Raw genomic sequence first — 56557 nt, 5'->3', positions numbered from 1 at the left:
CCCTCAACAAATTTAATAGTTGAAAATATCTCAATGTCTTTTTTAGGGATTTCTTTAAAAATCCAATCAAGTAAACTTTTTTCATCATCAAGATAACATTTTGGGGGGTGCCAGTTATCCAAATTTAAGGGAAGAATAGTTTTGGATATTTCCTTTTGATTATAGTTTCTTACTTCGCTATATGGAGCCGGATATTTTACCAGTCCTAAAAGGGTTCTTCGAGTCAAATCCATGCCATGATTTGGTGAGTATTCGGCAAGGCGACTAACAATTCTTAGGGTCTGTCCGTTGCCTTCAAATCCACCTGAATCAATCATGGAATAGTTAAGTGCTACTTCACCACCATGACCGAAAGGAGGGTGACCTATATCATGACTCAAACCAATAGCCTCAATCAGGCTTAAGGATGGAATCCACGCTCTAATGAGTTCATCTGTCGTATACTTTTCATGTAATCTTTCACAAATGGCAGAGCCTATCTGTGCTACCTCTAAAGAATGTGTTAATCGTGTCCGGTAAAAATCATTTTCTCCGAGTCCTAATACTTGCGTCTTAGTTTGTAATCGTCTAAATGCTGCCGAATGAATAACTCTTGCTCTATCTCTTTGGTACTGGCTGTCTTCAGTATTTGAATTGAATTCTTTTACAGGGTAGTTATCATCATCATTCTGTTTTCTTCTACTCCAGTACGCAGCATTCATGCATTAACCCTCTGATTTTTAATGGAATTATTACAATTATTTTTTTACATAGAAAGATTTAAAGCAGATAGTCTATTCTATCTAATAATTTAGATTTGTGGGATATGGTTTGTTATACAGTGTATGGATAGAGTGGTAACAATAACATACAGTTATTATATTAATTTTAACTAATTCAATGGTGACTTAAAGTTCAACCTAAGGTGTGTGTTCATAACTGAAAAATGGTTTTTTAATTTCAGAGATAATATTGGTCACTTTTTTATTATTGCTGATTAACAATTACGTGAAAATAAAAAGGACGATGAAAAATGAAAATAACAAATAAAAAAGGTTTTCCTTATTGGAAATAACATTGGTTTTAGGTGTTGCCACAGCAATGGCTTTCATGAAATTTCAGGACATGAAGAACTGATCTCCTCCCGGAAAACAGTACCACTCTACATCAAGATAAAAGCCTCTCTGGGTTTACACCAGGGTTGCTTTCCCCTTGCGTCGCCCCCTTAAACTCAACGCACTTATCGCTGAGCAAGGACATCAAAACTGCCCCCCTGTTCAATCCGTTAATCCAGTAATTTCATCTCCAGCGCCCGGCTCATCGCTTGAGTGCGGCTATTCACTTTAAGCTTCGCGTAGATGTTTTTGATGTGCCACTTGACCGTCTCGGCAGAAATAGCGAGGGAGCGGGCGATTTCTTTGTTCATCTGACCTTCAGCGATCAGCTGTAATATCTGCAACTCTCGCTCGCTGAGCTCCTCATGAATATCGGGGCTTCCACTATTTAGCGGTGTTCTGTCTGCAGGCGCGCGCTTGTCTGCCCAGGGTTCATGGACTATCCCTTCCTCTGTACAAGCCGAAGAGGTTTCATTCATACCGGCAAGCAAAGGTTGCAAGGTATCGCCAGCGTCAAGAAAGAGGCCCTTGAGATGCTGTTGTTCAGCCAGCTGCAGCACTGGCTGAAATGTCATGCGCGCAGCGGCAGTTTTGCCGCTGTTCCACAAGGCTAATGACCAGAGCGTACGCAGACGCGCTGCGGTTAACCTGTCCCCCCGGCTTTCCTGATCGGAGACCATCTCAGCCAGTAAAATGCAGGCTTGCGGCGCCTGGCCTCTGGCGAGAAGAAGCCGGCTGCGGCTAAGAGATGCAGACATAACGATGGCGCGTTGGCGGGGATGTTCGGCATCCATTCTGAAGCTGGCGGCCATTTGTTCAAGCTGCCGTTGCAGTTGCTCTGCGCCGGTGAAATTGCCGCGCTGCAGGCGCACCCTCACCTGCTCGGCTAACAACATGGCCTGGAGCCGTTGCCAGCCGCGAGACACCGCAAGGCGCTGCGCATGCTCCAGCAATCGCTCGGCCTCATAGGGCATATCGCTATCTAAGGCCTGACGCGCGAGATAGGTATAGCAACGACTCAGCGCGTCGGGTGGACTGAACCGGTCGATGAATTCGAGCCGGTCGGCTAACAGATGCTCGGGCGAGTCACCCCTCTGACATTCATAGGCTATCTCCGCCAGCAGCGGCGCCAGCGTCGCGCCACTGGTCGACTGGGTGCCGGTATAACATTCAGCCTGGCGCAACGTTTTCTCTGCGTACCACCCGGCTTTTCCCAGATCGCCCTGACAAAGATGACACTGGGCAATGATAAAAGCGCGATATACCGAGACAAACAGATTATCTAAAGGGCTTTCCGGAGAGGGCATATGCTGTTGAACCTCCAGCGCGTCGTGATAGCGCTGGTTAACAACATGGCAATAGCTGAGAATATTGCATATCAGACCATCTACCCAGGTGTCGCCGCAGGGCACTTCGGCCAGCAACGGCTGAACAATAGCCAGACTCTCCGGGATGTTTTCAGCAAAGGCTTCGCAAATTGCCCGCACAACGCGCAATTTACACCAGGTGCTGCGGGTTAAATCATCACGGTGATGAAGCACCATCTGATCGAGGTTATCAAGCAGCTGCCTCGACTCATCAAAGTGGAAATAATGCGCCAGTGCCCAGGCCAGGTTAATTTGCAGGTCAATGCGCGCAGGATCGGTGCTGGGCGGTAAATGATGCATCCATGAGATCAGGGTATCGATATCCCCTTCTTCCGCCAGTGACTGAGCGCTTGCGCCGTCCTGCCCGGGGCTATGCACCGGCTTGCCTGCGCTGAGCGCATGGCGTACCGCCTCAGACCACAGCTTCTGTTCGACGAACCAATGACTGGCTAATTCATGTAGCTGTTTGCGATTAATAGCGTTGTTCTGCTGCAGCATGGTCCGAAGATTTTCCTGCAACAGAGGATGGTAGCGGAACCAGTAGCCTTGTTCGTCAAGGGCTGACAAAAAAAGGTTGTGTCGCTCAATCCATGCCAGCATCGCTTGACTGTCATCACGTCCAGTCACTGCATTGCATAGTTCGGCATTTAACCGACTGAGGAAGGACGTTTTCACCAGGAAATCAAGCACCTCTTCCGGCAGCGGGTCCAGGACCACCTCTTTAAGATAGCGGGCAATGGACCGTGTTCCTCCATGCATATTGCGCAACAGATGCTCGGGATCATGCTGTAATTCTGCGGACAATGAAGCGATCTTCATCCCTGCGATCCAGCCCTCAGTCACGGACTGCAGCCGCTGTGCATGGTGGTTGCTGAGGGGTAGCGCAACCGTGCGGCTAAAATAGTGTTTCGTTTCTTCGAGCGTGAATTGCAGGTCTCGATCATAGATCTCCACCAGTTGGTCCTGGGCCTGCAGCTGGCTCAGCGCAAGATTGGGGTGGAAACGGCTGCCAATGATCAGATGCAAGGCGGCAGGCGCATGCTTGAGTAAATACCCCAGCGCTTCATAGACCCCACGATCGTTAATCACGTGAAAGTCGTCGATAATCAGGTATATGTCATGCGGGCAGTAGTGTAGCTGGTTAATGAGCCCGGCCAGCAGCTGCTCGGAGCTGGAGAGCTTCTGTTCTTCCATATCACGCCAGAAATCGGCGTCCCAGTCAGCATAGAGTGGACGCAATGCTTGCAGCAGGTAAGGAATAAACTGCCATACGTCATCATCATCCTCATCGAGGCTCAGCCAGGCGATACGTTCCCCATGGGCGACCATCTGCTGATGCCATTGCGCCAACAGCGTGGTTTTGCCAAATCCAGCGCCGGCGCAAACGACGCCCAGCCGGCACTGCTGAACGGGATTGAGAAGCTGAAGAAGCCGGGGGCGCTCCAGCAATTGTATCGAGGAGCGAGGCGGGACGAATTTGGTCAGGATTAGCGGCAAGCCTCGCGTCAGCCGCAATGGCCCGGAGACCAGTGATGGTGATTGGCGACTTTCTAAATCCGATGGCTTCATCCGTGGTTATCTACTCGCTTTGTTTTTTTTCAATTGTACGCCAGCCCCCGGGATGACATGGGGCCGCCAAACTTTATAGCTACACAAAATTTAGAAAGTTTGACCTCAAGCATGAAAACCCCCACCTACCCCCCCATGAAGGTGGCTTCGCACTCCCTTTAACCGCTCGTAGATTCATTGCATGGGTGTGGCCAGGGTTATCCGCCCTGTCTGTTGGCCCCGCCTGGGTGACCTTTATTGAGGAGAATTAAATCATGCTCAGCAAACAGGCGTTATTGCAGGCTTACCGCAAGATGCGAGAGATCAGGACCTTTGAAGAGCGGTTGCATCAGGAAAATACCAGCGGTGATATTCCCGGCTTCATTCACCTTTACACCGGTGAGGAGGCCATCGCGGTGGGGGTCTGCGAAAATTTAACGAGCGCAGATTTTATTGGTTCAACACACCGTGGCCATGGCCACTGTATTGCTAAAGGGTGCGACATTCACGGCATGATGGCCGAAATATTCGGTAAGGACAGCGGGTTATGTCGCGGTAAGGGTGGGTCGATGCACATTGCCGATCTGTCGAAAGGAATGCTGGGAGCGAACGCTATCGTTGGGGGAGCCCCTCCCCTGGCCATCGGCGCCGCGCTAACGGCAAAGACGCTAAAAACCGGCAACGTCGGTGTCTCTTTTACGGGCGATGGGGGTTCTAATCAGGGCCTGGTCTTTGAAGCCATCAATATGGCCGTCGTGCTCCAGCTTCCGGCCGTCTTTATTTTCGAGAACAACGGTTACGGCGAAGGGACCGGTCATGACTACGCCGTGGGTGGGCGTGATATCGCCCGACGCGCCGCTGGCTTCGGCCTGCCGGCAGTGACCGTTGATGGCACCGATTTCTTTGCCGTTTATGAGGCCACTTCAGAGGCGGTCAAACGTGCGCGAGAAGGCGGTGGCCCAAGCGTCATTGAGGCCAAAGCCTTCCGCTGGCACGGTCATTTTGAGGGGGATCCCGCGCTATACCGCGCGGAAGGTGAAGTGCAACGCCTGCGTGAACAACATGATCCGCTGAAGATTTTCACCGCTAAGGTCAAACAGCATATCACCCAGGAAGAACTGGCGGCGATTGACGAGGAAGTAGAAGCCCTTGTCAACGATGCGGTATTGAAGGCCCGCGCCGCTGCCTATCCGGCTCCGGAAGACCTGCTGACAGACGTTTATGTCTCATACTGAGGGTGATAACTATGGCGATTAAAACCTATCGTGAAGCGGTCAAGGAAGCCCTGGCTCAGGAAATGGAACGCGATGAACGCGTGGTGCTCATCGGTGAAGATTTGCGTGGCGGTCATGGCGGAAATGCGCCCGAAGAGGCGAAGATAGAAGCTTTTGGCGGTGTGCTCGGCGTCACTAAAGGGCTGTGGACGCAGTTCGGCTCCGATCGGGTGATCGACACGCCCATTACCGAGTCGGCCATCATCGGTATGGCGGCCGGCGCCGCAGCGACGGGTCTGCGGCCGGTCGCGGAATTGATGTTCATGGATTTTTTTGGCGTGAGTCACGATGCGCTGTACAACCAGGCGGCTAAGTTCCGCTACATGTTTGGTGGCAAAGCCAGAGCCCCGCTGGTGATGCGAGGTATGATCGGCGCGGGGTTTTCCGCCGCGGCCCAGCATTCACAGTCACCCTATAATATCTTTGCCACCACGCCAGGGCTGAAGGTGGTGGTGCCCTCGACGCCTTATGACGTCAAAGGTCTGTTAATCCAGTCAATTCGCGACGACGACCCGGTGGTTTTCTGCGAGCATAAAATGCTGTACGACCTCAAGGGCGAGGTACCGGACGAGAGCTATACCATCCCGCTAGGTGTAGCCAACTATACCCGCGAAGGAGAAGACGTCACCATCATTGCGTTGTCGGCAATGGTGCATAAAGCCAATCAGGTGGCGGACAAACTGGCCAGAGAGGGGATCTCGGTCGAGGTGGTCGACCCGCGGACCATTTCGCCGCTGGATGAGGAAGGGATTCTGGAATCGGTGTCGTCCACGGGGCGGGTAGTGATTGTCGACGAATCCGCGGCACGCTTCGGTTTTGCGCATGATGTCGCGGCGCTGATCGCGTCCCAGGCATTCCATTTCCTCAAAGCGCCCGTTCTGCTGGTGACGCCGCCACACACGCCTGTCCCGTTCTCCCCTGCTCTCGAAAAACTCTGGATCCCTGGCGTAGAACGTATCGAAGCCGCCGTCCGTCAAGTGCTGGAGGATTAACCTATGAGCGAAATCAAGACGCTTGAAATGCCAAAGTGGGGGCTTTCCATGGAAGAAGGCTTGCTCGCTCGGTGGGCAATCCAGGAGGGTGACAGCTTCACCCCAGGGCAGGAAATCTGTGAGATTGAAACCAGTAAAATCGTCAATGTGCTGGAGGCCCCCTTTGCCGGTACGTTACGTCGGATACTCGCCCGAGAGGGTGAGACGCTTCAGGTAGGCGCCGTGCTGGCCCTGGCGGCTGACCCTTCGGTCAGCGATGCTGACCTGGACGAATTCGCTGCCACTCTGGCTACGGCGAAATCCGCAGCCTCTGGCACGGAGGCTGCCGCACAGGCAGGCGCTAAGCCACCTTCCGTTGTTTCGCCGCCATCCAACAGCCCCGAGCCCCCCGTTGGGCAGACCGACATCCCCGTCAGTCTGCAAGGCGTGACCGATGTGACTCAGGTTAATGCCACGCCCCATGCGTTACGACTCTCTGCCCGCTGGGGTGTCGACCTGAAAAAAGTCCGCGGCAGCGGGCGCGGGGATCGTATCTCTGTTTCTGATCTGGAAAGCGCGATCCTTGCCGCCGGCGGTCGCCTGGCCTCTCCGACGCCCCCTGTTCGTCGCAGCAAAGCGCCCCGCTCGCATGCCGATGACAGCCAGGTATCGGCCACCCCGCTGGCGCGCCGTCTGGCCGGCAAGCTGGGTATCAACTTGCATGACTGCCGAAGCAGCGGTTCACGCGGCCGGGTGAGTCGCGATGATGTGCTGGCCGCGGCGTTGTTACTCGACGAGCACCCGCAGACCAGCCCGGTACAGGAGAGTACCCCGGTACCCTATGAAAGCATCCCCATGTCCGGTATGCGCCGGGCTATCGCCTCTCGCCTGCAAACGTCCAAGCAACAGTCTCCCCATTTCCGTTTGAGCGTCGATCTCGATCTGGAAAGACTGTTAGCGCTACGTCAGGAAATTAACCGCGAAGTACCCGGCGTCAAGATTTCGGTTAATGACCTGCTGGTGAAGGCCTGCGCTCTGGCGCTGGTGGCCGTGCCTGACGTCAACATCCAGTTTGATGAAGCGACACAAAGTATCCGCCGCTTTGCGGATGCCGACATTTCGGTGGCCGTTGCGCTGCCTGCCGGGCTAATTACCCCTATTGTCCGCTCGGCGAACCGGAAATCGATTAGCGACATATCGAACGAAATTCACTCGCTGGTGACCAGGGCCAAAGCGGGCACGCTGAAGCCGGAAGAGTTCCAGGGGGGGACCTTTAGCGTGTCAAATCTGGGGATGCTTGGCGTCCGGCAGTTTGACGCCATCATCAATCCACCGCAAAGCGCAATCCTCGCCATTGGCGCCGGCGAAATGCGGGCGGTAGTACGCGACGGGCAAATCGTCGCGCGCCAGCAAATGACGGTATCGCTATCCTGCGATCACCGGGTTATCGATGGCGCGGCAGGTGCGGCTTTTCTCCGGGAACTCAGGCGACTGGCTGAAACCCCAACCTTGATGTTTATCCAGGAGACGAGCTATGCACGATAAATACGATGTGCTGATCATCGGCGGTGGTCCTGGGGGATACGTGGCCGCCATCCGTGCCGGCCAGCTAGGGCTTCGTACCGCATTAGTGGAGAAACAACATCTGGGCGGCATCTGCCTGAACTGGGGATGCATTCCAACCAAGGCACTGTTGCATGGCGCTGAGGTCGCGCACAGTATCACCCATGCCAGTCAGCTGGGCATCAGCGTGGGTGAGGTGAACATCGATCTGCAGAAACTGGTGCAGTTTAGCCGTACCGTATCGCAACAGCTCACCGGCGGGGTGGCGTACCTGTTGAAGAAAAATGGCGTGCAGGTCATTGATGGCACCGCGCGGCTGCGCGGCAAGGGGCAAATAACGGTCGAGGATGCCCGGGGGGAGACGCGCGATTACCGGGCCGATCACGTGATCCTGGCCACGGGCGCCCGACCACGCGCATTACCAGGCATCGCGCCAGATGGCGAATATATCTGGACCTATTTCGAGGCGCTGCGGCCGAAGCTATTGCCCAGGTCGCTATTAATCATCGGTTCAGGGGCAATTGGCGTCGAGTTCGCCAGCCTTTATAACGATCTGGGCTGTAAAGTGACGCTGGTCGAGCTGGCGTCGCAGATTTTGCCAGTGGAAGATGCCGAGGTGTCTGCAGCAGTGCGTAAGTCATTCGAAAAACGCGGTATTCAGATCCATACCCAGACCCTGGTGACGCAAGTACAGCTCACCGGGACCGGGGTGCGCTGCACCATGAAAAACACCGGCGCCGAATATTCTCAGGACGTCGAACGCGTGCTGCTGGCGGTTGGCGTACAGCCGAATATTGAAGATCTGGGGCTGGAAACGCTGGGCGTCGAGTTAGACCGCGGTTTTATCAAGACGGACACCGCTTGTCGCACTAACGTATTCGGGCTTTATGCCATCGGCGATGTAGCCGGCCCGCCGTGCCTGGCGCACAAGGCCAGCCACGAAGGCGTGATCTGCGTTGAGACACTGGCTGGTGTCGAAGGCGCCCACCCGCTTGATCGCGACTATGTGCCCGGTTGCACGTATGCCCGGCCCCAGGTTGCCAGTCTGGGCTTGACGGAATCGACGGCCCTGGCCAGGGGACGGCCCGTCAGAATCGGTAAGTTCTCCTGGCAGAATAATGGTAAGGCGCTGGCCAGCGGCGAGACAGAGGGTTTTGTGAAGACGATTTTCGATGCTGAAACCGGCGAGTTGCTGGGCGCGCATATGGTTGGCGCACAGGTCACGGAACTGATCCAGGGGTTTGGCATCGCCCGTCACCTGGAGGCCACAGATGAAAGTCTCCTGTCGATGATCTTCGCGCATCCAACACTTTCCGAAGCGATGCATGAATCCATCCTCGCGGCCTGCGATCAACCATTGCACCAATAAGAAATAAGGGAGGCGATAGCTGCGCGATACGGAGTAAGTTGCCCGTTATCCCTCCCGCACGTCCCGGCAGAAGATCCACCAGAACGGTTACGGCAGGATCTATTGATCTGAAACGCTAAACGCCAGGCGTAAATTCTGTATGTTTAGTAGACAACTCAACGACAGGAGGAGCGCTCTATGACACAGCACGAACGGTTTTGCCAGGCCTGCGGAATGCCGATGTCCGCACCCGATGCGCAAGGGGCCAGCGATAAATATTGCGCGTATTGCAGCGACAGCGACGGTAATCTGAAATCCTGGGAAGAGGCCGTATCCGGTCTGGCGGCTTTTCTCGACTCCTGGCAAAAGGTGGGCGTAGCGGAATCACGGAAACGGGCAAAACGTTACCTGACGGCGATGCCTGCCTGGGCGCACAAAGCGGACGAGTAATTTGCCCGGGCGGCGGGAAAAAATCATTCCGGGGGACAGACCGCCATGCCGACAACGATGCTATAACGTTTTTGTACGCCATCCGGACGGGAATAAATGCGCGTTTGTGGATGACGACCTGCAGGCAGGAGCATGCATGGATGGGTTCTTCATGCGGATGAAATAAACGCCTGGCGTTCTCCCCCTTGTCAGGATGCGTTATTGCCTGGTTTTTTAAGGGTTCGGTTTCTGTATTTAACCCGGCACTTTTCACAGAATACAACATATTGATGTGATGAATCTCTCATTTCAACGATACCAACTGGACAGTAAGTTATCGCGTGTGTTAGTTATTTAATCACGCAAGAGAACAGATTTAATTTAAACAAAAGTTAAACCTTTCTCACTTTGCTAAAAAATTGCATTGATAATGCTTTGGATTCCCGAACCATTATCAAAAGGGTATGTGAACAGAAAGCCCTCAGAGACGCGAGTCTCTGAGGGCTTTTTTTTTGTTTTTTATCTCAGGAGTAAATAAATGTCTAAAGAACGTCGTCTCTCAAGAATATTCGCAAAAGATGGTAAATCCGTGACCTTAGCGCTGGATGGCTACTATTTTTCCACGAAAACAAATGGTATTGATAATACGATAAATCAGCTCCCTGCTCTGGTGGAACACGGCCTGGATTGCGCGCTCGTCACGTACGGCATGTTGAAGAATTATCGTGAAGCGCTGAACAGCGTTCCCGTTGTGTTACGCGTCGACAGCACGGTCAGTATCTTTGACAATACCGTTCCCGATACTACCCCCGTTTTTTCCGTCGAAGATGCGCTTAAAGTCGCTGCCGAGGGAGTGGTCTGCATGACCTTCCCCGGCGCCTTCAATGAAGAAAAAACCCACATTATGGCGATGCAACTCGCGCAGGCAGCGGATCGCTGGAACGTACCGCTGATTGTCGAATCGCTCCCGTATGGTTATCCCGTCACCAGCGATGACTCTAACAATCCGGCCATCATCGCTGCATCGGCCCGCGCAGCGGTGGAGCTGGGCGCGGACGTCATCAAAACGCGTTTTACCGGTTCACCAGAGGACCGACTGATCGTTGAAGCTGCTGGCGTGCCGGTGCTTGCCTTAGGGGGGCCAAAAACCGGCATCGATGGTTACTTCAAATTTGTTCAGCACTGTATGCAGATGGGTGCGAAAGGCGTGGCTGTGGGACGAAACATTACCCAGGATCCGCAGCCGGCGAAAGTGGTAGCAGGTCTGAATGCCATCATCCATGAAAACGCAACAGCGGAAGATGCATACAGCCTCTACATGGCTAAATAACATCGGAAATTAATATGATTTCAAATAACACCATCATCCCTTCCATCAGGAAGTATAAATACTTTGAGAAAGCATTAACCTGCCAGTCAGAATATGTGCTGCTATCCGAAGCGAATATCGGCAATCTGCAGTCGCTAATTGGCAAATGCCATCAAAGCGGTAAGAAAGTCCTCGTTCACCTTGAATTACTGGGTGGTTTCAAACCGGATCAGGCGGGGATCAATCTACTGAAAAATTATTACAAGGTTGATGGTGTTATTTCTTCCAATCTCTCTGCGCTACGCTACGCCAAAAAAGAGGGATTGCTGACCGTATATCGGGTTTTACTTATCGATTCGCGATCGCTTGATCAGTCGCTCGATATTGTTAAACACAGTCCACCGGACGCAATTGAAATCTTACCTGCTGAATATGCCTGCCAGTGTCTGGAGTTGATTAGCCGAAATTTGAAAGGCTTTGATGTGGTATTCATCGCCGGAGGCTTTGTTAAGCGCAAATACCTTGTAGATAAAATATTCCATGCCGGATTTAAAGGGATAACCACCAGCGAGCCCGGCTTATGGTAACCAATAAGGAGTCCACGCGAATGAAAGATGAATACGTCATGGGCATCGACAATGGTGGAACCGTCACCAAGGCAGCCATCTATGACCGTAAAGGACAGGTTCTCGCGATCGCCTCAAAATCCACGCAGATGCTGACACCCCGGGAATTCCACACAGAGCGCAGTATCGATGAGCTGTGGGCCGCGAATGTCGAAGTGATTAAAAAAGCGATTGAGCAATCAGGTATTGATGCCAGCCAGATAAAAGGAGTGGCCGTCACCGGTCATGGTAACGGTCTGTATCTGGTTGACGAAGAAGGTCACCCGGTGCGTAACGGCATTATATCCACCGACAGCCGGGCAAAAGAGTACGTTGAGAGATGGCAACGCTCGCCAGAATTCCTTACCGACATTTTGCCAAAAACAATGCAGTCCATCTGGGCCGGACAACCTGTCGCCTTGCTGTCATGGCTGAAGGACTTCGAGCCCGAGACGCTGCAAAAAGCGCGTTATATTTTTATGGTCAAGGACCTGATCCGTTTTTACCTGACCGGAGAGGCTTTTCTTGAGCTGACCGATATCTCAGGCACCAACCTGATCAACGTACGTGACTGCAAGTATGACGATGAACTGCTGGCATGGTGGGGACTTGATGAACTGCGGGACAAATTGCCCCCCATCAAACGCTCAACGGAATGCTGCGGAAAAATCACTGACGACGTGGCCCGTCTGACCGGTTTATGCGCAGGTACGCCGGTTTCTGGCGGGGTGTTTGATATCTCGGCCTCTTCCATTGCCTCGGGGATCAACAGTCTCGATAAGATGGCGATCGTCACCGGCACCTGGAGCATAAACGAATACGTTACCGACCACCCGGTTATTGATAAAGATCTGTTTATGACCTCCATTTATCCCATTGAGGGTAAATGGCTCATCACCGAGGCCAGCCCCACCTCCGCGAGCAACCTGGAGTGGTTTATTAACAACTTTATGGAGAGCGATCGGAAAACCTCCGCCGAGCAAGGATCGTCGGTCTATGACCTGTGCAATAAGCTGGTTTCGTCAACGACGCCGGATGAAAGCCACCTGCTGTTCTTTCCGTTCGTGTTTGGCTCTAACACCATTCCCGACGCCTCGGCCGGCTTTATCGGTGTAAACAGCTTTCATAAAAAAGCCCATTTTCTGCGGGCGATTTATGAGGGCGTGGCCTTTAGCCATCTCTACCACACCGAGCGCTTGCGCAATATTAACCCGAAGTTAAGCCGCACAATTCGTATTGCCGGCGGTGTCACGAACTCCCCGGTCTGGCTACAGATATTCGCCGATATCTTCCAGGCCACGCTGGAAATCGTTGACGTCAAAGAGCACGGGACCCTGGGTACCGCGATGACCGCAGCCGTCATGGTGGGCTGGTTTGCAGAGGTATTTGCTGCCTCAAACGAAATGGTCCATGTCTCACGCACCGTCTCCCCTAATCCGGAAAATCACCGGGTCTACCAGACCAAATACCAGCTTTATAAAAACCTGTTATCAGAAATGCAGTCGCCGTGGAAAAGCTGCAGCAACTACATCGCGCACTAAGTGAGGAAAAAATGGATCTGAATTTAACGAATCGTACGGCCATCGTGACAGGCGGCGCAACCGGCCTGGGGAAAGAGTTTGTTCTTTCTCTCGCCAAAGAAGGCGTCAATATCTGCTTTACCTATATGCGGGAAGAAGAGCATCCCGAACGGCTGATCGAAACGGTGAAGGCCAGCGCGAACGTAGAGATCATCGCGGTTAAAACCGATCTCTCTGACGAACAGAGCCGGGAAAATCTGTTTGCCACCTGTATCGACAGACTGGGCAAAGCCGACATTCTTGTGAATAACGCCGGGATCTGGCTGAGCGGCTACGTCACCGAGATCAGCCCGCAGGACTGGGATCTGGTGATGAATGTCAATCTGAAAGCCATCTTCCATCTCAGCCAGCTATTTGTAAATCACTGCCTGCAGCATGACCGGATGGGCAGCATTCTGAATATTACCTCGCAGGCCGCGTTCCACGGCTCCACGACGGGACATGCGCACTACGCGGCAAGTAAGGCCGGTCTGGTCGCCTTTGCTATTTCTCTGGCGCGGGAAGTCGCCAAACAAAAAATCAATGTGAACAATATCGCCGTCGGGATCATGGATACTGCGATGATCCGTAAGAACATTGAGCAAAACCCTGACTATTACGTCAGTCGTATTCCGGTGGGCCGCGTGGCTCAGCCTCAGGAAATTGCCGACATCGGTGTCTTCATGGTTTCTCCTAAAACCAGCTATATGACGGGAGCAACTCTGGACGTTACCGGCGGTATGTTGATGCGTTAATCGAGGGAGAATCATTATGAAATGTCTGGCAATTGCCGATCTGTTTATCAATGCAGCAATGATGGAATCAGGACTGAAAGCGCTCAGGGATAACGGGATTGAAGTCGAAGTACGCGAGTGGTCACATGGCTCCATTGAGAAACTTCAGGAAGATAATCTGCGGGTTGAACAGGAAGGCGCGGAAGCCGTGGCCTTACCGGAAGATCTGCTTCAGGGAGCGGGTGATATTGACATCCTGATCACTCAGTTTGCCCCCGTCAATACTGCGGTGTTCGATAAACTACCCACACTGAAATATGTAGGCGTACTCCGCGGTGGCGTGGAAAACGTGAATCTTGAGGTGGCGAACGCCCGGGGCGTTGAGGTGATGAACACCCCGGGGCGTAACGCTCGCAGCGTCGCTGAATTCACGGTCGGCATGATCCTGGCGGAAATGCGCAATATCGCCCGGTCACACGATGCCCTGCGTGACAAATACTGGCGTAAAGACAGCCCGAACCATCAGGCGATCCCGGAGCTTGGCGGAAAAGTCGTGGGGCTGGTTGGCCTCGGCCATATTGCCCAACTGGTCGCGGGATTTCTCAGCGGCTTTGGCACGGAGATTATCTTTTACGATAAGTACGTTGCAGGCCATGAACGTTATGAGAAAGTCGATTCACTGGACGAACTGGTACAACGCGCCGACGTTATCTCGTTACATGCTCGCCTGACGCCGGAAACCGAAAATCTGATTAACGCACACCATTTCGCGCTGATGAAGCGCAGTGCCATCATTGTTAACACGGCACGCTCCGGGTTAATCAATGAAAAAGAGATGATTGATGCGCTCAGATCCGGGCAAATTATGGGCGCCGCGCTTGATACCTTTGATGACGAACCGCTTCCTGACGACAGTGCATTCTATACCCTGAATAACGTGACCATTACGCCGCATATTGCCGGGAGTACCATTGACGCATTCAGTAATTCGCCCAAACGCTTCGCTGAGATCCTTTTAAAGAAACTCAGTTAAATACTAAAAGAACCATTAAAGGTATTAACAGGGCCCAATGGGCACGGGTTAACTCGTGCCCAATTCGCCCGCCTTTTAAGGAATCATTATGGATATTATCAACAGCATTATTAGTCTGGGGGCATCAGTAATGATGCCAGTAATATTCTTTATTATCGCGCTTTGCTTTGGCGTTAAAATCGGTACGGCATTTAAAGCAGGGATGCTGGTCGGCATTGGTTTTGAAGGGGTGGGGCTGGTGATTGGCCTGCTGCTGACAAACCTGGGCCCGGCATCGCAGGCGATGGTTGAGCGTATCGGCCTGCAGTTAACGGTCGTTGATACCGGTTGGCCTACCGCATCGACTATTGGCTGGGGTTCGCCGCTGATGCTGCCCGTCGTGGTGGGCTTTATCGTCATCAACCTGGCCATGCTTCTGTTGAAATTAACCAAAACGGTGAATATCGATATTTTTAATTACTGGATTTTCCTGATCATGGGGTCTGTGGTCTATGCCGGAACGGGAAATTACTGGCTTTCTGTCGGTATTACTTTCGCTATTTTTGTGTTGACGCTATTGGCCGCAGATTTAACGGCGCCGTATTTACAAAAAAACTATAATCTTAAAGGGATATCATTCCCACATCTTACCTGTATAGCTTACGTGCCGTTTGGCATTGCCTGTAATTACATCATTGATAAGATCCCGCTCATCAATAAAATCAATTTCGATCCGGAAAGTATTAATAAAAAATTCGGCGTTTTTGGCGAGCCTCTTACCCTGGGGTTTGTGCTGGGACTGCTGTTGGCTTTCCTGGCTGGATATGACATTTCCGCTGCCGTTTCACTGGCCATTAAGGTTTCAGCCGCCATGCTGCTGCTGCCGAAAATGATTGAAATTCTGGTGCAGGGATTGTTGATTGTTCGTGATGCCGCTGAAGCAAAACTGAAGGCTAAATTTCCGGGGCGCGATTTTTACATCGGGATGGATACGGCGTTATTGATCGGTGAACCTTCGGTACTGGCGACCGGTCTGCTGTTAATCCCTATGGCTGTGGTGCTGTCTATCATTCTGCCCGGCAACCGCGTACTGCCCTTTGTCGATCTGGCTTCGTTAATGTTCCTGCTGGCAATGGTCACGCCGTTCTGTAAACGAAATATGTTCCGCATGTTCATAACCGGAACCCTGATTGTGACCTGCATCCTGTATGTCGGGACGGACATTTCGCAAGAATATACTCAGGCGGCGGTGAACTCACATATTCCGGTACCGGAAGGGATGGCCGAGATCACCAATATCGTCGGCGGCGCCACGACGCCTGTCGGCTGGCTGGCCGTCAAATTTGGCGAGTTTTTTAGCGCCACACCTTAGTACAAGACCACTTAAGTAAACAGAGGGCAAACTGTTGCCCTCTGTTTCTACCACTCATTCTGTGCGCTGAATAGCTGGCTCAGCGACGCTCCTGGTTTGAACATCTGACCAGCGCATCCGCCCCCTGCGCGGCGAGGTGGCTCATTTCTTTTGTGACCCCTCCCGTTTTCAACCCTACCTGCTATGCTCCTTCTTTCCCTGTTCACAGGAGATCCCGATGCTGACTATCTGGGGCCGAAAAACTTCCTCTAACGTGCAGGCGCTGATGTGGTGTGTTGGCGAGCTTGGGCTGGACTATCTCCGCTTCGACGTGGGCCATCGCTATGGCGGTACCGACAGCGAGGCGTTTTATCAGCTCAATCCCAATCGTACGGTGCCAGTGCTGCAGGATGGCGATAATCCGCCGCTGTGGGAAACCGGCGCGATCCTTCGCTATTTAGCCAGTCGCTACGCCGACGACGCCTTCTGGCCGGGCGATCTGCTGGCTCGTACTGAGGTTGATCGCTGGGCCGAGTGGTCAAAGCAGAATATTGCCCTCGGCTTTACGGCGCCGGTGTTCTGGCGCGTGGTGCGCACGCCCGCCGCCGAGCGGGATCCGCAGGCCATCGCCGCGGCGGTGACGGCCCTGGAGCAAAAGCTGGCGATTGCCGAGGCACGTCTCGCCGGCAGTCGCTATCTGGTGGGCGATACGCTCACCCTGGCCGACATCCAGTTTGGTCATGTGCTGTACCGCTACTTTGCAATCGATATCCCCCGTCGTCCCCTCCCCCATCTTGCGGCCTATTATGCACGGCTAACCGCACGGCCCGCCTTTCGCCAACACGTCATGGTCAGCTACGACGAGCTGAAGGTCTGAAGATGGTCGGTAGCGCCTCCCGACGCTACCGACACGCTGGTTAACGCGCCATCAGGACAAACACGCCCCAGCCGAGATATTCCCGGGTCCAGGTGACATGGTGCAGCGGCGCGGTGGTCAACTGCTGGCGAACCTCCGGCGCGAAGTCATCGTGCGGATTGGCCTCCAGCCAGCGGCGCATCGTCAGCCATTTCGCCGCTTCATAACGATCCCAGCCCTCCTGGTCCGCCAGCACCATCTCCACTACGTCATAGCCCAGTTCGCCGAAGTGGGCGACCAGCGCCGGCAGCGTCAGGAAGTCGTCGGGAGAGTGCGCGCCGCAGGCAACCGCCTCTTCCGCCGTGGCGGGGCGTTTGCGCCACCATGGCTCGCCGATCAGCAGCATGCCGCCTGGATTAAGGCTCTGCTTCAGCAGCGCAATCGTGCCTGCCACGCCGCCGCCGATCCACGTTGCCCCCACGCAGGCGGCAATATCGCACGGCTGACTGGCGACATACCCGCTGGCATCCTGGTGCAAAAAGGTCACCCGGTCGCTCACCCCGAGCGCCTCTGCCCGGGCGGCCGCCTGCTGGCTGAACAGCAGGCTCATGTCCACCCCGGTGCCGACGATCTGATGATCGCGCGCCCAGCTACAGAGCATCTCTCCGGAGCCGCTGCCGAGGTCAAGAATGGAGGCGCCCGGCGCCATTCGCAGCGCCCGCCCCAGCGTGGCGTACTTTTCCGGGGTAAAAGGGTTATGAATACGGTGTTCGCTTTCACTGATAGTAAAAATGCGAGGGATATCGATCATGGTTTTTTCTCCTTGAGAGCCATACGCCCGGGCAGCGACCCTGCCCGGGTCGCTGTATCAGCGGTTGTCCGCCTGCGCGCGAACGTTGGTCAAACCGGTTGTGTTGATCCGGTACGGCTGGCCATTCACCGACTTAATCAGCTTTTTGGTTTTGAGCTTTTTGAAGACCGCGAGGGTGCAGTCGCTCAGCAACAGCCCTTCCCGGGTGTAGCATTCGACGGCGGTAATGCGGCCGGAGGTATCGCGGACGTGCGCAATACGGCCACCTTTGGCGAGTACGTGTAAGGTCCGTTGTTCCTGACGGGATAAATTCATACTGAAACCTGTTCATTATCATGTGCGAAAACATGCCTACACCCGCAGGTGTGTGCGTAAGGTTTAAGCGCAGCGATAATCAGTCCGGCCTGGGCAGGTCGGGAAGCTGATTATCTGATAATGACATTCTCCAGCATCGAAGCCTCGGTGAGCATTGAAAGGTATTTACCGGCTGAATGTTAACACCTTCATCTGGTAAGGGTATTGCACAGATTAAAAACTGTGATCGGCGTTATGATTTACCCTCAGCCTTCCCGGCATTTTGCCTTTTCCGCCACCCGCTTTGTTCCACAACGTTAACCACCGCCTTATCTCCCTCGCATTGTTAAATAATTGTTGTCAGATCACAAAATAGAAACAAAAAGGCCATTTCGTACGCACTTTATAAAAATGTAGATATTTTTAATTTATGGCTACGAAATGAACATCACCCTGACCTTCCATTCCATTGCGAGGAACGATCCTGATGAACGCCCTGACCGCAGTAAAACCGACATCCGCGCCGTTAGCTCAACACTTCCCTGGCTTTACCGTCGCCCCTTCCGCCCAGTCGCCGCACCTGCTGGAGCTCACCTTTTCCGCCGACACCACCGCCCAGTTTCTGCAGCAGGTCACGCAGTGGCCGGTGCAGGCGCTGGAGTACAAATCTTTCTTACGCTTTCAGGTGGGCAAGATCCTCGACGATCTGTGCGGCAACCAGCTGCAGCCGCTGCTGATCAAAACGCTGCTCGACCGCGCGGAAGGCGCGCTGCTGATCAACGGCGAAGGGATCGATCACGTCAGCCAGGCCGAGGAGATGGTCAAGCTGGCCACCGCCGTGGCGCACCTGATTGGCCGTTCCAATTTCGACGCCATGAGCGGCCAGTATTACGCCCGTTTCGTGGTGAAAAACGTCGATAACTCCGACAGCTATCTGCGCCAGCCGCACCGGGTGATGGAGCTGCACAACGACGGCACTTACGTCGAAGAGCAAACCGACTATGTGCTGATGATGAAGATCGACGAGCAGAACATGCAGGGCGGCAATTCCCTGCTGCTGCATCTCGACGACTGGGAGCACCTCGACGAATTCTTCCGCGACCCGCTCGCCCGCCGCCCGATGCGCTGGGCCGCGCCGCCGAGCAAAAACGTCAGCAAAGATGTCTTCCACCCGGTATTCGACGTCGACCAGCTGGGTCGCCCGGTGATGCGCTATATCGACCAGTTCGTCCAGCCGAAAGATTTCGAAGAAGGCACCTGGCTGAGCCGCCTCTCCGACGCGCTGGAGACCAGCAAAAACATTCTTTCTGTACCGGTTCCGGTAGGCAAATTTCTGTTGATAAACAACCTGTTCTGGCTGCACGGCCGCGATCGCTTTACGCCGCACCCGGACCTGCGCCGCGAGCTGATGCGCCAGCGCGGCTACTTTGCGTATTCCACGAATCATTACCAGACTCATCAATAAGGGTTTTCAGGCGAAGGAATTGAGCGGATGTATGATTTCGTGATTATCGGCGGCGGCATCATCGGCATGTCGACCGCCATGCAGTTAATTGAGATTTACCCGGACGCCCGCATTGCGCTGCTGGAAAAAGAGGCCGGCCCGGCCTGCCATCAGACCGGCCATAACAGCGGCGTGATCCACGCCGGGGTGTACTACACGCCCGGCAGCCTCAAGGCGCAGTTTTGCCTCGCCGGCAACCGCGCTACCAAGGCCTTTTGCGAGCAGAACGGCATCCGCTACGACGTCTGCGGCAAGATGCTGGTCGCCACCTCGCCGCTGGAGATGGAGCGGATGCGCGCCCTGTGGGATCGCACCGCCGCCAACGGCCTGCAGCGGGAATGGCTGAGCGCCGGGGAGCTGCGCGAGCGCGAACCGAACATCAGCGGACTCGGCGGGATCTTCGTCCCTTCCAGCGGCATCGTCAGCTACCGCGACGTGGCGGCGGCGATGGCGAAGAACTTCGAATCGAAAGGCGGCGCCATCGTCTACAACGCCGAAGTCAGCGCCCTGAAAGAACACGCCAGCGGCGTGGTCGTCCACACCCGCCAGGGCGGCGAGTATGAGGCCTCGACGCTGATTACCTGTTCCGGACTGATGGCCGATCGACTGGTGAAAATGCTCGGCGTCGATCCCGGGTTTATCATCTGCCCGTTCCGCGGGGAGTATTTCCAGCTCGCTCCGCAGCACAATCAGATCGTCAACCATCTGATCTATCCGATCCCCGATCCGGCGATGCCGTTCCTCGGCGTCCACCTGACCCGCATGATCGACGGCAGCGTCACCGTCGGCCCCAACGCCGTGCTGGCCCTGAAGCGCGAAGGCTATCGCAAGCGCGATATTTCGCTGGCCGATACCCTGGAGATCCTCACCTCGCCCGGCATTCGCCGGGTACTGCAAAACAACCTGCGCTCCGGGCTGGGCGAAATGAAAAATTCGCTGTGCCGAAGCGGCTATCTGCGGCTGGTGCAGAAATACTGCCCGAGCCTGACATTAAGCGATTTGCGCCCGTGGCCGGCCGGCGTGCGGGCGCAGGCGGTATCGCCGCAGGGCAAACTGATCGACGATTTTCTCTTCGTCACCACCGCGCGTTCCATTCACACCTGTAACGCGCCGTCACCCGCGGCGACGTCGGCTATCCCGATCGGCGCGCATATCGTCAGCAAGGTGCAGACCCTGCTGGCCAGCCAGAGCAATCCCGGACGCACGCTGCGTGCGGCACGTAGCGTGGAGACACTACACGCCGCTTTTACCCGTTAACCCCCTGAAGACAGGAAGCGATTATGCAACTCAACGATATGACTATGTTTCGCCAGCAGGCGCTGATTGATGGTCAGTGGCGCGATGCGCCCAACGGCGACGTGATTGCGGTGACCAACCCGGCCAACGGCGAGCAGCTCGGCAGCGTGCCGAAAATGGGCGCTGACGAAACCCGACAAGCGATCGAAGCCGCTAACCGCGCCCTTCCCGCCTGGCGCGCCCTCACAGCCAAAGAGCGGGCGAATATTCTGCGCCGCTGGTTCGATCTCATGCTGGAGAACCAGGACGATCTCGCCCGTCTGATGACCCTCGAGCAGGGGAAACCGCTGGCGGAAGCCAAAGGCGAAATCAGCTACGCCGCCTCCTTTATTGAATGGTTCGCCGAAGAAGGTAAACGCATTTACGGCGACACCATTCCGGGCCACCAGGCCGACAAGCGCCTGCTGGTGATTAAGCAGCCCATCGGCGTCACCGCCGCCATCACCCCGTGGAACTTCCCGGCGGCGATGATCACCCGCAAAGCGGGCCCGGCGCTGGCCGCGGGCTGCACCATGGTCCTGAAACCGGCCAGCCAGACGCCGTTTTCCGCGCTGGCGCTGGCCGAACTGGCGAATCGCGCCGGGATCCCCGCCGGGGTGTTCAACGTCGTCACCGGCTCAGCCGGCGCGGTCGGCGGCGAACTGACCAGCAACCCGCTGGTACGCAAGCTCTCCTTTACCGGCTCGACCGAGATTGGCCGCCAGCTGATGGAGCAGTGCGCGAAAGACATCAAAAAAGTCTCCCTGGAGCTGGGCGGCAACGCGCCGTTTATCGTCTTCGACGATGCCGATCTCGATAAAGCCGTCGAGGGGGCGCTGGCGTCGAAGTTCCGCAACGCCGGACAAACCTGCGTCTGCGCCAATCGCCTGTACGTCCAGGACGGGGTGTATGACCGTTTCGCCGAGAAGCTGCAGCAGGCGGTGGAAAAACTGCGCATCGGCGACGGCCTGCAGGAGGGCGTCACGACCGGCCCGCTGATCGACGAGAAAGCCGTCGCCAAAGTTGAAGAACACATTGCCGACGCCATCGCCAAAGGCGCAAAGGTGGTCACCGGCGGCAAACCGCACGCCCTGGGCGGCAACTTCTTCCAGCCCACCATCCTGGTCAACGTGCCCGACAGCGCCAAAGTGGCGAAAGAGGAGACCTTCGGCCCGCTGGCCCCGCTGTTCCGCTTTAAAGATGAAGCCGACGTCATTGCCCAGGCCAACGATACCGAGTTCGGTCTCGCCGCCTATTTCTACGCCCGCGATCTGAGCCGTGTGTTCCGCGTCGGCGAAGCGCTGGAGTACGGCATCATCGGCATCAATACCGGAATTATCTCCACCGAAGTCGCTCCGTTCGGCGGCGTTAAGGCCTCCGGCCTCGGCCGCGAAGGGTCGAAGTACGGTATCGAAGACTACTTAGAAATCAAATACATGTGTATTGGCCTTTAACAGGAGTGACGGATGAACAGCAATAAAGCAATGATGGCGCGTCGCAACGACGCGGTCCCGCGCGGCGTCGGCCAGATCCATCCTGTCTTCGCCGAGCGCGCGGAGAACTGCCGGGTGTGGGACGTCGAAGGGCGGGAATATCTCGATTTTGCCGGCGGTATCGCGGTGCTCAATACCGGCCACCTGCATCCGCAGATTGTCGCCGCCGTGGAGGACCAGCTGAAAAAGCTGTCCCATACCTGCTTCCAGGTGCTGGCCTACGAGCCCTACCTGGCGCTGTGCGAAAAGATGAACCAGAAGGTGCCTGGTGATTTCGCCAAGAAAACCCTGCTGGTGACCACCGGGTCGGAAGCGGTGGAGAACGCAGTGAAGATCGCCCGCGCGGCAACCGGGCGCAGCGGCGCGATCGCCTTCACCGGCGCCTATCACGGCCGCACTCACTACACCCTGTCGCTGACCGGTAAAGTGAATCCATACTCCGCCGGTATGGGCTTAATGCCGGGTCACGTCTATCGCGCCCTCTATCCGTGCGCGCTGCACGGCGTCAGCGATGAAGAGGCGATCGCCAGCATCCATCGTATCTTCAAAAACGATGCCGCGCCGGAAGATATCGCCGCCATCATTATCGAGCCGGTGCAGGGTGAAGGCGGATTCTATGCCGCCTCCCCGGCCTTTATGCAGCGCCTGCGCGCCCTGTGCGACGAGCACGGCATTATGCTCATCGCCGATGAAGTACAGAGCGGCGCGGGCCGCACCGGTACCCTGTTCGCCATGGAGCAGATGGGCGTCGCGGCGGATATCACCACCTTCGCCAAATCCATCGCCGGCGGTTTCCCGCTGGCGGGCGTCACCGGCCGCGCGGAGGTGATGGACGCCATCGCCCCGGGCGGACTGGGCGGCACCTACGCCGGCAACCCCATCGCCTGCGCCGCCGCCCTGGCGGTATTGCAGATTTTCGAGCAGGAGAATCTGCTGGAAAAAGCCAACCAGCTCGGCGATACCCTGCGCCAGGGCCTGCTGGCGATCGCTGAAGATCATCCGGAGATCGGCGACGTGCGCGGTCTGGGAGCGATGATCGCCATTGAGCTGTTTGAAGAGGGCGACCACAGCAGGCCGAACGCCAGGCTGACGGCGGATATTGTCGCCCGGGCGCGCGACAAAGGCCTGATCCTGCTCTCCTGCGGGCCGTACTACAACGTGCTGCGCATCCTGGTGCCGCTGACCATCGAAGAGGCGCAGATCGAGCAGGGGCTGAAGATCATCGCCGACTGCTTTACCGAGGCGAAACAGGCATAGCACACCAGACATGCGGACACGAAGTACGTTAGTAAGGGAATAAAGACGAGACCTGCAAAACAACAATAATACGCGTGCCCCGGCGCGGGAATGTCGGGGCGCTCTCCCAGGTGACACACTTCGAGAGGGTAAATGATGGGGCAACTGTCGCAATCACAGGATTTAGGGGCGGGGCTGAAGTCGCGCCACGTCACGATGTTATCTATCGCCGGGGTGATCGGCGCGAGTTTATTTGTCGGATCCAGCGTCGCCATTGCCGAGGCGGGCCCGGCGGTGCTGCTGGCCTATCTGTTTGCCGGGCTACTGGTGGTGATGATTATGCGTATGCTGGCCGAAATGGCGGTCGCCACGCCGGATACCGGCTCCTTTTCCACCTACGCCGATAAAGCCATCGGCCGTTGGGCGGGGTATACCATCGGCTGGCTGTACTGGTGGTTTTGGGTATTGGTTATTCCGCTGGAAGCCAATATCGCGGCGATTATTTTGCATTCATGGGTGCCGGGCGTCCCGGTGTGGTTGTTCTCTCTGGTCATCACCCTCGCCCTCACCGGCAGTAACCTGCTGAGCGTCAAAAACTACGGCGAATTCGAGTTCTGGCTGGCGCTGTGCAAAGTGGTCGCTATTCTGGCGTTTATCGTACTGGGCGCGGTCGCCATTACCGGCTTTTATCCGTATGCCGAGGTGAGCGGCATTTCGCGTCTGTGGGATCACGGCGGCTTTATGCCCAACGGCTTCGGCGCGGTGCTGAGCGCGATGCTGATCACCATGTTCTCGTTTATGGGCGCGGAGATTGTCACTATTGCCGCCGCCGAATCGGATACCCCGGATAAACATATCGTGCGCGCCACCAACTCGGTGATCTGGCGTATCTCTATTTTTTATCTGTGCTCGATCTTTATCGTCGTCGCCCTCATCCCATGGAATATGCCGGGGCTGAAGAGCATTGGCTCCTACCGCTCGGTGCTCGAGCTGCTGCATATTCCCTATGCCAAGCTGATTATGGACGGCGTGATCCTCCTGTCGGTCACCAGCTGTCTGAACTCGGCGCTGTATACCGCCTCGCGGATGCTCTACTCCCTGAGCCGCCGCGGCGATGCGCCGGCCTTCATGGGGCGGACCAACCGCAGCAAAACGCCGTACGTGGCGGTGCTCCTCTCCACCGGCGCGGCGTTCCTCACCGTGGTGGTGAACTACTACGCGCCTGCCAAGGTGTTTAAATTCCTCATCGACAGCTCCGGCGCCATCGCCCTGCTGGTCTATCTGGTGATCGCCGTTTCGCAACTGCGGATGCGTAAAATCCTTCAGGCGCAAGGCGGCGAGATCCGTCTCAGAATGTGGCTCTATCCGTACCTGACATGGCTGGTGATCGCCTTTATCACCTTCGTGCTGGTGGTGATGCTGTTCCGTCCGGCGCAGCAGCTGGAGGTGATCTCTACCGGCCTGTTAGCATTGGGAATTATTTGTACGGTACCGATTATGTCGCGCTGGAAAAAGCTGGTATTGTGGCAAAAACTGCCGCTGCAAAATACGCGTTAACCCTGTTCCCGGCCCCCGCCGGGAAGAGTATTCAGGAGTAAGATCATGACCGCCATTTCCCAGGCGACGGCCATTGACGGGTACCGTTGGTTAAAAAACGACATCATCCGCGGGGTCTACCAACCCGATGAGAAGCTGCGGATGAGCCTGTTGACCTCGCGCTATGCCCTGGGGGTCGGTCCGCTGCGCGAGGCGCTTTCGCAGCTGGTGGCCGAGCGGCTGGTGACGGTGGTCAATCAGAAAGGCTATCGGGTAGCGCCCATGTCGGAACAGGAGCTTCTCGATATCTTCGACGCGCGCGCCAACATGGAAGCCATGCTGGTGCGCCTCGCCATCGAGCGCGGCGGCGATGAGTGGGAGGCGGAGCTGCTGGCCCGCGCCCATCTGCTCAACAAGCTGGAGTCGTGCGAGGCAAGTGAGCGCTTACTCGATGAGTGGGACCAGCGCCACCAGGCGTTTCACACCGCCATCGTCGCCGGCTGCGGTTCGCAGTATCTGCTGCAAATGCGCGAGCGGCTCTTCGATCTGGCAGCCCGCTACCGTTTTATCTGGCTGCGCACCACCGTCCTGTCGGTGGAGATGCTGGAAGATAAGCATGTCCAGCATCAGACCCTGGTGGACGCTATTCTGGCGCGCGACGCCGAGCAGGCCAGCGCGCTGATGCGCGAGCACTTACTGACGCCGATCCCGATTATTCAGCAGGCGATGGCCGGCAAGCTGCAGCCGCAGGCAGTGTGAGTCAGGTGGCGGGGTGGAGAGTGCGGGTGGGCCGGCAAAGCCTTCGTCACGCTCCTCCACGCCGCACGGGCGTGGAGAAATCGTATCTGTAGATCAATCAGGCGCGCAGGCGAACCGGCTCGCTGAAATCGTCGGCCGGTTCCAGCTTCAGATTAAAGGTGGTCAGCAGCGCTGCGGCGCGCTCGTGAAACTCGCGCAGCGTTTTTTCCAGTCTGTCGCTCACTTCCGGGTCGTCAATGTCGACCGCCTGCCATGACCCTTCTTTATTGAACAGGCCAAACTGGTAGCTATAGGTGAAACGTGACTCTTGTGCTTCCATTTCCATCCACCAGCCCCAGAATTCACGCTTCTCCGGTGCGGGCTTAACGTTGACGCAAACTGCCAGGCAATCGAAAAAGAAACGGTTGTCATGGCACTGCTCTTCGCGAATGTAAGGCCCTAGCGCCGTGAATTTCTTGATCAACTTACTTTTCAGGTGTCCACTCGGTAACGTCATTGCGATCTCCTTTAGTGATGCAACTGTTTTACCAAACCAATAGAATTTAGCAATAAATTAACCAAATCTATGGTTGATCCAGCGGGCGATCTGTCGCAATGCGTGATCAAAATTGCGATACACCGGGTTAAACGGGATCTCCAGCAGTTTGCCATCGGCAGATGACGAGGTGATTAACCGCGACTCCTCTTCGGGGCTGAACGGATCGTCCTTCCAGAAGCCGGAAAGCATCGGCGTCGGGCAACGGCGTCCCAGCAGTCCCTGGGTTTTTAACGAGTAGCGGTTGAGCTCCACGCGCAGCGCTTCATCGGACGCGTCATGCATGCCCAGCCGCGAGGCCAGCACGTCGAGGTACATCTCCGGCACGCGCCCCTGATGCAGAGGATCCACCAGCAGACCGTGGACCACCGGCCCCAGACAGGCTACGGCCTTCAGCCGCTGCGGCTCCAGGTAACCGAGACGCACCGCGATATTGGCGCCAAAACGGAAGCCGAAGGCGGCGACCCGGGTATGGTCAATCCATGGCACATTTTCCAGATGGCGCAGCGCGTGCTGATGCAGCAGGCTGGTGTCCTGATTCAGCGTCCATTTTGACGAGAAGCCGATGGAGGGCATATCAATGGTCAGCATGGCAATGCCGAGCGGTGAGAAGTAGTTCTCATACAGGTTGTAATAATCCGTCTGCAGCGAGTCCAGCCCCCCACACATCAGCACCGTCGGAAACGGCCCCTCGCCTTTCGGCATATGCAAAAAGCCGGTTATCGGCGAACCGCCAGGGATGGTGAACTCCAGCTCGCGCAGGGCGCCAGGCAGTCGCTGGGCGGCCTCTTCATACGCCCGGTTGGCTAAAGCCTGCGCCTGTTCCGCCAGCTCATCGCCTTTAATATGCGGATAAGCGGCAATGCTGTACAGGTTCGAAGCATGCAGCCAGTGGCGGCCGCTCAGCAAAGGATCGGCTTCCTGGCCGGCCTTTTGCTGCCACTGCATCGCCTCTTTCGCCCACTCAAAGATCCAGTTGCCGCCGCGATAGCCGATGACGGTATCGAACAGCTCGGGATCCGTTCGTTCGGCCTCGCTCATCACAATGCGCGCTTGCACATCAAGGATCTCCTGCGGGGTTACGCCGCGCCAGATCCACATTAAGCGATTGATCAGACGGTACCAGTGTTCGACGTGATTGCCGCTCAGCGCTGACTGCATCGCCTGGGGTTTTCCGGCAGAAAACCGGCGCACCAGCGTAGAGGTTTCGGGATGTTTGAAGCGAGGTTTAAACAGCGTTTCGCTGAGGTTAGCCTGTGACATGTGCAGTCTCCGTCGTAGTGCCACTCCGGATATTGTAACCTGCTAGAGGATAAAAAAAACCACGCCCGGCAAGCCGGGCGTGGTAAATAGCACTGTCCTGAAGAATTAACGACCTGCGATAGGCGGTACAAACACCACGCCCATATCCCACGGCTGTTCAATCCAGGTATCCTGCGGAATATCAACTACGTAATCATCGACCAGCGGACGGCCTGCCGGCTTGGCGAAAATGGTGACGAAGTGCGCTTTGGGATACATTTCGCGGATCGCCACGGCGGTCCCGCCGGTATCCACCAGATCGTCGATAACGATAAAGCCTTCGCCATCGCCTTCCGCACGTTTCAGTACTTTCAGCTCGCGCTGGTTATCATGGTCGTAGCTGGAGATGCATACGGTATCAACATGACGAATGCCCAGTTCACGCGCCAGTAAGGCTCCCGGTACCAGTCCACCGCGGCTAACGGCAATAATGCCTTTCCATTGCTCAACCGGCAGCAGACGGCTGGCCAGTTTGCGGGCGTGAATCTGCAACATGTCCCAGGTGACGACGTATTTTTCGCTCATGTGAAGTGTCCCAGCCTGTGTAATACGGCTTAAATAATGTTCGAGGGGGAAAATGGTTGCGCGAGATTATAGAGATCTGACGCACTAAAAACCAGTGTTAAGCGGTTTGCGCAACGCTTTTTGCGTTGTTTACACTACCTGCGGCGGTGGAAAGTGGTATTCTCACCCCCATCGCGCAAGCCCGGGCTTGTTGTGTATTTTAACGCTAACCCTCGTCCTGCAACCGCTGTATGCAGGAGTCTGTAAGGAGACTTACCGTGTCTGAACTGTCTCAACTATCCCCGCAGCCGCTTTGGGATATTTTCGCCAAGATTTGCTCCATCCCGCACCCGTCCTATCACGAAGAACAGCTCGCCGAGCACATTATGGGTTGGGCAAAAGAAAAAGGCTTACACGCGGAACGCGACCAGGTTGGCAACATTCTGATTCGTAAAGGCGCGACTGCCGGTATGGAAAACCGTAAGCCGGTAGCGCTGCAGGCGCACCTCGATATGGTGCCGCAGAAAAATAACGACACCGTCCACGACTTCGCCAAAGATCCGATCCAGCCGTACATTGACGGCGAATGGGTGAAAGCGCGCGGCACCACGCTGGGCGCGGACAACGGTATCGGGATGGCGTCCGCACTGGCGGTACTGGCCGACGACAGCGTCGCTCACGGCCCGCTGGAAGTGCTGCTGACCATGACCGAAGAAGCCGGTATGGACGGCGCCTTCGGTCTGCAGGCCAACTGGCTGCAGGCCGATATCCTGATCAACACCGACTCCGAAGAAGAAGGCGAAATCTATATGGGTTGCGCCGGCGGGATCGATTTCACCTCTAACCTGGCGCTGACCCGCGAAGCGATTCCGGCCGGTTTCCTGAGCTTTAAAGTGACCTTAAAAGGGCTGAAGGGCGGCCACTCCGGCGGTGACATCCATCTCGGTCTGGGTAACGCCAACAAGCTGCTGTCGCGCTTCCTTGCCGGTCATGCCGATGAGCTGGATCTGCGTCTGGTCGATTTCAACGGCGGTACGTTGCGCAACGCCATCCCGCGCGAAGCGTACGCTACTGTCGCCGTCGCCGCGGATAAAGCCGATGCGCTGAAAGCGCTGGTGAATACTTACCAGGCGCTGCTGCAAAACGAGCTGGCGGCCAAAGAGAAGAACCTGGTGGTGCTCCTGGAAGCGGTAGAGAACGACAAAGCGGCGCTGACTCAGGCCTCCCGCGACGGTTTCATCCGCCTGCTGAATGCCACGCCGAACGGGGTTATCCGCAACTCTGACGTGGCGAAAGGCGTAGTAGAAACCTCGCTGAACGTCGGCGTCGTCACCATGACCGATGACAACGTGCAGATCCACTGCCTGATCCGCTCGCTGATCGACAGCGGCAAAGACTACGTGGTCAGCATGCTGGATTCTCTGGGTAAACTGGCGGGGGCGAAAACCGAAGCCAAAGGCGCTTACCCTGGCTGGCAGCCGGACGCCAACTCGCCGGTGATGCACCTGGTGCGCGAGACTTACCAGCGTCTGTTCAACAAGACGCCGAACATCCAGATCATCCACGCCGGCCTGGAATGCGGCCTGTTCAAAAAACCGTATCCGGAGATGGACATGGTCTCCATCGGGCCAACCATTACCGGTCCGCATTCCCCGGATGAGCAGGTCCATATCGAGAGCGTCGGCCAGTACTGGACGCTGCTGACCGAGCTGCTGAAAGCCATTCCGGCTAAATAAGCACCACAACCGGCGGCAGCCCGCCGCCGGTTTCTCCCCCTCACCTTAGCGTCCCGCGCTTTCCATCCGGTAGTTAATAAACCACTCCCCGCGCGCCGCCACCCGCTGCTCAGCCACCACCTTAAAGCCATGGGCCGTAAAACAGGGTCTCGCGGTAATGCTGGCGTCCACCGTCAGGATTTGCGCAGGATACTGAGCGCAGAGCGCCTCGATAAGCGCGCCGCCGATACCCTGCCGGCCGTGATCTGGCGAGACAAAGAGCAAATCGATATGCGTCCCGATGGCGGTGATAAAGCCAACCGGTTGATTCTCTATCTCCGCCACCAGCCCGTTTGCATCAGCCAGCTTTTGCCGCCAGCGTGTCTCATCCACCTGCGCCCAGGCCGCAATCTGCGCCGGAGTATAGTCCCGGCAGGCCGTTTCCCGCACCGCGCGCAGGAATATCCGACAGAGCAGTGGTAAATCGTTGTCGCGGTAAGGACGAATGTGCATGGTTAAATCCCTAATAAAAGCTGCCTTTCCAGCTGCGGATCGAGCAGCGTCACGTGGAGCCCAACCAGGCGCACGCCACGTCCGCCGCGGCGCTCATCCCAGGCCTTGTGCGCGGTGGCAATCAGATCCGCTTTGTTCAGCTGCGGCCAGACGTGCTCCTGGGTGGTCAGCTGGAAGTCATTGAATTTCAGTTTAATACCCTGACGGGCGATCAGCAGGTCCGGTTTGACCTTCGCCAGCCGGCGCTCCAGTTCGGGATAGAGATTTTCGATAATCGCTTCGCACTCTGACCATTCATGGATATCTTCCGCTAATGTCCGCTCTACCCCCACTGACTTGCGCTGCCGGTCGTTATGGATTTCCCGCTCATCAATCCCGTGGCTGCGCTCCCACAAAATACGGCCGAATTTACCGAAGCGCTTAAGCAGCATGGCCAGATCGCTGTTCTGTACATCGCCACAGGTACGCAGGCCCATATTTTCCAGCTTCGCCGCCGATACCTTCCCGACGCCGGGTATTTTCGCCAGCGGCAGCGCCCGTACAAACTCAGCCACCTGATGGGGAGCGATAACGAACTGGCCGTTGGGTTTATTCATGTCGGAGGCGATTTTGGCAAGAAACTTTACCGGCGCTACCCCCGCCGAGGCGGTGAGGCGCAGCTCCCGTTCGATGGTTTCGCGGATCTCCTGGGCGATCAGGGTGGCCGACCCGTGACAATGCACGCTGTCGCTGACGTCAAGATAGGCTTCATCCAGCGACAGCGGCTCAATGCGCGAGGTATAGCGGGAGAAAATTTCGCGGATATGGTTCGAGGCTTCTTTGTAGGCATCAAAGCGGCCGGGAAGCAGCGTGAGATGCGGGCACAGCTTGAGCGCCGTCGCCGTCGGCATGGCGCTACGCACGCCAAACTTACGCGCAGGATAGTTCGCGGTACTAATCACGCCACGCTGTACCCGACTGCCGCCTATCGCGAGAGGTATATCGCGCAACGCCGGATTGTCGCGCATCTCCACCGCCGCAAAGAAACAGTCCATATCGACATGGATAATTTTACGCATCGTCAGACTCAACACTGTATACCCATACAGCATAGCAAAACTCGCTGCGAATTTTATGCTTTTTTTATTTCATCGCCCAGAAAAGCGGCTAAAACATAAAACTGCAATAAATTATGTTTATTTTCATAAAGTTAACCGATAAATCTGGAAGATATAATCATGAAGAAAATACTTACCGCACTTTGCCTGCTGGCCTCCGCCGGCGCCTGGGCCGCCCCGCAGCTGATTGCCCATCGCGGCGGCACCGGCGATGCGCCAGAAAATACCCTGCCGGCCATTAAGCTGGCGCTGGAGAATAACGCCGAGGCCATCTGGGTCACGGTGCAGTTAAGCCACGACGGCGTGCCGGTGCTCTACCGGTCAAGCGATCTTTCCGCATTGACCAATAGCGAGGGCAACATTTCCAGTTTGACCGCCGCCGAGCTGGCGAAAGTCGATGCCGGCTGGAAATGGGGTGATGACAGCCACCCCTGGCGCGGCAGGCAGGCCACCATTCCCACGCTGCAAGCCGTTTTGCAGCAATGGCCGCACACGTTCTTCTACATCGACATTAAATCTCCAGATGCCGACCCGACCGTGATGGGCGAGCGCCTGCTTGCGGTGTTAAAAGCTACGCACAGCCTCGATCGCGTGCGGGTCTATTCCACCGAAGACCGCTATATCGCCGCGCTGCCGCCGGCTATTCCCCGCTTCGTCACCCGCAGCGAAACCCGCACCAGACTTGCCAGCATTTCGCTCAGCCATCAGTGCCAGCCTGCCAGCCAGCACGAAGGCGAGCAATGGTATGGGCTGGAGCTGAAGCGCAAGGTAGAGGTGGTGGAGAAATTCACCCTTGGGGAAGGGGTCTCCCCGGCGACGCTCACCTGGGATAAAGAGGCGATGGATTGCTTCCGCTCGCAGGGTAAAGCGCACATTATCTTCTTCGGCATCAACAGTGCGGAAGATTACCGCACGGCGAAAGAGCTGGGCGCTGACGGCGTGATGGTCGATTCCCCGGCGCAGGCGAAAAGCTGGCAGTAAGGGAGTCAATGGCTAAAAAAGGCCGCGAAAGCGGCCTCACGTTGCTGGCATGTTGTTGCCGGGTGGCGGCTACGCCTTACCCGGCCTACCCTTCCAGGACTGGCTGTTAACTCACCGCCGGGCCTGGGGCAGTTGAAACTGCCGGTGCTGGCCGGAGCCCGGGGGTGGCGGCGACTGGCCGCCCCCGGTGCGCTCCCTGCGCCATGAGTGGCATCACGCAAAAGAAATATCGGGAGCGCAATCTGCCCGGAAACCTCACAGATTACAAAATGCGCCGCTGCTGGCGCTGCGCCTCGCGGGCGAGACGTTTCTTACGCGCGTCGCAGGGCTCAGGACAATCGCAGACTTTCTCCAGTCCCAGCGAGGAGATCCCGCCGCAGCTGCCCTGAATGCTCTTGCGCTTCACCAGGTAGCCCAGCGACATCCCGAGGATCACCAGCGCAAAAATCACAAAGGTTGCGACAAACACCGTCAGCATCGTCAGCCTCCAAAGTCATCGAGCAGAATATTCTCGTCCTCGACGCCCAGATCCTTCAGCATCTTAATCACCGCGGCATTCATTACCGGCGGCCCGCACATGTAGAACTCGCAGTCTTCCGGCGCCGGATGATCGCGCAGATAGTTCTCGTACAGAACGTTATGGATAAAGCCGGTATGGCCCGTCCAGTTATCTTCCGGCAGCGGATCGGAGAGCGCAACGTGGAAGGTAAAGTTCGGGTTATCCCGCGCCAGCTGTTCAAACTCATCATCGTAGAACATCTCGCGCAGCGAGCGCGCTCCGTACCAGAAGCTGATTTTGCGTGTGCTGTGCAGGCGCTTGAGCTGGTCGAAAATATGCGAACGCATCGGCGCCATCCCGGCGCCGCCGCCGATAAACACCATCTCGGCGTCGGTCTCTTTGGCAAAGAACTCGCCGAACGGCCCCGAAATCGTCACCTTATCGCCCGGCTTCAGCGACCAGATATAGGACGACATGATCCCCGGCGGGGCATCCGGCACCTTCGGCGGCGGCGTCGCAATGCGCACGTTGAGCATAATGATGCCCTTCTCTTCCGGATAGTTAGCCATCGAGTAGGCGCGCAGGGTCGGCTCTTTCACCTCGGAGACGTAGCGGAACAGGTTGAACTTGTCCCAGTCCGAGCGGTATTCATCCGGGACATCGAAGTCAGCATAGGCCACTTTATGCGGTGGGCATTCGATCTGAATATAGCCCCCGGCGCGGAACGGCACCACCTCCCCCTCGGGGATCCGCAGCTTGAGCTCTTTAATGAAAGTGGCTTTGTTATCATTGGAGATAACTTCGCATTCCCATTTTTTGACGCCGAAGATTTCTTCCGGTAGCTCAATCTTCATGTTTTGCTTCACCGCGACCTGGCAGGCCAGACGGCAGCCGGCTTTGGCTTCGCGTTTGGTAATATGCGAAAGCTCGGTCGGCAGGATATCGCCGCCACCCTCTTTGATAGTCACCCGACACTGGCCGCAGGAGCCGCCGCCGCCGCAGGCGGAGGAGACAAAAATCCCGTTGCTGGACAGCGTGTTCAGCAGCTTATCCCCCGCCGGGGTACGGATCTGCTTATCCGCTTCGTTATTGATCTCAATAACCACGTCGCCCGCGTTCACCAGCTTTGAGCGCGCTGCCAGGATAAGCCCCGACAGCACCAGCACAATCAACGTGAACATCACGACGCCAAGAATAATTTCCATACTTATTCGCCCTTATAGCTGCACGCCGGAGAAGGACATAAAGCCCAGCGCCATCAACCCGGTAGTGATAAAGGTGATCCCTAACCCGCGCAAACCGGCAGGCACGTTGGCGTACTTCATCTTTTCGCGGATCCCCGCCATCGCCACGATCGCCAGCATCCAGCCGATGCCGGAGCCGAAGCCGTAAACGATGGATTCCGGGAAGTTGTAATCACGCTGCACCATGAACGACACACCGCCGAAAATCGCGCAGTTAACCGCAATCAGCGGCAGGAAGATCCCCAGCGCGTTGTATAGCGCCGGGAAGTACTTATCGAGGATCATCTCGAGGATCTGCACCAGCGCGGCGATCACCCCGATAAAGGTGATGAAGTTCAGGAAGCTGAGGTCTACCCCCTCCACCAGCGCGCCGTCGCGCAGTACCAGGTTATACACCAGGTTGTTGATCGGTACGGCAAGACCCAGCACCACCGTCACCGCAACGCCGAGGCCGAAGGCGGTGGAGACCTTTTTCGACACCGCGAGGAAGGTACACATCCCGAGGAAAAAGGCCAGCGCCATGTTCTCAACAAACACCGCGCGGACAAACAGGCTAATGTAATGAGCCATCATCGATTACTCCTTTTCCTGCTGTTCAGGCTTCCAGCTACGCAGGGCCCAAATCAGTAAACCGATAATGAAGAACGCGCTCGGCGCCAGCAGGAACAGGCCGTTCGGCTGATACCAGCCGCCGTTCTGCACCGTCTCCAGCACCGTGATACCGAACAGCTTGCCGCTGCCGATAAGCTCGCGCAGGAAGCCGACGATAATCAGTATCGCGCCGTAGCCGAGACCGTTGCCGATACCGTCCATAAAGCTGGCCAGCGGCGGCGACTTCATGGCGTAAGCTTCAGCGCGCCCCATCACGATGCAGTTGGTGATGATAAGCCCGACGAATACCGACAGCTGCTTGGAAGTCTCATAGGCGAAAGCCCGCAGTAGCTGATCCACCACGATAACCAGCGAGGCGATGATCGCCATCTGCACGATGATGCGCACGCTGTTGGGAATGTGGTGGCGGATCATCGAGATAAACATGCTGGAGAACGCCGTCACCAGGGTCACCGCAATGGTCATCACGAAGGCGGTTTCCAGCTTAGTGGTGACCGCCAACGCGGAGCAGACGCCCAGCACCTGCAGGGCGATGGGGTTATTGGCGATGAGCGGCCCCACCAGCACGCGCTTCACCTCTTTCATCTCGCTCTGTTCAGCCATTGTTCAGCCCTCCTTCACGCACCTTTTTCAGGAACGGACCAAAGCCCAGTTCACCCATCCAGAAATCAAAGCTGTGCTGTACGCCATTTGACGTCAGCGTGGCGCCCGATAAGCCATCAACCGCATGCAGGTCACCAGCGCGCGCGCCGCCTTTGACCACTCTCAGCGCCGGCATGCCGTTGTCATCCAGCACCTGCTTGCCGACAAACTGCTGGCGCCAGTTCGGGTTCTCCACTTCGCCGCCCAGCCCCGGGGTCTCCCCCTGGTCATAGTAGGTAATGCCTTTCACCGTGCGGCCATCGACGTCCAGCGCCACGAAGGCGTACATCATCGACCACAGGCCATTGCCATAAATGGGCAACACCACCTGCTCAATCTTCTGCTGCGCGTCGCGCACCAGGTAGATTTCCGCCAGATTGCTGCGGCGTTTAATCCCCGCCGGATCCTGGCTGGCATCCAGCGCCATACTCTGCTGCGGATCCTTCAGCGCCTGGGCCTGATTGAATTTTGCCGGGTCTTTCTCCAGCAGCTCGCCGGTCGCCAGATTCACCAGTCGCGGCGAAATGCGCGCCGCGAAGGTGTCGGCGACCGCATCAGCATCCATGCCGGGCTGCATCAGGCCGGACACCGCCAGGATATTACGCTGCTTATCCAGCGCCCGCTGCGCCTGCTGGCGGGATTTCAGCCCCACGGCCGAGCCCGCTACCACGATGGAGCAGACCAGACAAAGCACCAGCACCACCAGCAGCGTTTTGCCGATGCTATCGTTACTTTTCTTCTCAGCCACGCGACTTCCTCCGCTTAATATTGGCCTGCACCACCAGGTAATCGAACAGCGGTGCGAAGAGGTTGGCGAAGAGGATCGCCAGCATCATCCCTTCCGGATAAGCCGGGTTCACCACGCGGATCAGCACGCACATCACGCCGATCAGCACGCCGTAACTCCATTTTCCTTTATCGGTAAACGAGGCGGATACCGGGTCCGTCGCCATAAACATCATGCCGAAGGCGAAGCCGCCGAGTACCAGATGCCAGTACCATGGCATAGCGAACATCGGGTTGGTGTCGGAGCCGATAACGTTAAACAGGGTAGCGGTGGCGACCATGCCGATCATCACCCCGGCGACGATGCGCCAGGACGCGACGCGGCCAAAGAGGATGATCGCGCCGCCGATCAGGATCATTAGCGTGGAGACTTCGCCAATCGAGCCCGGAATATTGCCGAGGAAGGCGTCCATCCAGCTCACCGGGATGCCGGTAGCGACGTTAACCAGCGCTTCACCGCCGCCGCTGGCCCACTGGGAGAGCGGCGTAGCGCCGGAAAAACCGTCCGCCGCCGTCCACACCAGGTCGCCGGAGATTTGCGCCGGATAGGCGAAGAACAGGAACGCGCGCCCTGCCAGCGCCGGGTTGAGGAAGTTGCGCCCGGTACCGCCGAAAATCTCTTTAGCGATCACCACCCCGAAGGAGATCCCCAGCGCCGCCTGCCACAGCGGCAGCGTGGGCGGGACGATCAGCGCGAACAGAATCGAGGTGACAAAGAAGCCTTCGTTGATTTCATGCTTGCGCACGATAGCGAACAGCACTTCCCAGAAGCCGCCGACGATAAAGACGGTGATATAGATCGGCAGGAAAAAGACCGCCCCCAGGGTCATCATGCTCAGCCAGCCGGCGTCGGCGCTGAAGCTCACCCCTAACCACTGGGCGACGCTATAGTGCCAGTTGTTGGCGATCGCCTGCTGCAGTTGTTCGGCGCCGTAAAGCTTATGCAGCGCCGGTATGGTCTGCAGCCCGACGTTATACATCCCCCAGAACATCGCCGGAAAGACGGCAAACCACACGAGGATCATCAACCGCTTGAGGTCGATGGCGTCGCGCACATGCGCCGCGCCGCGGGTGACCTGGCCTGGTGTGTAGAAGATGGTCGCCGCCGCTTCATACAGCGGGTAATATTTTTCCAGCTTGCCGCCGTGCGTGAAATGCGGCTCAATTTTTTCAATCAGATGCTTTAAGCCCATCTCTTATCCTTCCTGCTCAATCCGGGTTAATACGCTGCGCAGCGCAGGGCCATATTCATACTTACCGGGGCAGACGTAGGTGCACAGCGCCAGATCTTCTTCATCCAGCTCCAGACAGCCCAGCGCCTGAGCGCTGTCGGTATCCCCGGCCAGCAGATCGCGCAGCAGTACGGTCGGCAGGATATCCAGCGGCATCACCCGCTCGTAGTTGCCGATCGGCACCATCGCCCGCTCGCCGCCGTGGGTATCGGTAGAGAAATGAAAGCGCTTGCGCCTGAAGAAATGGCCCAGCGTGGTGCGGGTAATCGAGAATTTCTCTTTGCCCGGCATCACCCAGCCGAAGAGCTCTTTTTCCCGCCCTTCTTTAACCACGCTCACCTGCAGATGGAAGCGCCCGAGGAAGGCGTGAGGGCCATGGGCGCGGGTGCCGCTGAGCACCGAGCCGGAAATGACCCGGTTTTCCCCCTCCTGCAACTCCCCTGCCAGCAGATCGTCCAGGCTGGCGCCCAGCGTCGTCTTGACCAGTCGCGGCGATATCACCTGCGGGCCGCCGAGCGCGATCACCCGTTCGCAGTAGAGCTCCCCGTCGAGGAAAAGCTTACCAATGGCGATCGCGTCCTGATAATTGAGGTGCCAGACCTGCTTATTCAGGCTCACCGGCTCGAGGAAATGAATATGCGTTCCCGGCAGCCCCGCCGGGTGCGGCCCGCTGAACTGGTTAAAACTGACCTGGCCGACAGGATGACCGCCGAGCTTGCCGCCGCTGGGCTGGCAGACGTGGACTTTCCCGTCGGTCAGACGCGTAAGCACGGTAAGGCCAGCGTCGAAAGCGGCCCGTTCGGCCAGAATAATCGGCTGCGGCTCCGCCGCCAGCGGATTGGTATCCATGGCGTTGACAAAGATGGCGGCCGGCACGCTGCCCGGGAGCGGCGTTTTACTGAATGGCCGTGTGCGCAGCGCGGTCCACTGGCCCGACGCCAGCAGCTGCTGCTGCACGGTGTCGCGCGGCAGTTCAGCCAGCGCGTCCGCGGCGTAACGCGTAAACGCCACCGCGTCATTGCCCTCGATATCAATCACCACCGACTGCAACACGCGCCGTTCACCGCGGTGGATCGCGCTGACGACCCCGCTCGCCGGGGCGGTAAAGCAGACGCCGGGGTTCTTTTTATCTTCGAACAGGATCTGACCTTTTTTGACCCGATCGCCTTCTTTGACCGCCATGGCGGGACGCATGCCGACGTACTCTTCGCCGAGTAGCGCGACGCGCTTCACCGCTGGCGCGGGAGAAATCTGCTGTAATGGCATGCCAGCTATGGGCAAATCCAGCCCTTTTGTGATTTTAATCATATCGTTAGCAGGTATCCGTAACCTCAACCCCGACGCAGGCCGGGGCCAGCTTATTGACAGAATGGCAGAGAAGAAAGGGCAAAACGGCGCCAGATGCGCTCAGGACGGAAGAGAAGCATCCTTTCTTACTCTGGTGATGAACCGGCGCAAGTGTAACATTTCGTGAGCGTCGGCTGTAGCGCGAGAGGCAATAAGTGCTTCTAAAATGCGAGCTATTGCGCAAAGTTCTCACTGTGTTTTCGTCGCTGGCAGGGTATAAAGTGAGGCGGAATTGTAAACGCCGCCACGTCGCCCTTGCGAAAAAATGCCGTGATGCTAATGTGAGCGCTCTAAATCCAGAAAACTCTGATTTCGGGTCTCTCTTGCCGTCCTGGCAATGTGGCTATTTTGTTTTATCAAGGAACAAGCAGTATGCGCAAAATCGCATTATTTATTGCGATGCTTCTGCTGCCGTGCATGTCATTTGCCGGGCTGCTCAGCAGCAACAGCCCGACGACGCCGGTTAGCAAAGAATATAAGCAGCAATTAATGGGTTCACCGGTTTACATTGAGATCTTTAAAGAAGAGCGCATGCTCGACCTTTACGTCAAAATGGGTGAGACCTACCAGCTCCTCGACAGCTATCGGATCTGCAACTACTCCGGAGGCCTGGGCCCGAAACAGCGCCAGGGCGATTTCAAGAGCCCGGAAGGGTTCTATAACGTCACCCGCAGCCAGCTCAAACCCGACAGCCGCTTCTATAAAGCGATCAATATCGGCTTCCCGAACGCCTACGATCGCGCCCATGGTTATGAAGGGAAATACCTGATGATCCACGGCGACTGCGTCTCTGTCGGCTGCTACGCTATGACCGACAGCGGGATCGATGAGATCTTCCAGTTCGTGACCGGCGCCTTAGTCTTCGGTCAGCCAAGCGTGCAGGTGAGTATCTATCCGTTCCGCATGACCAACGTCAATATGGAACGCCACAAATACTCCTACTATGCGGATTTCTGGAAACAGCTGAAGCCTGGCTATGATTATTTCCAGCAAACCCACAAACCGCCGGTCGTATCAGTGACCGACGGCCGCTATGTGGTGAGCAAGCCGCTCAGCCACGAGGTTGTCCAGCCGCAGCTGGCCTCAAACTATACGCTCCCCGAGACAAAATAACGCCCACTCGCCTGGCATGATCTTATGCCAGGTCTCATTGGCCGTCAGCGGCTGCGTGGCGATAACCGTGACCACATCGTTGGGTGTGGTCTCGCGTTGAAAGTCGATCTCCACATCCTGGTCCAGCAGTTTTGCCACGCCGAACGGCGCCCGCCGGGTGATCCAGTGCAGGTTGGTCGAGCAGAACGCCATCACATAGCGTCCGTCCGACAGCAGCATGTTGAACACCCCTTTCTCACGCAGTTCCCCCGCCAGGGTGGCGATATACTTAAATACTCCCAGCATATTGCCCGGCGTACGCGGGTAGCGCTCGGTTAAGCGGTGCAGCAGCCAGCAGAAGGCCTTTTCACTGTCGGTTTCACCGACCGGGTGGAAATTGCCGGTTTTCAGCGACTTATAGCCTTTGAGCTGCCCGTTGTGCGCGTAGGTCCAGTTACGCCCCCACAGTTCGCGGGTGAACGGATGCGTATTCTCCAGGGCCACCATCCCGCGATTCGCCTGGCGGATATGCGCGACGACGGAACAGGACTTAATGGGGTAATCCTGGACCAGTTTCGCGATCGGCGACTGAAAGCTCGGCTGCGGATCTTTGAATGTGCGACAGCCTTTGCCTTCATAGAAGGTGATGCCCCAGCCGTCTTTATGCGGCCCCGTCCCGCCTCCGCGCTGTACCAGCCCGGTAAAGCTAAAACAGATATCTGTTGGCACATTGGCGCTCATCCCGAGCAGTTCGCACATAGATCACCTCACCATCACAAATCACGACGGCGCCGAAGCGAGGCCGCCGTCAACAGTACACACTCACCTGCCTGTTAGCCTTTCGCCATCTCTTTTTCGATCAGCATAATCAGGATATGGATCACTTTGATGTGGATCTCCTGAATGCGGTCGGCGTAGCCAAAGTGCGGCACGCGAATTTCCACATCGGCGCTACCGGCCATTTTACCGCCGTCCTTACCGGTCAGGGTGATCACTTTCATCCCCTGCGCCCGCGCGGCCTCAATGGCCTTGATTACGTTGCCGGAGTTGCCGGAGGTGGAGATGCCGAGCAGCACATCGCCCGCGCGGCCGACGGATTCAACGTAGCGGGAGAAGACATACTCATAGCCAAAATCATTGCTCACGCAGGAGAGATGGCTGACGTCGGAGATCGCAATGGCCGGATATCCCGGGCGGTTTTCGCGATAACGTCCGGTCAGTTCTTCCGCAAAATGCATCGCATCGCAATGGGAACCGCCGTTGCCGCAGGACAGCACTTTACCACCCGCCTTAAAGCTATCCGCCAGCAGGACAGCGGCACGCTGGATAGCATGGATATTGGCTTCGTCCTGCAGAAAGTTAGCCAGCGTTTCCGCGGCTTCGTTCAGTTCGTTACGAATAAGATCCTGGTACATGAGGATAATCCTTCAGTATGAGTGGAATAACCCTGGCAGTGTACCGGATAGCCGCCGAAGCGAGAAGCAGCAGGCTGCGTTATCCCCCGCCCTTTTGATTTTATGTGCCGCTTTTGCATACAACAATGTGAGCAAGGTTGTAATTATTTTGTAAACACATTGCTAAATAAAAAGGCATGCACTACAACCAATACATCACAAGTGGTCAGACCTCCTACAAGCACAGGGAGCATTTCTCTATGATGATTTTGAGTATTGTTGCAACCGTTGTTTTACTCGGTGCGCTCTTCTATCACCGGGTCAGCCTGCTGCTCAGCAGCGTGATCTTGCTCGCCTGGACCGCAGCGCTCGGCGCGGCCGGTCTGTGGAATATCTGGCTGCTGCTGCCGCTGGCGATCATTCTGTTGCCGTTTAACTTTGCGCCTATGCGTAAATCCATGATTTCCGCACCGGCGTTTCGCGCCTTCCGCAAGGTCATGCCGCCGATGTCGCGTACCGAAAAAGAGGCCATCGACGCCGGGACCACCTGGTGGGAGGGGGATCTGTTTCGCGGTAATCCTGACTGGCATAAGCTGCATAACTATCCGCAGCCGCGTCTGACCGCCGAAGAGCAAGCCTTCCTCGACGGCCCGGTGGAAGAAGCCTGCCGGATGGCTAACGACTTCGCCATCACCCACGAAATGGCCGATCTGCCGCCGGAGCTGTGGGCGTATCTGAAAGAACACCGCTTCTTCGCGATGATCATCAAGAAAGAGTATGGCGGGCTTGAATTCTCCGCTTATGCCCAGTCGCGGGTGCTGCAGAAGCTCTCTGGCGTCTCCGGCATTCTGGCGATCACCGTCGGCGTCCCGAACTCACTGGGCCCGGGCGAGCTGCTGCAGCATTACGGTACTGAAGAGCAGAAAAACCATTACCTGCCGCGTCTGGCGCGCGGGCTGGAGATCCCCTGCTTCGCACTCACCAGCCCGGAAGCGGGCTCCGACGCCGGCGCCATCCCGGATACCGGCGTGGTCTGCATGGGCGACTGGCAGGGCCAGCAGGTGCTGGGTATGCGCCTGACATGGAACAAACGCTACATTACGCTGGCGCCTATCGCCACCGTGCTGGGATTGGCCTTTAAACTTTCTGACCCGGATCGTCTGCTGGGCGGGGAAGAAGAGCTGGGCATCACCTGCGCGCTGATCCCGACCTCCACTCCGGGCGTGGAAATTGGCCGTCGCCACTTCCCGCTTAACGTCCCGTTCCAGAACGGCCCAACCCGCGGCAAAGATATCTTCGTGCCGATCGATTACATCATCGGTGGGCCGGGGATGGCCGGTCAGGGCTGGCGCATGCTGGTTGAATGTCTGTCGGTGGGCCGCGGTATTACGCTGCCGTCCAACTCCACCGGCGGCCTGAAATCGGTGGCTATGGCGACCGGGGCTTACGCCCATATTCGCCGCCAGTTCAAAATCTCGATCGGTAAAATGGAAGGCATTGAAGAGGCGCTGGCGCGCATTGCCGGTAATGCTTATGTGATGGATGCTGCGGCGTCGCTGATCACCTACGGCATTATGCTCGGCGAGAAACCGGCGGTGCTCTCCGCGATCGTGAAATATCACTGCACCCACCGCGGCCAGCGCTCCATTATCGACGCAATGGATATTACCGGTGGGAAAGGCATTATGCTGGGCGAAAGCAACTTCCTCGCCCGGGCATATCAGGGCGCGCCTATCGCCATCACCGTGGAAGGTGCGAATATTCTGACCCGTAGCATGATGATCTTCGGTCAGGGTGCGATTCGCTGCCATCCGTACGTGCTGGAGGAGATGGCTGCCGCACAGAACAACGACCTGAACGCCTATGACAAGCTGCTGTTCAAACATATCGGCCATGTCGGCAGTAACAAAGTACGGAGTTTCTGGTTGGGCCTGACCGGCGGACGCACCAGCAGCGCGCCGACCCGCGACGTCACCCGCCGCTACTATCAGCAAATGAACCGTCTGAGCGCTAACCTGGCGCTGCTGTCAGACGTCTCGATGGCGGTGCTGGGGGGCAGTCTCAAGCGTCGCGAACGTATCTCCGCGCGTCTGGGGGATGTGTTAAGCCAGCTGTACCTGGCCTCGGCGGTGCTGAAACGCTATGACGATGAAGGACGCAATGAAGCCGATCTGCCGCTGGTTCACTGGGGGGTGCAGGATGCTCTGCATCAGGCCGAGCAGGCCATCGACGATCTGCTGAAAAACTTCCCCAATCGTCTGGTGGCTGGCGCAATGCGCCTGGTCATCTTCCCGACCGGTCGTCATCACCATGCGCCGTCGGATAAGCTGGACCATAAAGTCGCTAAAATTCTGCAGGTGCCCAGCGCCACCCGCTCCCGCATCGGTCGCGGTCAGTACCTGACGCCGAGCGAGCATAACCCGGTCGGCCTGCTGGAAGAGGCGCTGCTGGAAGTGATGGCGGCCGATCCTATCCACCAGCGTATCTGCAAAGAGTTGGGTAAAAATCTGCCGTTCACCCGTCTCGACGAACTGGCCGCCCATGCCCTGGCGAAAGGCTTAATCAGTCAGGATGAAGCCGCCATTTTGACCCGAGCAGAGCACAGTCGCTTGCGCAGTATTAACGTTGACGACTTTGCGCCAGAGGAGCTGGCAACCCAGCCGGTAAAGCTGCCGGAAAAAGTTCGCAACGTTGAAGCCGCATAATAAAACAACAACCACATCACACGCCGGGCGGGGAATTTTCCCCGCCTTTTTTTCGTCTCTCCTTCCCCCGCCGTTCCTGTTAGTAGCATTTTTTTAACAAAATATTCCGCGGACCGCCGCGAGGCTGATAAGGTGTTACAGTTAACCTAACCCCCTCATGAGAATGGAGTTGACCATTGTGCCTGGCCTGAAAATTACGCTGTTGCAACAACCGCTGGTCTGGATGGACGGCCCTGCTAACCTGCGCCATTTTGATCGCCAACTGGAAGGGATTGTCGGGCGCGATATCATTGTTTTACCTGAGATGTTTACCACCGGCTTTGCGATGGAAGCGGCAAAACAATCTTTACCCGAGGCCGAGGTGGTAGCGTGGATGCATGCCAGGGCGGCGCAAACCCAGGCGCTGATCGCCGGCAGCGCGGCGCTGCAAACTGAGCGCGGGGCCGTTAACCGCTTCCTGCTGGTCGAGCCTGACGGCACGGTCCATCATTATGATAAACGTCACCTGTTTCGTATGGCGGATGAACACCATCACTATGAGGCCGGAGACAAGCGCGTGGTCTTTGAATGGCGAGGATGGCGGATCCTGCCGCTGGTCTGTTATGACCTGCGCTTTCCGGTATGGTCGCGTAACCTTAACGACTATGATTTGGCGCTGTATGTGGCGAACTGGCCGGCGCCGCGCTCGCTGCACTGGCAGTCGCTGCTGGTCGCCCGCGCGATTGAGAACCAGGCCTACGTCGCCGGCTGTAACCGGGTCGGCACCGACGGCAACGGTCATCATTACCGCGGTGATAGCCGGATTATCAGTCCCCAGGGGGAGATTGTCGCCACCGCCGATCCGCATCAGGCCACTCGTCTTGACGCCGAACTGTCGCTGAGCGCCCTCCAGGAATATCGTGAAAAATTCCCCGCATGGCGCGATGCCGATCCTTTTACTCTGGATTAATCCCCCTCCGCTTTCTTCCCCCTTCTGCGGGAAAAGAAAGCGGAATTTCCTCTTGCCGCGCCCAGCAGAATATTTACAAGGCGCCCTTCATTTCTGTTCTACACTCATTAAACGGCCCACAACTAAACGGGCGGAGATCATTTTCAATTCACTTCTGCGTTGTAAACGCATGAGTTTTTCTGTTGCCAGCTTGTTTTGTTGAACCCGGCTGAGCGTTGGCGTATACATATTTTATGAGCGTAATGGTAAATGGATAATAATAATCTTCAGTTAATAGAAAAACGGCTGGTCACCCGCTTTCTCGATATGTTTATTCGGTTCAGTCTTATTCTGGCGCTGGCCTCATTCTGTTTTACCGTCTTTTCTCCCTTCGTCAATATGATGCTCTGGGCGTTGATTCTGGCCGTGGCGCTCTATCCTTTACATCAATATTTTGCCGGGCTTTTCGCCGGTAAACAGGGGCTGGCGTCGGTGGTGCTGGTGCTGTTAGGTATTTTACTGATTATTATCCCCACAGTGCTGATGATCACCTCGCTGGCGGAAAGCGCCAGCGCGATGATCGACCGGATGGGCAGCCAGAGCTTTACCATTCCCCCACCCTCTTCGCGAATTGCCTCTTTACCGATCGTTGGCGAACGGCTTAGCGCTCTGTGGATGCGGGCGTCCGTGGATCTGCCAGGATTGCTCAGCAATTACCGTTCGCAAATTGGCGATATTGCCAAACAGTTGCTCAGCATATTAGCCAGCATGGGCGGCGGGCTGATTGGCTTTATTATTTCGTTTATCGTCTCGGGCATTATGATGGCCTGGGGCGCGGCGGGCGCCATCAGCGCGCAGCGTATTGCCATCCGTATTACCGATGAGAATAAAGGCGTGACCCTAACCCGCCTGTGCACCAGCACCATCCGCGCGGTCGCCCAGGGCGTCATCGGGGTGGCACTGATCCAGGCGCTGCTGGTCGGCGTGATCATGCTGATGGCCAGCATCCCCGCCGTCGGGATCTTCTTTATACTTGCCCTGATCCTCGGCATTGCACAGGTGCCGGTGATCCTGGTGACGGCCCCGGCCATCGCGCTGATGTGGAGTCTCGGCACCCACAGTACCGGAATGGATATCTTCTACACTGTCCTGCTGATCGTCGCCGGTATGGCCGATAACGTCCTCAAACCACTGCTGCTGGGGCGCGGAGTCGATGCGCCAATGCCGGTGGTGCTGCTGGGCGCCCTCGGCGGAATGGCCTCTAACGGCATTCTCGGTATGTTCCTCGGCGCCACCCTGCTGGCCATCGGTTACCGGATCTTTATGACCTGGGTAAATGAAGGGCAACCCGCCCTGCCGCAGGATAAATAACCGCAGGGGAGCGTTACGCTCCCTTAACTTATTGCATAGTCATGCCGCCGCACGCCAGCCCCGCGGCAGCCTATCCCGCTGAGCTTTATCATCAACGAGCCCCAGGGCGTGTTCCGGCAGATTTTTGAAAGCATCCTGCGCCAGCACGGCATTACCATGGAGAACACTATCGAACTGTGGAGTATTGAGAGTATCAAGCAGTGCGTGGCGGGCAATCTGGGGGTGAGCTTTCTGCCGCGCTTTGCGATAGAGGAGGAGCTCAATGGTCGAGCTACCGTTCAGCGAGACGCCGCTGACGATCCATGCGCTCTGCGCCCACCACGCCGGGAAGGCAATCAGTCCGGCAATGCGGGTATTCATGCAGTGTATGCAGGAGGAACAAGAGGCGCGCTGAAATTCGGCGACGAAAACGACGAAAGCCTGAATCATTGCTGATTCAGGCTTTCTGAATAGTGGCGGAACGGACGGGACTCGAACCCGCGACCCCCTGCGTGACAGGCAGGTATTCTAACCGACTGAACTACCGCTCCGCGTTGTTGTTCCGTTGGGAACGAGGCGAATATTACGGATTCCCCTCTACCCCGTCAACGCTTTTTCTACCGTTTTGAATCGTTTGCTGCAAAAATCGCCCAACCGCCTACTTTTAATCCATTTTAGTGGTTATCAGGCACGCCACAGGCAGCTTCCGCCTTTCTTTTGCACCAGATCGAGGCGGGATTCATGGTTCACCAGCTCTTCATCAGAGGCATAAACCACCCGTAACTGGCTGGCGGCGCGAACGACGCGCTGAATCCCCATCTCGCCTGCCTGCTGCTGGCTTTCGCCTTCCATAGAGAATGCCATCGACGTCTGGCCGCCGGTCATCATCAGATAGACATCGGCAAGGATCTGGGCATCGAGCAGTGCCCCGTGCAGCGTACGCTTGCTGTTGTCTATTTCGTAGCGCGAACATAGCGCATCCAGACTGTTGCGCTTGCCGGGAAACATTTTCCGCGCCAGCGCCAGACTGTCGGTGATTTTACAGAAGGTCTCGGTTTTCCCGATCCCGCGGTTCAGCTTACCGAACTCATAATCCATAAAACCGATATCGAACGAGGCGTTATGGATCACCAGCTCCGCGCCGCGGATGTAATCCATAAATTCATCGGCCACGTCGGCAAAGGTGGGTTTATCCAGCAGGAATTCGTCGGCGATCCCGTGCACGCCGAACGCCTCCGGATCCACCAGCCGATCGGGCTTGAGATAGACGTGGAAATTGTTACCGGTCAGGCGGCGGTTAATCACCTCCACGGCGCCGATCTCAATGATCTTATGTCCTTCGTAGTGCGCCCCGATCTGGTTCATACCGGTGGTTTCGGTATCGAGAACAATCTGGCGCGTAATTGCAGTGCTCATCGCGGTCATTTATGTCAGACTTATCGTTTACAAATCGATTTCAATTACAGGAAGTCTACCAGAGATGCTCAAACAGGTAGAAATTTTCACCGACGGCTCTTGCCTGGGAAATCCAGGACCCGGCGGTTACGGCGCCATTATGCGCTACCGCCAGCACGAAAAAACCTTTAGCGCCGGCTACCGTCTGACCACCAATAACCGCATGGAACTGATGGCGGCGATCGTCGCCCTCGAAGCGTTAAAAGAGCATTGCGAGGTGGTGCTCAGCACCGACAGCCAGTATGTCCGCCAGGGGATCACCCAGTGGATCCACAACTGGAAAAAGCGCGGCTGGAAAACGGCAGAGAAAAAACCGGTAAAGAATGTCGACCTCTGGCAGAGGCTGGACGCCGCGCTTGGCCAGCATAAGATCAAATGGGAGTGGGTGAAGGGCCACGCCGGCCATCCAGAAAACGAACGCTGCGACGAGCTGGCCCGCGCGGCGGCCTCCCATCCCACTCAGGACGACATCGGCTACCAGCCGGAGAGCTAATTCTGCCCCTTGCGCCACTGCCGGGTGGCGCCGACTGCCGGCCGTAGCTGGGTTTTCGCTTTCCCTGACTTCATCGGATTAAGGGTGAGCGGAATAGTCCGTTTGCGGGCGACAATTAATTGCAAACAGCCCAGCGCTGGCAGATGGGTGCTCAGCAGTTTGCCGCCATGCCGCGACCAGGGTAAAACCTGATAACGCCCATAATGCAGCACTTCAAAGTTGAGCAGCGACAGCCAGTCCAGCTGGCGCATCAACGTAAACATACGGCTGTTGTACGGCGTGCCTTTGCGCAGCACCGGCACCAGCTTACGCAACCCCATCAGGCTGACAGGATTAAACCCGGTCAGGATCATCCAGCCATCATCGATCAGGACGCGATCGGCCTCCCGTAGCAGGCGATGCGGATCGCTGCACCACGGCAGGGTATGCGCCAGCAGGCAGGCGTCGACGGACTTTTCGGCAAAGGGCAAATGCAGCGGGTCGGCCCGGACCTGCATTGGGTTTCCCGCCAGCGAGACATTCACCTGGTGCGAGATGGCGCAAGCTTCGGTATTGATTTCCGCGCTCAGATTGCCAATCTTAAGCAGATGAAAGCCATATAATTTAGCCAGCCACGGCTTCATCTGCTGCTCCAGCGTTTCGCGATAGTATTCGCCCCACGGCATACTGGACCAATGCTCAGGCGCTGTCACTGTATGAGGTATCCTTGCCGGCTTCATTGCCACCTTCCGCTACGCTTTAGAGGTAATTTATGAATCTTATCAGTATTCCCGCGTTTCAGGACAACTACATCTGGGTTCTCACTGAGAATCACGGCCGCTGCATCATCGTTGACCCGGGCGAGGCCGCGCCGGTTCTGGCGGCAATCGAGGAAAACCAGTGGCAGCCCGAGGCCATTTTATTGACCCATCACCATCAGGATCACGTCGGCGGCGTAAAACAATTACGTGAAAAATTCCCCTCTCTGGTGGTTTACGGGCCGGCAGAAACCCAGGATAAGGGGATTACTCAGGTAGTAAACGATGGCGATCGGCTGTCAATTCTCGGGGTCGATTTTTCCATTTTCTCCACGCCAGGTCACACATTAGGACATATCTGTTACTACAGCGAACCTTATCTGTTTTGCGGCGACACGATGTTCTCCGGCGGCTGCGGAAGGCTGTTCGAAGGCACTGCAGAGCAGATGTATCAATCATTTATGAAGATTAACGCCCTTCCTGAAGAAACCCTTATATGTTGCGCACATGAATATACGTTAGCGAATATGAAGTTTGCGTTGAGTATCCTGCCTGATGATAGGGACATAAACGATTACTATCATAAAGTTAATGAGTTACGTGCAAAAAAACAAAAGACACTACCCGTAATTCTGAAAAACGAGCGGCGTATAAATTTATTTTTACGGGTAAATGATATTGATTTAATTGACAAAATTAACAAAGAAACAAAATTGCAACACTCTGTGGCGCGATTTGCGTGGTTAAGGTCAAAGAAAGACGAATTCTGATATTTAATTCTTGTCATCGGCTAACTTCGCCGTTATCCTTGGTCGTCTTTTAAGCAACTATTGACACACACATGAAGGCACGAGCGATATTATTCGCCTCTGTCCTGCTGGTGGGGTGCCAGGCGTCTAAGCACGATGGCACCGTCGAACAGCGAGCACAGAGCCTTTCTGCGGCTGGTCAAGGGGAAGCAGGCAAGTTCACAAGTCAAGCGCGCTGGTTAGATGATGGAACCTTCTACGCGCAAGACCAGGATCTGTGGACTTCCATAGGCGACGAGCTAAAGATGGGAATACCGGATAACCCCCGGATTCGCGAGCAAAAACAGAAGTACTTAAGAAATAAGAGCTATCTCCACGATGTAACTTTACGGGCAGAGCCGTATATGTACTGGATAGCCGGGCAGGTTAAGAAACGTAACATGCCAATGGAACTGGTATTACTACCCATAGTGGAGAGCGCTTTTGACCCACACGCGACGTCTGGCGCCAATGCCGCAGGCATCTGGCAGATCATTCCGAGCACAGGGCGCAATTATGGTTTAAAACAGACCCGCAGTTACGATGCGCGTCGTGACGTTGTCGCATCGACTACCGCGGCGCTGGACATGATGCAACGTCTGAACAAAATGTTCGACGGCGACTGGTTGTTAACGGTTGCGGCATATAACAGCGGCGAAGGTCGGGTCATGAAGGCAGTGAAAGCGAACCGTTCGCGTGGCAAACCCACCGATTTCTGGTCGCTGTCTCTGCCGCATGAAACGAAAGTCTACGTACCGAAAATGCTGGCATTGAGCGACATCCTCAAAAACAGCAAACGTTACGGCGTAAAGTTGCCTACGGCTGATGAAAGCCGTGCGCTGGCGCGCGTTCGCCTCGACAGTCCGGTTGATATTTCTCAGCTCGCGGATATGGCCGGTATGCCGGTCAGCAAGCTGAAGACCTTCAACGCCGGCGTAAAGGGGTCAACGCTGGGCGCTAGCGGGCCAAAGTACGTCATGGTGCCGCAGAAACACGCAGCCCAGCTGCGTGAATCGCTGGCCTCTGGCGACATTGCCGCCGTACAGCCGACGCAGCTCGCGGATAATACGCCGCTGACCAGCCGAAGCTATAAGGTGCGTTCGGGCGATACCATTTCCGGGATTGCTTCCCGTCTCGGCGTCACGACCCGCGATCTGCAGCAGTGGAATAACCTGCGCGGCTCTGGATTGAAGGTTGGACAGAACCTGGTTATCGGCGCCGGCAGCAGCGCGCAGCGTCTGGCGAATAACAGCGATAGCATCACCTATCGCGTTCGCAAAGGTGATTCGCTGTCGAGCATCGCCAAACGTCATGGCGTTAATATTCGCGACGTCATGCGCTGGAACAGCGATACCGACAATCTGCGGCCTGGCGATCAGCTAACGCTGTTTGTGAAAAACAGCGATCGACCAGAGTCCTGATACGTCAGGGTTCGATAAAAAGGCACCGACTTCCCCCGGTGCCTTTTTTGTTGTCCGTATTAAACCGCTTTATGCGCTTCAAACATGATGGTATCGCTGGTAAAGGAACCATCCTGCTGTAACTCAAAGTAGGCTTTCACCTCCGCCGAAGCGCTCTGCTGGTATAAACGAATCGCCTCCACCAGCGGCTCAGGGGTACGCATCCGCGCCACCCACGAACTGAACTCCAGCGACAGGCGATCGGTCAACAGTTGATTAATCACCAGCCCCGCCTCCGTCGCCAGCGTCAGCCACTCGCCGCTGGAATAATTACGCACGTGCGAGGTATCGCGCAGAGCTTCTACCGTCTGCAGCCAGACATCACGCACCACATGGCCCGGCGACATCACGTCCATCACGATCATCACCCCACCCGGCTTGAGGACACGTTTCACCTCGCGCAGCGCCTGGCCAACGTCATGCCAGTGATGAGCAGAATAGCGGCTGATAACGATATCAAAGCTGGCATCAGCGAACGGCAGCGTTTCGGCATACCCCTGCTGGGTCACGATATTGCTAAAACCTTTCTCCTTTGCCGCAGCGGCAACGACCTCCAGCATCTGGCTCGATAAATCATAGGCGGTCACCTCGGCAACCTGTCCCGCCGCGGTAAAGCTGGCGTGCCCTGCCCCGCAGCCCATATCCAGCACTTTCGCCTGAGGAAAATCAGCCAGTCGTTCCGCCAGCCGCTGCAGATCGCGACCAGAGGCGTGCACGGCGCTGGTCAGATAGGCGCTGGCCTGGGAGCCGAACTGCTTTTCGACGTTGTCATGGTGAGAGCGTGTTGTCATGTTGTCTTGTCCTTACGGTTTTTTGAGTAATAAAAGGCAGCACCATGCATGCGCAGGCCTGCCCCATGGCAGGCCTGACCAACCTTAAATTAATCAGGCTTGCCGGGACTGAATTCGACTAGTAGCGGGTTGTGGTCGGAGGCGCGGGTTACCAGCACGGAAGCATCGTGCACGCTTAACCCACGGTAGAACACAAAATCGAGCGGGCGACCAAACGCGCGGCGGCGCTGATCGTCCGGGAAACGAACTTCACGCAGCGACATCTCGCGTGCAAAGCGGTACAGGGCGTTCATCCGCGGGCGGCTCCAGGCATTGAAGTCGCCGGCCATGATCACCGGCCCGCTGTGATGGGCGATCTGATCGCCAATCGGCAGCAGCTGTTTGCTGTAGACGTCGACGCCAAGGCTGAAGTTAACGGCATGGATATTGACCACCATTAACAGCCGCGCATCGGGCAGCGGATAGACAGTCACTAATGCTGATTTAGGCAGACGCAAAATAGGTTCACGTTCGCGCAATGGGCAGCAATAGATAGGATGGGCGGAAGCCAGCGTCATCACGCCGGAAGGATGCTGCGGCAGCACCAGCGCAGGCACCTGATCGGCGGCCAGATAGTTGGTGGTCGCGAACCTGACCAGCTCCGGCGTCGTCTGCGCCTCCTGCAACAGGACTAAGTGCGCGTCTTTGCCAAAATTCTTAAGGACCGACTGCCACTCTGCGCGCTGCTGTTTGAAGATATTCCACACCAGCACGCGGATTTTCTCATCGCTGCTCAACGGTGTGCCGGCGGGATAAACCGGACTCACGCCCGCAAACGCCCCCGGAGGCAATATTCTCTCCGCAGGTTGTCCGGCGACATAGCGCATGGCGTAGGTGTTCTTTCGCAATTTGGGCATTAATCCTCGATAACAGAAACCAGCCCGACGACGACTGGTTATTCTGTTATAGGGATTTTCCCATACACTTTCAATGCAAATTGCGAGAAACCCTTAGCCTTCGGGAGAAAGCGCTGCCGAACGGCGTGGCAATTTATCTAAACGTCCGCTCAGGACCACCAACAGCAAAGCGACCAGCACAATCACCGCGCCAATCCACGGCGTCTGCGCCAGACCGTACCGCTCGACCGTCTGTCCGCCGACGATCGACCCCAGCGCGATGCCGACGTTGAAGGCGGCAATATTCAGGCCGGATGCGATGTCGACAGCCCCGGGGGTGTACTGCTCTGCTTTTTGCACCACGTACACCTGCAGGCCCGGCACGTTGCCGAAGGCGAAAACGCCCATCACCAGCACCGTTGCCAGCGCGGCATAGTGAATGCTGGCGGTCAGCTGGAACACCAGCAGCAGCACAACCAGCGCGGCGAAGATAAACTTCAGCGCGGAGACAGCGCCATGCCTATCGGCCAGTTTGCCGCCCCATACGTTGCCAATAGCCACCGAGACGCCATAGCCCAGCAGGATCCAGCTCACGGCTGACGGGCTGAAGCCGGCCAGCTCCTGCATCATCGGCGCAAGGAAGGTAAAGGCGGTAAACACGCCGCCATAGCCCAGCGCGGTAATGGCATAGATCATCAGCAGGCGCGGATGGGTTAAGACTTTCAGCTGATCGCTCAGGCTGGCGCTGGCGCGGCCCGGGATATTATTCGGCACCAGAATCAGACTGCTGATAAGCGCAATCACCCCCAGAATCGATACCGCGAGGAACGTTTCCCGCCAGCCAAAATGCTGACCGATGAAAGTCCCGAATGGCACCCCGGTTACCAGCGCGACCGTCAGGCCGCCGAACATAATGGCGATAGCCGAGGCTGCTTTCTCTTTTGCCACCAGGCTGGTGGCGATTGTCGAGCCAATAGAGAAGAACACGCCGTGTGCCAGACCGGTCAGCAGGCGCGCCAGGATCAGCGTTTCATAGCCCGGGGCCTGCCAGGCCAGCACATTACCCGCCGTAAACAGGACCATCAACGCCAGCAGCAGCTGTTTACGCGGCATACGCCCCGTTAACGCCGTCAGCACCGGGGCGCCGATCGCCACGCCCAGCGCGTAGATAGAAACCAGCAGGCCTGCCGACGGCAGCGAAATAGAGAGTTGTTGGGCAATCGTCGGGACCAGGCCGACAATCACGAATTCAGTGGTGCCAATTGCGAAGGCACCGATGGTTAAGGCAAATAGCGCCAGTGGCATAATTTACTCCGTAGCATCAGGATTAAGATGACACGTAGTATGAAGGGTTGTATAAATAACAAAAACTATCAAAGTATCAATAGAATTTTGCTACAGGTGCAATAATGAGAGCCACATCCGAGGAGATCGCCATCTTTGTGGCGGTAGTGGAAAGCGGGAGTTTCAGCCGGGCGGCCGAACAGCTGGGTCAGGCCAACTCTGCCGTCAGCCGGGCAGTCAAAAAGCTCGAGTCAAAGCTTGGTGTTAGCCTGCTCAATCGGACCACCCGTCAGCTCAGTCTGACAGAGGAAGGCGAGCGCTATTTTCGCCGGATGCAGGTGGTATTGCAGGAGATGGCGGCGGCAGAAAACGACCTGCTGGAAACGCGCACGACGCCGCGAGGCCTGCTGCGGGTGGATGCCGCGACGCCGGTGATGCTGCATTTTCTCATGCCGCTGGTGAAGCCATTTCGCGAGCGTTACCCGGAAATGACGCTGTCGCTCGTGTCGTCAGAAACATTTATTAATCTGATTGAACGAAAAGTGGATGTGGCTATTCGGGCCGGAACCTTAACCGATTCCAGCCTGCGCGCCCGACCGCTGTTCACCAGCTATCGGAAGATCGTCGCCTCGCCAGAGTATGTTTCGCGCTACGGCGTGCCGCAGCATCCGTCAGATCTGAAACAACATCAATGTCTGGGCTTTACTGAACCCGTCTCTCTGAACACCTGGCCGGTATCCTGTTGCGATGGTCAGTTGTTAGAGATTGAGGCGGCGGTATCATCGAACAGTGGGGAAACGCTCAAGCAACTGTGTCTGACCGGGAACGGTATTGCCTGCCTGTCGGATTATATGGTGGATAAAGAGATAGCCAGTGGGGAGTTTGTTGAACTACTGGCCGACAAACGTTTGCCGGTGGAGATGCCCTTCAGCGCGGTGTACTACAGCGATAGAGCCGTCAGCACACGTATCAGGGCGTTTATTGATTTTCTGAGCGAATACGTAAAACAGCTCCCGAAGGAGCTGTCGTAGTACCCTCTGATGGGCATACCGGAAGCAGGAGATTAATCCCACTGCGGCGCCAGACCTTCCGGGCTCACCAGCCGATCGTTGCAATCCAGTGCGGCGATCGCCTGGCGATCTTCATCATCCAGCTTCAGATCCAGCGCTTTCAGGTTGCTGGCCAGGTTCTCACGCTTCGTCGAGGACGGGATCACCGCGTACCCCTCGCCCATCGCCCATGCCAGGATAACCTGCGCCGGAGTCGCATTATGTTTCGCCGCGATACGGGCAATCACCTCATCTTTCAGCGCCTTACCGTAGGCCAGGGTCATGTAGGAGGTGATATGGATACCGTGCTCATGCGCCCAATCGACGACTTTACGGTTTTGCAGATACGGCGAAAGCTCAATCTGATTGGTAGCAATGTTTTCAGCGCCAACGGCGGCAATCGCGCGCTCCATCAGTGGAATAGTGAAGTTGGAGATACCGATCTGACGGGTCAGGCCGAGCGCCTTCGCTTCCATCAGAGCAGCCATAAACTCTTCAACAGCTACCGCATCATTCGGTGACGGCCAGTGGATCAGCGTCAGATCAACATAGTCAGTGCGTAGCTTCTGCAGGCTCTCTTGCAGGCTGGCGATCAGCTTGTCTTTGCTCAGGTTTTCGATCCAGATTTTGGTTGTGATGAACAGCTCATCACGCGGCACGCCGCTCTCAACGAGAGCCTGACCCACCGCGGCTTCGTTGTCGTAGATTTGCGCGGTGTCGATAGTACGATAGCCCAGCTCCAGCGCGGTTTTTACGGATGCGATAACAACATCATCTTTCAGACGGAAGGTGCCAAGACCAAATGCAGGGATTGCCATGTTTTTCCTCGTTATTTGTTCATTTCGGTTAACGAATGAAATTATGGCTGATGGTGTGGTGGGGAAAAAGAGCGATTAATGCAGAGGATTTTTGCTGATTTAGCAATAATCGGAAACAGATCAAACAAAAAAGCCCTGAGCAGATGCTCAGGGCTCTTATTAAGTGGCGGAACGGACGGGACTCGAACCCGCGACCCCCTGCGTGACAGGCAGGTATTCTAACCGACTGAACTACCGCTCCACCGAATTTTTTCGCTTTATTACCACCGGTTGTCACCCCGGCTTACTGCAATTTGATGCCTGGCAGTTCCCTACTCTCACATGGGGAGACCCCACACTACCATCGGCGCTACGGCGTTTCACTTCTGAGTTCGGCATGGGGTCAGGTGGGACCACCGCGC

Annotated in this window: 52 protein-coding genes, 2 tRNA genes, 1 rRNA gene and 1 pseudogene (1 of these 56 cut by a window edge); 29 read left to right on the top strand and 27 right to left on the bottom strand. The window is 56.5% G+C overall.

The features are described from left to right. Together ACLH1U_RS24385 and ACLH1U_RS24380 are read right to left on the bottom strand one after the other, a co-directional pair. Positions 1–701, bottom strand: the 5' portion of a protein-coding gene (locus tag ACLH1U_RS24385; RefSeq protein ID WP_104466347.1) for an anti-phage deoxyguanosine triphosphatase. Its footprint begins 637 nt before the window's first position; only the first 701 of its 1338 coding nucleotides appear in the window; its start codon is at positions 699–701; its stop codon lies off the left edge, out of view. A 563-nt stretch (positions 702–1264) separates the two neighbouring features. Further along, positions 1265–4030 carry a LuxR C-terminal-related transcriptional regulator gene (locus ACLH1U_RS24380; RefSeq protein WP_411299491.1) on the bottom strand — a complete coding sequence of 922 codons (2766 nt, stop codon included), beginning with the start codon at positions 4028–4030 and terminating at the stop codon, positions 1265–1267. A 254-nt stretch (positions 4031–4284) separates the two neighbouring features. On the opposite strand from ACLH1U_RS24380, the gene ACLH1U_RS24375 reads away from it, so the two are divergent. The 12 genes from ACLH1U_RS24375 (at position 4285) to ACLH1U_RS24320 (ending at position 17041) form a co-directional block, all read left to right on the top strand. Then, positions 4285–5244, top strand: a complete 960-nt coding sequence (locus ACLH1U_RS24375) for a thiamine pyrophosphate-dependent dehydrogenase E1 component subunit alpha (RefSeq protein ID WP_002889884.1) — start codon at positions 4285–4287, stop codon at positions 5242–5244. 11 nt (positions 5245–5255) lie between these two features. Beyond that, entirely contained in the window at positions 5256–6275 is a 1020-nt protein-coding gene (locus ACLH1U_RS24370) for an alpha-ketoacid dehydrogenase subunit beta (RefSeq protein ID WP_411299490.1), read from the top strand. 3 nt (positions 6276–6278) lie between these two features. Continuing rightward, positions 6279–7799: a 2-oxo acid dehydrogenase subunit E2 gene (locus ACLH1U_RS24365; RefSeq protein WP_368764321.1), complete on the top strand. Its 1521-nt coding sequence runs from the start codon at positions 6279–6281 to the stop codon at positions 7797–7799. Further along, a complete protein-coding gene (lpdA, locus tag ACLH1U_RS24360; protein WP_060591692.1) occupies positions 7789–9186 on the top strand; it encodes a dihydrolipoyl dehydrogenase in 1398 nt (465 codons plus the stop codon). Before ACLH1U_RS24365 ends, lpdA begins: the two co-directional genes overlap by 11 nt. Before the next feature lie 177 nt (positions 9187–9363). Beyond that, positions 9364–9615, top strand: coding sequence for a zinc ribbon domain-containing protein (locus ACLH1U_RS24355; RefSeq protein ID WP_023288528.1), 252 nt, complete (start codon positions 9364–9366; stop codon positions 9613–9615). A gap of 517 nt (positions 9616–10132) precedes the next feature. Continuing rightward, complete coding sequence (locus tag ACLH1U_RS24350; RefSeq protein ID WP_002889868.1) at positions 10133–10924, top strand: class I fructose-bisphosphate aldolase; 792 nt, start codon at positions 10133–10135, stop codon at positions 10922–10924. Between the two features lie 14 nt (positions 10925–10938). Then, positions 10939–11490: a glycerol-3-phosphate responsive antiterminator gene (locus tag ACLH1U_RS24345; RefSeq protein WP_048334113.1), complete on the top strand. Its 552-nt coding sequence runs from the start codon at positions 10939–10941 to the stop codon at positions 11488–11490. A gap of 20 nt (positions 11491–11510) precedes the next feature. Continuing rightward, a complete protein-coding gene (locus ACLH1U_RS24340) occupies positions 11511–13049 on the top strand; it encodes an FGGY-family carbohydrate kinase (RefSeq protein ID WP_110211671.1) in 1539 nt (512 codons plus the stop codon). A gap of 11 nt (positions 13050–13060) precedes the next feature. Beyond that, positions 13061–13822 carry an SDR family NAD(P)-dependent oxidoreductase gene (locus tag ACLH1U_RS24335; protein WP_023288524.1) on the top strand — a complete coding sequence of 254 codons (762 nt, stop codon included), beginning with the start codon at positions 13061–13063 and terminating at the stop codon, positions 13820–13822. A 16-nt stretch (positions 13823–13838) separates the two neighbouring features. Next, positions 13839–14834: a 2-hydroxyacid dehydrogenase gene (locus ACLH1U_RS24330; RefSeq protein ID WP_102003128.1), complete on the top strand. Its 996-nt coding sequence runs from the start codon at positions 13839–13841 to the stop codon at positions 14832–14834. 88 nt (positions 14835–14922) lie between these two features. Further along, positions 14923–16185, top strand: coding sequence for a PTS galactitol transporter subunit IIC (locus tag ACLH1U_RS24325; protein WP_023288522.1), 1263 nt, complete (start codon positions 14923–14925; stop codon positions 16183–16185). 217 nt (positions 16186–16402) lie between these two features. Next, positions 16403–17041 carry a glutathione S-transferase family protein gene (locus ACLH1U_RS24320; protein ID WP_085551916.1) on the top strand — a complete coding sequence of 213 codons (639 nt, stop codon included), beginning with the start codon at positions 16403–16405 and terminating at the stop codon, positions 17039–17041. Between the two features lie 40 nt (positions 17042–17081). Here the strand turns inward: ACLH1U_RS24320 and ACLH1U_RS24315 are convergent, their stop codons facing one another. Further along, positions 17082–17831, bottom strand: coding sequence for an SAM-dependent methyltransferase (locus tag ACLH1U_RS24315; RefSeq protein ID WP_032453047.1), 750 nt, complete (start codon positions 17829–17831; stop codon positions 17082–17084). 57 nt (positions 17832–17888) lie between these two features. After that, positions 17889–18146 carry a YjhX family toxin gene (locus ACLH1U_RS24310; RefSeq protein WP_032453046.1) on the bottom strand — a complete coding sequence of 86 codons (258 nt, stop codon included), beginning with the start codon at positions 18144–18146 and terminating at the stop codon, positions 17889–17891. A gap of 466 nt (positions 18147–18612) precedes the next feature. Here ACLH1U_RS24310 and glaH point away from each other — a divergent pair, with 466 nt between their 5' ends. The 6 genes from glaH to csiR all read left to right on the top strand — a co-directional run bounded on the left by glaH (position 18613) and on the right by csiR (position 25928). Beyond that, the gene (glaH, locus tag ACLH1U_RS24305) at positions 18613–19590 is read left to right on the top strand and encodes a glutarate dioxygenase GlaH (RefSeq protein WP_373638404.1); all 978 of its coding nucleotides are present in this window, start codon (positions 18613–18615) and stop codon (positions 19588–19590) included. Between the two features lie 27 nt (positions 19591–19617). Further along, positions 19618–20886, top strand: coding sequence for an L-2-hydroxyglutarate oxidase (lhgO, locus tag ACLH1U_RS24300; RefSeq protein ID WP_048296770.1), 1269 nt, complete (start codon positions 19618–19620; stop codon positions 20884–20886). 23 nt (positions 20887–20909) lie between these two features. Further along, positions 20910–22358 carry an NADP-dependent succinate-semialdehyde dehydrogenase gene (gene gabD, locus ACLH1U_RS24295; RefSeq protein WP_368764319.1) on the top strand — a complete coding sequence of 483 codons (1449 nt, stop codon included), beginning with the start codon at positions 20910–20912 and terminating at the stop codon, positions 22356–22358. A 12-nt stretch (positions 22359–22370) separates the two neighbouring features. Then, complete coding sequence (gabT, locus tag ACLH1U_RS24290) at positions 22371–23654, top strand: 4-aminobutyrate--2-oxoglutarate transaminase (protein WP_023288515.1); 1284 nt, start codon at positions 22371–22373, stop codon at positions 23652–23654. Positions 23655–23789: 135 nt separating this feature from the next. Then, entirely contained in the window at positions 23790–25190 is a 1401-nt protein-coding gene (gene gabP / locus ACLH1U_RS24285) for a GABA permease (RefSeq protein WP_050533149.1), read from the top strand. A gap of 45 nt (positions 25191–25235) precedes the next feature. After that, positions 25236–25928 (top strand): DNA-binding transcriptional regulator CsiR, encoded by a 693-nt coding sequence (gene csiR, locus ACLH1U_RS24280; RefSeq protein WP_023288513.1) that lies wholly within the window; start codon positions 25236–25238, stop codon positions 25926–25928. 97 nt (positions 25929–26025) lie between these two features. Here the strand turns inward: csiR and crl are convergent, their stop codons facing one another. The 3 genes from crl to gpt all read right to left on the bottom strand — a co-directional run bounded on the left by crl (position 26026) and on the right by gpt (position 28290). Beyond that, positions 26026–26424 carry a sigma factor-binding protein Crl gene (gene crl / locus ACLH1U_RS24275; RefSeq protein ID WP_002889793.1) on the bottom strand — a complete coding sequence of 133 codons (399 nt, stop codon included), beginning with the start codon at positions 26422–26424 and terminating at the stop codon, positions 26026–26028. Between the two features lie 57 nt (positions 26425–26481). Then, positions 26482–27726, bottom strand: coding sequence for an esterase FrsA (gene frsA / locus ACLH1U_RS24270; RefSeq protein WP_023288512.1), 1245 nt, complete (start codon positions 27724–27726; stop codon positions 26482–26484). Positions 27727–27831: 105 nt separating this feature from the next. Further along, the gene (gpt, locus tag ACLH1U_RS24265) at positions 27832–28290 is read right to left on the bottom strand and encodes a xanthine phosphoribosyltransferase (protein WP_002889733.1); all 459 of its coding nucleotides are present in this window, start codon (positions 28288–28290) and stop codon (positions 27832–27834) included. Between the two features lie 257 nt (positions 28291–28547). Here gpt and pepD point away from each other — a divergent pair, with 257 nt between their 5' ends. Further along, positions 28548–30005: a cytosol nonspecific dipeptidase gene (pepD, locus tag ACLH1U_RS24260; RefSeq protein ID WP_374014332.1), complete on the top strand. Its 1458-nt coding sequence runs from the start codon at positions 28548–28550 to the stop codon at positions 30003–30005. A 45-nt stretch (positions 30006–30050) separates the two neighbouring features. Here pepD and ACLH1U_RS24255 read toward each other — a convergent pair whose 3' ends face one another. Beyond that, positions 30051–30497: a GNAT family N-acetyltransferase gene (locus tag ACLH1U_RS24255; protein ID WP_048296768.1), complete on the bottom strand. Its 447-nt coding sequence runs from the start codon at positions 30495–30497 to the stop codon at positions 30051–30053. Between the two features lie 2 nt (positions 30498–30499). Then, positions 30500–31555 carry a DNA polymerase IV gene (gene dinB, locus ACLH1U_RS24250; protein ID WP_048296767.1) on the bottom strand — a complete coding sequence of 352 codons (1056 nt, stop codon included), beginning with the start codon at positions 31553–31555 and terminating at the stop codon, positions 30500–30502. A 159-nt stretch (positions 31556–31714) separates the two neighbouring features. On the opposite strand from dinB, the gene ACLH1U_RS24245 reads away from it, so the two are divergent. Then, the gene (locus ACLH1U_RS24245) at positions 31715–32575 is read left to right on the top strand and encodes a glycerophosphodiester phosphodiesterase family protein (RefSeq protein ID WP_085551922.1); all 861 of its coding nucleotides are present in this window, start codon (positions 31715–31717) and stop codon (positions 32573–32575) included. 262 nt (positions 32576–32837) lie between these two features. Here the strand turns inward: ACLH1U_RS24245 and nqrM are convergent, their stop codons facing one another. Genes nqrM through ACLH1U_RS24210 form a run of 7 tightly spaced genes read right to left on the bottom strand, consistent with a single transcriptional unit; the run spans position 32838 to position 38898 of the window. Beyond that, on the bottom strand, positions 32838–33053 hold the full coding sequence (gene nqrM, locus ACLH1U_RS24240) for a (Na+)-NQR maturation NqrM (protein WP_004204638.1): 216 nt from the start codon (positions 33051–33053) through the stop codon (positions 32838–32840). A 2-nt stretch (positions 33054–33055) separates the two neighbouring features. Continuing rightward, the gene (nqrF, locus tag ACLH1U_RS24235) at positions 33056–34279 is read right to left on the bottom strand and encodes an NADH:ubiquinone reductase (Na(+)-transporting) subunit F (protein ID WP_004204637.1); all 1224 of its coding nucleotides are present in this window, start codon (positions 34277–34279) and stop codon (positions 33056–33058) included. A gap of 12 nt (positions 34280–34291) precedes the next feature. Continuing rightward, positions 34292–34888: an NADH:ubiquinone reductase (Na(+)-transporting) subunit E gene (gene nqrE / locus ACLH1U_RS24230; RefSeq protein WP_004177335.1), complete on the bottom strand. Its 597-nt coding sequence runs from the start codon at positions 34886–34888 to the stop codon at positions 34292–34294. 6 nt (positions 34889–34894) lie between these two features. Continuing rightward, positions 34895–35533: an NADH:ubiquinone reductase (Na(+)-transporting) subunit D gene (locus tag ACLH1U_RS24225; protein ID WP_023288507.1), complete on the bottom strand. Its 639-nt coding sequence runs from the start codon at positions 35531–35533 to the stop codon at positions 34895–34897. Beyond that, complete coding sequence (locus tag ACLH1U_RS24220; protein WP_032453038.1) at positions 35526–36320, bottom strand: Na(+)-translocating NADH-quinone reductase subunit C; 795 nt, start codon at positions 36318–36320, stop codon at positions 35526–35528. The genes ACLH1U_RS24225 and ACLH1U_RS24220 overlap by 8 nt, the downstream gene beginning before the upstream one ends. Next, the gene (locus tag ACLH1U_RS24215) at positions 36313–37551 is read right to left on the bottom strand and encodes an NADH:ubiquinone reductase (Na(+)-transporting) subunit B (protein WP_023288505.1); all 1239 of its coding nucleotides are present in this window, start codon (positions 37549–37551) and stop codon (positions 36313–36315) included. Before ACLH1U_RS24215 ends, ACLH1U_RS24220 begins: the two co-directional genes overlap by 8 nt. Positions 37552–37554: 3 nt before the next feature. Further along, positions 37555–38898 (bottom strand): Na(+)-translocating NADH-quinone reductase subunit A, encoded by a 1344-nt coding sequence (locus ACLH1U_RS24210; protein ID WP_049013284.1) that lies wholly within the window; start codon positions 38896–38898, stop codon positions 37555–37557. Between the two features lie 411 nt (positions 38899–39309). On the opposite strand from ACLH1U_RS24210, the gene dpaA reads away from it, so the two are divergent. After that, entirely contained in the window at positions 39310–40050 is a 741-nt protein-coding gene (gene dpaA / locus ACLH1U_RS24205) for a peptidoglycan meso-diaminopimelic acid protein amidase (RefSeq protein ID WP_085551924.1), read from the top strand. Here the strand turns inward: dpaA and ACLH1U_RS24200 are convergent. Together ACLH1U_RS24200 and lpcA are read right to left on the bottom strand one after the other, a co-directional pair. Next, complete coding sequence (locus ACLH1U_RS24200) at positions 40021–40788, bottom strand: class II glutamine amidotransferase (RefSeq protein WP_004204630.1); 768 nt, start codon at positions 40786–40788, stop codon at positions 40021–40023. The genes dpaA and ACLH1U_RS24200 overlap by 30 nt on opposite strands. Before the next feature lie 74 nt (positions 40789–40862). Continuing rightward, positions 40863–41444, bottom strand: a complete 582-nt coding sequence (lpcA, locus tag ACLH1U_RS24195) for a D-sedoheptulose 7-phosphate isomerase (protein ID WP_004145825.1) — start codon at positions 41442–41444, stop codon at positions 40863–40865. Positions 41445–41683: 239 nt separating this feature from the next. On the opposite strand from lpcA, the gene fadE reads away from it, so the two are divergent. From fadE to ACLH1U_RS24175, 4 genes and pseudogenes are all read left to right on the top strand, one after another. Next, entirely contained in the window at positions 41684–44128 is a 2445-nt protein-coding gene (fadE, locus tag ACLH1U_RS24190) for an acyl-CoA dehydrogenase FadE (protein ID WP_411299489.1), read from the top strand. A gap of 178 nt (positions 44129–44306) precedes the next feature. Next, positions 44307–45077: an amidohydrolase gene (locus tag ACLH1U_RS24185; RefSeq protein WP_023288501.1), complete on the top strand. Its 771-nt coding sequence runs from the start codon at positions 44307–44309 to the stop codon at positions 45075–45077. A gap of 249 nt (positions 45078–45326) precedes the next feature. Continuing rightward, positions 45327–46427, top strand: coding sequence for an AI-2E family transporter (locus ACLH1U_RS24180; protein WP_072420891.1), 1101 nt, complete (start codon positions 45327–45329; stop codon positions 46425–46427). Between the two features lie 60 nt (positions 46428–46487). Beyond that, positions 46488–46821 (top strand): annotated as a pseudogene (locus ACLH1U_RS24175) (substrate-binding domain-containing protein); the annotation flags it as partial. A gap of 59 nt (positions 46822–46880) precedes the next feature. Here the strand turns inward: ACLH1U_RS24175 and ACLH1U_RS24170 are convergent. Both ACLH1U_RS24170 and dnaQ read right to left on the bottom strand, forming a co-directional pair. Beyond that, positions 46881–46957, bottom strand: a tRNA-Asp gene (locus tag ACLH1U_RS24170). 133 nt (positions 46958–47090) lie between these two features. Further along, the gene (gene dnaQ, locus ACLH1U_RS24165; RefSeq protein WP_004204621.1) at positions 47091–47822 is read right to left on the bottom strand and encodes a DNA polymerase III subunit epsilon; all 732 of its coding nucleotides are present in this window, start codon (positions 47820–47822) and stop codon (positions 47091–47093) included. A 64-nt stretch (positions 47823–47886) separates the two neighbouring features. On the opposite strand from dnaQ, the gene rnhA reads away from it, so the two are divergent. Next, positions 47887–48354 carry a ribonuclease HI gene (gene rnhA / locus ACLH1U_RS24160; RefSeq protein WP_004204620.1) on the top strand — a complete coding sequence of 156 codons (468 nt, stop codon included), beginning with the start codon at positions 47887–47889 and terminating at the stop codon, positions 48352–48354. Here the strand turns inward: rnhA and ACLH1U_RS24155 are convergent. Then, positions 48351–49073, bottom strand: a complete 723-nt coding sequence (locus tag ACLH1U_RS24155) for a class I SAM-dependent methyltransferase (protein ID WP_004204619.1) — start codon at positions 49071–49073, stop codon at positions 48351–48353. The genes rnhA and ACLH1U_RS24155 overlap by 4 nt on opposite strands. A 32-nt stretch (positions 49074–49105) precedes the next feature. Here ACLH1U_RS24155 and gloB point away from each other — a divergent pair, with 32 nt between their 5' ends. Further along, positions 49106–49861 (top strand): hydroxyacylglutathione hydrolase, encoded by a 756-nt coding sequence (gene gloB, locus ACLH1U_RS24150; RefSeq protein WP_023288499.1) that lies wholly within the window; start codon positions 49106–49108, stop codon positions 49859–49861. A 71-nt stretch (positions 49862–49932) separates the two neighbouring features. Further along, positions 49933–51300 carry a murein transglycosylase D gene (mltD, locus tag ACLH1U_RS24145; RefSeq protein WP_032453033.1) on the top strand — a complete coding sequence of 456 codons (1368 nt, stop codon included), beginning with the start codon at positions 49933–49935 and terminating at the stop codon, positions 51298–51300. A 59-nt stretch (positions 51301–51359) separates the two neighbouring features. On the opposite strand, the gene ACLH1U_RS24140 is transcribed toward mltD, so the two are convergent. From ACLH1U_RS24140 to ACLH1U_RS24130, 3 genes are all read right to left on the bottom strand, one after another. After that, complete coding sequence (locus tag ACLH1U_RS24140) at positions 51360–52130, bottom strand: class I SAM-dependent methyltransferase (RefSeq protein WP_372407979.1); 771 nt, start codon at positions 52128–52130, stop codon at positions 51360–51362. An 89-nt stretch (positions 52131–52219) separates the two neighbouring features. Beyond that, complete coding sequence (locus tag ACLH1U_RS24135; protein WP_072096514.1) at positions 52220–53017, bottom strand: endonuclease/exonuclease/phosphatase family protein; 798 nt, start codon at positions 53015–53017, stop codon at positions 52220–52222. Between the two features lie 102 nt (positions 53018–53119). Further along, a complete protein-coding gene (locus ACLH1U_RS24130; RefSeq protein ID WP_411299488.1) occupies positions 53120–54310 on the bottom strand; it encodes an MFS transporter in 1191 nt (396 codons plus the stop codon). Positions 54311–54414: 104 nt separating this feature from the next. Here ACLH1U_RS24130 and yafC point away from each other — a divergent pair, with 104 nt between their 5' ends. After that, on the top strand, positions 54415–55320 hold the full coding sequence (gene yafC / locus ACLH1U_RS24125) for a DNA-binding transcriptional regulator YafC (RefSeq protein WP_032453031.1): 906 nt from the start codon (positions 54415–54417) through the stop codon (positions 55318–55320). Positions 55321–55352: 32 nt separating this feature from the next. On the opposite strand, the gene dkgB is transcribed toward yafC, so the two are convergent. The 3 genes from dkgB to rrf all read right to left on the bottom strand — a co-directional run. Continuing rightward, entirely contained in the window at positions 55353–56156 is an 804-nt protein-coding gene (gene dkgB / locus ACLH1U_RS24120; protein ID WP_180264138.1) for a 2,5-didehydrogluconate reductase DkgB, read from the bottom strand. A 164-nt stretch (positions 56157–56320) separates the two neighbouring features. Continuing rightward, positions 56321–56397, bottom strand: a tRNA-Asp gene (locus ACLH1U_RS24115). Between the two features lie 57 nt (positions 56398–56454). Continuing rightward, positions 56455–56557, bottom strand: a 5S ribosomal RNA gene (gene rrf, locus ACLH1U_RS24110); the annotation flags it as partial.

This window comes from Klebsiella sp. 1SOBk5mer, assembly GCF_046603115.1.
Lineage (GTDB): Bacteria > Pseudomonadota > Gammaproteobacteria > Enterobacterales > Enterobacteriaceae > Klebsiella > Klebsiella quasipneumoniae.
Note: the sequence above shows the minus strand (reverse complement) of the source record. Positions and strands in the feature narration are given on the sequence as shown.

What these genes read in the sequence shown, in the direction of transcription:
- ACLH1U_RS24370 (WP_411299490.1), top strand. Translation starts at nt 5,256, where the DNA reads ATGGCGATTAAAACCTATCGTGAAGCGGTCAAGGAAGCCCTGGCTCAG.
- ACLH1U_RS24335 (WP_023288524.1), top strand. Translation starts at nt 13,061, where the DNA reads ATGGATCTGAATTTAACGAATCGTACGGCCATCGTGACAGGCGGCGCA.
- dnaQ (WP_004204621.1), bottom strand. Translation starts at nt 47,822, where the DNA reads ATGAGCACTGCAATTACGCGCCAGATTGTTCTCGATACCGAAACCACC.
- ACLH1U_RS24140 (WP_372407979.1), bottom strand. Translation starts at nt 52,130, where the DNA reads ATGACAACACGCTCTCACCATGACAACGTCGAAAAGCAGTTCGGCTCC.
- lpdA (WP_060591692.1), top strand. Translation starts at nt 7,789, where the DNA reads ATGCACGATAAATACGATGTGCTGATCATCGGCGGTGGTCCTGGGGGA.
- frsA (WP_023288512.1), bottom strand. Translation starts at nt 27,726, where the DNA reads ATGTCACAGGCTAACCTCAGCGAAACGCTGTTTAAACCTCGCTTCAAA.
- glaH (WP_373638404.1), top strand. Translation starts at nt 18,613, where the DNA reads ATGAACGCCCTGACCGCAGTAAAACCGACATCCGCGCCGTTAGCTCAA.
- gabT (WP_023288515.1), top strand. Translation starts at nt 22,371, where the DNA reads ATGAACAGCAATAAAGCAATGATGGCGCGTCGCAACGACGCGGTCCCG.
- ACLH1U_RS24340 (WP_110211671.1), top strand. Translation starts at nt 11,511, where the DNA reads ATGAAAGATGAATACGTCATGGGCATCGACAATGGTGGAACCGTCACC.
- ACLH1U_RS24320 (WP_085551916.1), top strand. Translation starts at nt 16,403, where the DNA reads ATGCTGACTATCTGGGGCCGAAAAACTTCCTCTAACGTGCAGGCGCTG.
- ACLH1U_RS24330 (WP_102003128.1), top strand. Translation starts at nt 13,839, where the DNA reads ATGAAATGTCTGGCAATTGCCGATCTGTTTATCAATGCAGCAATGATG.
- mltD (WP_032453033.1), top strand. Translation starts at nt 49,933, where the DNA reads ATGAAGGCACGAGCGATATTATTCGCCTCTGTCCTGCTGGTGGGGTGC.
- ACLH1U_RS24375 (WP_002889884.1), top strand. Translation starts at nt 4,285, where the DNA reads ATGCTCAGCAAACAGGCGTTATTGCAGGCTTACCGCAAGATGCGAGAG.
- ACLH1U_RS24310 (WP_032453046.1), bottom strand. Translation starts at nt 18,146, where the DNA reads ATGAATTTATCCCGTCAGGAACAACGGACCTTACACGTACTCGCCAAA.
- rnhA (WP_004204620.1), top strand. Translation starts at nt 47,887, where the DNA reads ATGCTCAAACAGGTAGAAATTTTCACCGACGGCTCTTGCCTGGGAAAT.
- gpt (WP_002889733.1), bottom strand. Translation starts at nt 28,290, where the DNA reads ATGAGCGAAAAATACGTCGTCACCTGGGACATGTTGCAGATTCACGCC.
- ACLH1U_RS24355 (WP_023288528.1), top strand. Translation starts at nt 9,364, where the DNA reads ATGACACAGCACGAACGGTTTTGCCAGGCCTGCGGAATGCCGATGTCC.
- dinB (WP_048296767.1), bottom strand. Translation starts at nt 31,555, where the DNA reads ATGCGTAAAATTATCCATGTCGATATGGACTGTTTCTTTGCGGCGGTG.
- ACLH1U_RS24130 (WP_411299488.1), bottom strand. Translation starts at nt 54,310, where the DNA reads ATGCCACTGGCGCTATTTGCCTTAACCATCGGTGCCTTCGCAATTGGC.
- ACLH1U_RS24210 (WP_049013284.1), bottom strand. Translation starts at nt 38,898, where the DNA reads ATGATTAAAATCACAAAAGGGCTGGATTTGCCCATAGCTGGCATGCCA.
- ACLH1U_RS24215 (WP_023288505.1), bottom strand. Translation starts at nt 37,551, where the DNA reads ATGGGCTTAAAGCATCTGATTGAAAAAATTGAGCCGCATTTCACGCAC.
- ACLH1U_RS24345 (WP_048334113.1), top strand. Translation starts at nt 10,939, where the DNA reads ATGATTTCAAATAACACCATCATCCCTTCCATCAGGAAGTATAAATAC.
- ACLH1U_RS24365 (WP_368764321.1), top strand. Translation starts at nt 6,279, where the DNA reads ATGAGCGAAATCAAGACGCTTGAAATGCCAAAGTGGGGGCTTTCCATG.
- gabP (WP_050533149.1), top strand. Translation starts at nt 23,790, where the DNA reads ATGGGGCAACTGTCGCAATCACAGGATTTAGGGGCGGGGCTGAAGTCG.
- ACLH1U_RS24255 (WP_048296768.1), bottom strand. Translation starts at nt 30,497, where the DNA reads ATGCACATTCGTCCTTACCGCGACAACGATTTACCACTGCTCTGTCGG.
- nqrF (WP_004204637.1), bottom strand. Translation starts at nt 34,279, where the DNA reads ATGGAAATTATTCTTGGCGTCGTGATGTTCACGTTGATTGTGCTGGTG.
- ACLH1U_RS24180 (WP_072420891.1), top strand. Translation starts at nt 45,327, where the DNA reads ATGGATAATAATAATCTTCAGTTAATAGAAAAACGGCTGGTCACCCGC.
- gloB (WP_023288499.1), top strand. Translation starts at nt 49,106, where the DNA reads ATGAATCTTATCAGTATTCCCGCGTTTCAGGACAACTACATCTGGGTT.
- lpcA (WP_004145825.1), bottom strand. Translation starts at nt 41,444, where the DNA reads ATGTACCAGGATCTTATTCGTAACGAACTGAACGAAGCCGCGGAAACG.
- yafC (WP_032453031.1), top strand. Translation starts at nt 54,415, where the DNA reads ATGAGAGCCACATCCGAGGAGATCGCCATCTTTGTGGCGGTAGTGGAA.
- ACLH1U_RS24315 (WP_032453047.1), bottom strand. Translation starts at nt 17,831, where the DNA reads ATGATCGATATCCCTCGCATTTTTACTATCAGTGAAAGCGAACACCGT.
- nqrM (WP_004204638.1), bottom strand. Translation starts at nt 33,053, where the DNA reads ATGCTGACGGTGTTTGTCGCAACCTTTGTGATTTTTGCGCTGGTGATC.
- csiR (WP_023288513.1), top strand. Translation starts at nt 25,236, where the DNA reads ATGACCGCCATTTCCCAGGCGACGGCCATTGACGGGTACCGTTGGTTA.
- fadE (WP_411299489.1), top strand. Translation starts at nt 41,684, where the DNA reads ATGATGATTTTGAGTATTGTTGCAACCGTTGTTTTACTCGGTGCGCTC.
- nqrE (WP_004177335.1), bottom strand. Translation starts at nt 34,888, where the DNA reads ATGGCTCATTACATTAGCCTGTTTGTCCGCGCGGTGTTTGTTGAGAAC.
- dkgB (WP_180264138.1), bottom strand. Translation starts at nt 56,156, where the DNA reads ATGGCAATCCCTGCATTTGGTCTTGGCACCTTCCGTCTGAAAGATGAT.
- ACLH1U_RS24225 (WP_023288507.1), bottom strand. Translation starts at nt 35,533, where the DNA reads ATGGCTGAACAGAGCGAGATGAAAGAGGTGAAGCGCGTGCTGGTGGGG.
- ACLH1U_RS24245 (WP_085551922.1), top strand. Translation starts at nt 31,715, where the DNA reads ATGAAGAAAATACTTACCGCACTTTGCCTGCTGGCCTCCGCCGGCGCC.
- ACLH1U_RS24200 (WP_004204630.1), bottom strand. Translation starts at nt 40,788, where the DNA reads ATGTGCGAACTGCTCGGGATGAGCGCCAATGTGCCAACAGATATCTGT.
- ACLH1U_RS24155 (WP_004204619.1), bottom strand. Translation starts at nt 49,073, where the DNA reads ATGAAGCCGGCAAGGATACCTCATACAGTGACAGCGCCTGAGCATTGG.
- ACLH1U_RS24350 (WP_002889868.1), top strand. Translation starts at nt 10,133, where the DNA reads ATGTCTAAAGAACGTCGTCTCTCAAGAATATTCGCAAAAGATGGTAAA.
- crl (WP_002889793.1), bottom strand. Translation starts at nt 26,424, where the DNA reads ATGACGTTACCGAGTGGACACCTGAAAAGTAAGTTGATCAAGAAATTC.
- lhgO (WP_048296770.1), top strand. Translation starts at nt 19,618, where the DNA reads ATGTATGATTTCGTGATTATCGGCGGCGGCATCATCGGCATGTCGACC.
- ACLH1U_RS24380 (WP_411299491.1), bottom strand. Translation starts at nt 4,030, where the DNA reads ATGAAGCCATCGGATTTAGAAAGTCGCCAATCACCATCACTGGTCTCC.
- ACLH1U_RS24325 (WP_023288522.1), top strand. Translation starts at nt 14,923, where the DNA reads ATGGATATTATCAACAGCATTATTAGTCTGGGGGCATCAGTAATGATG.
- dpaA (WP_085551924.1), top strand. Translation starts at nt 39,310, where the DNA reads ATGCGCAAAATCGCATTATTTATTGCGATGCTTCTGCTGCCGTGCATG.
- gabD (WP_368764319.1), top strand. Translation starts at nt 20,910, where the DNA reads ATGCAACTCAACGATATGACTATGTTTCGCCAGCAGGCGCTGATTGAT.